This window comes from Gordonia sp. NPDC003429, from assembly GCF_053588575.1.
Genome location: NZ_JBSFQF010000005.1, coordinates 230,321 through 272,445 on the forward strand (window position 1 = coordinate 230,321; position 42,125 = coordinate 272,445).

The 42,125-nt window shown below is 67.9% G+C and carries 38 protein-coding genes and 1 tRNA gene (1 of these 39 cut by a window edge); 15 read left to right on the forward strand and 24 right to left on the reverse strand.

Features of this window, described 5'->3' with window-relative positions; genetic code table 11:
• On the reverse strand, positions 1–1,231 hold the 5' portion of the coding sequence (locus tag ACWDSI_RS08965) for a PE-PPE domain-containing protein (protein ID WP_449746319.1). The gene continues 383 nt to the left of window position 1, outside the view; 1,231 of the gene's 1,614 nt are visible here — the first part of the coding sequence; its start codon is at positions 1,229–1,231; its stop codon lies beyond the left edge, outside the window.
• A gap of 247 nt (positions 1,232–1,478) precedes the next feature.
• Here ACWDSI_RS08965 and ACWDSI_RS08970 point away from each other — a divergent pair, with 247 nt between their 5' ends.
• A complete protein-coding gene (locus tag ACWDSI_RS08970; RefSeq protein ID WP_449756320.1) occupies positions 1,479–2,330 on the forward strand; it encodes a thioesterase family protein in 852 nt (283 codons plus the stop codon).
• Here ACWDSI_RS08970 and hisG read toward each other — a convergent pair whose 3' ends face one another.
• The 4 genes from hisG to ACWDSI_RS08990 form a co-directional block, all read right to left on the reverse strand.
• Positions 2,331–3,176 carry an ATP phosphoribosyltransferase gene (hisG, locus tag ACWDSI_RS08975; protein ID WP_449746321.1) on the reverse strand — a complete coding sequence of 282 codons (846 nt, stop codon included), beginning with the start codon at positions 3,174–3,176 and terminating at the stop codon, positions 2,331–2,333.
• 69 nt (positions 3,177–3,245) lie between these two features.
• Positions 3,246–3,509, reverse strand: a complete 264-nt coding sequence (locus ACWDSI_RS08980) for a phosphoribosyl-ATP diphosphatase (protein ID WP_449746322.1) — start codon at positions 3,507–3,509, stop codon at positions 3,246–3,248.
• 6 nt (positions 3,510–3,515) lie between these two features.
• Positions 3,516–4,199 (reverse strand): HAD family hydrolase, encoded by a 684-nt coding sequence (locus ACWDSI_RS08985; protein WP_449746323.1) that lies wholly within the window; start codon positions 4,197–4,199, stop codon positions 3,516–3,518.
• A 51-nt stretch (positions 4,200–4,250) separates the two neighbouring features.
• On the reverse strand, positions 4,251–5,624 hold the full coding sequence (locus ACWDSI_RS08990) for a hypothetical protein (RefSeq protein WP_449746324.1): 1,374 nt from the start codon (positions 5,622–5,624) through the stop codon (positions 4,251–4,253).
• Between the two features lie 208 nt (positions 5,625–5,832).
• Between ACWDSI_RS08990 and ACWDSI_RS08995 the strand changes: the two genes are divergently transcribed.
• On the forward strand, positions 5,833–6,759 hold the full coding sequence (locus ACWDSI_RS08995) for a manganese-dependent inorganic pyrophosphatase (protein WP_449746325.1): 927 nt from the start codon (positions 5,833–5,835) through the stop codon (positions 6,757–6,759).
• Positions 6,760–6,851: 92 nt separating this feature from the next.
• On the opposite strand, the gene metH is transcribed toward ACWDSI_RS08995, so the two are convergent.
• Positions 6,852–10,436, reverse strand: coding sequence for a methionine synthase (gene metH, locus ACWDSI_RS09000; protein ID WP_449746326.1), 3,585 nt, complete (start codon positions 10,434–10,436; stop codon positions 6,852–6,854).
• A 50-nt stretch (positions 10,437–10,486) separates the two neighbouring features.
• Between metH and ACWDSI_RS09005 the strand changes: the two genes are divergently transcribed.
• Positions 10,487–11,365, forward strand: a complete 879-nt coding sequence (locus ACWDSI_RS09005) for a PAC2 family protein (RefSeq protein ID WP_449746327.1) — start codon at positions 10,487–10,489, stop codon at positions 11,363–11,365.
• Positions 11,366–11,367: 2 nt separating this feature from the next.
• Here ACWDSI_RS09005 and ACWDSI_RS09010 read toward each other — a convergent pair whose 3' ends face one another.
• The 6 genes from ACWDSI_RS09010 to ACWDSI_RS09035 form a co-directional block, all read right to left on the reverse strand.
• Positions 11,368–11,676 (reverse strand): hypothetical protein, encoded by a 309-nt coding sequence (locus ACWDSI_RS09010; protein ID WP_449746328.1) that lies wholly within the window; start codon positions 11,674–11,676, stop codon positions 11,368–11,370.
• A gap of 43 nt (positions 11,677–11,719) precedes the next feature.
• Positions 11,720–12,964 carry a cysteine--1-D-myo-inosityl 2-amino-2-deoxy-alpha-D-glucopyranoside ligase gene (gene mshC / locus ACWDSI_RS09015; RefSeq protein WP_449746329.1) on the reverse strand — a complete coding sequence of 415 codons (1,245 nt, stop codon included), beginning with the start codon at positions 12,962–12,964 and terminating at the stop codon, positions 11,720–11,722.
• 60 nt (positions 12,965–13,024) lie between these two features.
• Complete coding sequence (locus ACWDSI_RS09020) at positions 13,025–13,879, reverse strand: SCO1664 family protein (protein WP_449746330.1); 855 nt, start codon at positions 13,877–13,879, stop codon at positions 13,025–13,027.
• A 2-nt stretch (positions 13,880–13,881) separates the two neighbouring features.
• A complete protein-coding gene (locus ACWDSI_RS09025) occupies positions 13,882–14,601 on the reverse strand; it encodes a DUF3090 domain-containing protein (protein WP_449746331.1) in 720 nt (239 codons plus the stop codon).
• Positions 14,602–14,626: 25 nt separating this feature from the next.
• Positions 14,627–15,391, reverse strand: coding sequence for an MSMEG_4193 family putative phosphomutase (locus ACWDSI_RS09030; RefSeq protein WP_449746332.1), 765 nt, complete (start codon positions 15,389–15,391; stop codon positions 14,627–14,629).
• Positions 15,392–15,499: 108 nt separating this feature from the next.
• A complete protein-coding gene (locus tag ACWDSI_RS09035) occupies positions 15,500–16,342 on the reverse strand; it encodes an undecaprenyl-diphosphate phosphatase (RefSeq protein WP_449746333.1) in 843 nt (280 codons plus the stop codon).
• Between the two features lie 94 nt (positions 16,343–16,436).
• On the opposite strand from ACWDSI_RS09035, the gene ACWDSI_RS09040 reads away from it, so the two are divergent.
• The 3 genes from ACWDSI_RS09040 to ACWDSI_RS09050 are packed head-to-tail and all read left to right on the forward strand — an operon-like array spanning position 16,437 to position 18,900.
• Positions 16,437–17,534: a YncE family protein gene (locus ACWDSI_RS09040; RefSeq protein ID WP_449756321.1), complete on the forward strand. Its 1,098-nt coding sequence runs from the start codon at positions 16,437–16,439 to the stop codon at positions 17,532–17,534.
• Positions 17,535–17,539: 5 nt separating this feature from the next.
• Positions 17,540–17,803, forward strand: coding sequence for a DUF5703 family protein (locus ACWDSI_RS09045; protein ID WP_449746335.1), 264 nt, complete (start codon positions 17,540–17,542; stop codon positions 17,801–17,803).
• Positions 17,797–18,900, forward strand: coding sequence for a quinone-dependent dihydroorotate dehydrogenase (locus ACWDSI_RS09050; protein ID WP_449746336.1), 1,104 nt, complete (start codon positions 17,797–17,799; stop codon positions 18,898–18,900). The genes ACWDSI_RS09045 and ACWDSI_RS09050 overlap by 7 nt, the downstream gene beginning before the upstream one ends.
• A gap of 12 nt (positions 18,901–18,912) precedes the next feature.
• On the opposite strand, the gene ACWDSI_RS09055 is transcribed toward ACWDSI_RS09050, so the two are convergent.
• The 3 genes from ACWDSI_RS09055 to ACWDSI_RS09065 are packed head-to-tail and all read right to left on the reverse strand — an operon-like array spanning position 18,913 to position 22,751.
• A complete protein-coding gene (locus ACWDSI_RS09055; protein WP_449746337.1) occupies positions 18,913–20,787 on the reverse strand; it encodes a multicopper oxidase family protein in 1,875 nt (624 codons plus the stop codon).
• Between the two features lie 31 nt (positions 20,788–20,818).
• Complete coding sequence (locus ACWDSI_RS09060; protein WP_449746338.1) at positions 20,819–21,364, reverse strand: YbhB/YbcL family Raf kinase inhibitor-like protein; 546 nt, start codon at positions 21,362–21,364, stop codon at positions 20,819–20,821.
• Positions 21,365–21,404: 40 nt separating this feature from the next.
• Complete coding sequence (locus ACWDSI_RS09065) at positions 21,405–22,751, reverse strand: M20/M25/M40 family metallo-hydrolase (RefSeq protein ID WP_449746339.1); 1,347 nt, start codon at positions 22,749–22,751, stop codon at positions 21,405–21,407.
• Between the two features lie 99 nt (positions 22,752–22,850).
• On the opposite strand from ACWDSI_RS09065, the gene ACWDSI_RS09070 reads away from it, so the two are divergent.
• A tRNA-Leu gene (locus ACWDSI_RS09070) sits at positions 22,851–22,939 on the forward strand.
• On the opposite strand, the gene ACWDSI_RS09075 is transcribed toward ACWDSI_RS09070, so the two are convergent.
• Positions 22,918–23,769 (reverse strand): mechanosensitive ion channel family protein, encoded by an 852-nt coding sequence (locus ACWDSI_RS09075; RefSeq protein ID WP_449746340.1) that lies wholly within the window; start codon positions 23,767–23,769, stop codon positions 22,918–22,920. The two genes, ACWDSI_RS09070 and ACWDSI_RS09075, sit on opposite strands and share 22 nt — an antisense overlap.
• 57 nt (positions 23,770–23,826) lie before the next feature.
• Between ACWDSI_RS09075 and ACWDSI_RS09080 the strand changes: the two genes are divergently transcribed.
• The 4 genes from ACWDSI_RS09080 to ACWDSI_RS09095 are packed head-to-tail and all read left to right on the forward strand — an operon-like array spanning position 23,827 to position 28,120.
• Positions 23,827–24,861: a nucleoside hydrolase gene (locus tag ACWDSI_RS09080; RefSeq protein WP_449746341.1), complete on the forward strand. Its 1,035-nt coding sequence runs from the start codon at positions 23,827–23,829 to the stop codon at positions 24,859–24,861.
• Between the two features lie 10 nt (positions 24,862–24,871).
• Complete coding sequence (locus ACWDSI_RS09085; protein WP_449756322.1) at positions 24,872–25,822, forward strand: LLM class F420-dependent oxidoreductase; 951 nt, start codon at positions 24,872–24,874, stop codon at positions 25,820–25,822.
• Positions 25,823–25,826: 4 nt separating this feature from the next.
• Positions 25,827–27,098: an enterobactin transporter EntS gene (gene entS / locus ACWDSI_RS09090; RefSeq protein WP_449756323.1), complete on the forward strand. Its 1,272-nt coding sequence runs from the start codon at positions 25,827–25,829 to the stop codon at positions 27,096–27,098.
• A gap of 14 nt (positions 27,099–27,112) precedes the next feature.
• Positions 27,113–28,120, forward strand: a complete 1,008-nt coding sequence (locus tag ACWDSI_RS09095; RefSeq protein ID WP_449756324.1) for an ABC transporter substrate-binding protein — start codon at positions 27,113–27,115, stop codon at positions 28,118–28,120.
• 10 nt (positions 28,121–28,130) lie between these two features.
• On the opposite strand, the gene ACWDSI_RS09100 is transcribed toward ACWDSI_RS09095, so the two are convergent.
• On the reverse strand, positions 28,131–29,336 hold the full coding sequence (locus tag ACWDSI_RS09100; RefSeq protein ID WP_449756325.1) for a lipase family protein: 1,206 nt from the start codon (positions 29,334–29,336) through the stop codon (positions 28,131–28,133).
• The gene (locus ACWDSI_RS09105) at positions 29,333–30,706 is read right to left on the reverse strand and encodes a hypothetical protein (RefSeq protein WP_449756326.1); all 1,374 of its coding nucleotides are present in this window, start codon (positions 30,704–30,706) and stop codon (positions 29,333–29,335) included. The genes ACWDSI_RS09100 and ACWDSI_RS09105 overlap by 4 nt, the downstream gene beginning before the upstream one ends.
• Before the next feature lie 167 nt (positions 30,707–30,873).
• Between ACWDSI_RS09105 and ACWDSI_RS09110 the strand changes: the two genes are divergently transcribed.
• Positions 30,874–31,068: a hypothetical protein gene (locus tag ACWDSI_RS09110; RefSeq protein ID WP_449756327.1), complete on the forward strand. Its 195-nt coding sequence runs from the start codon at positions 30,874–30,876 to the stop codon at positions 31,066–31,068.
• 81 nt (positions 31,069–31,149) lie between these two features.
• On the opposite strand, the gene meaB is transcribed toward ACWDSI_RS09110, so the two are convergent.
• Genes meaB through ACWDSI_RS09125 form a run of 3 tightly spaced genes read right to left on the reverse strand, consistent with a single transcriptional unit; the run spans position 31,150 to position 36,328 of the window.
• Positions 31,150–32,142 (reverse strand): methylmalonyl Co-A mutase-associated GTPase MeaB, encoded by a 993-nt coding sequence (meaB, locus tag ACWDSI_RS09115; RefSeq protein WP_449746348.1) that lies wholly within the window; start codon positions 32,140–32,142, stop codon positions 31,150–31,152.
• Positions 32,142–34,409 (reverse strand): methylmalonyl-CoA mutase, encoded by a 2,268-nt coding sequence (gene scpA / locus ACWDSI_RS09120; protein WP_449756328.1) that lies wholly within the window; start codon positions 34,407–34,409, stop codon positions 32,142–32,144. Before scpA ends, meaB begins: the two co-directional genes overlap by 1 nt.
• Complete coding sequence (locus tag ACWDSI_RS09125) at positions 34,406–36,328, reverse strand: methylmalonyl-CoA mutase family protein (protein WP_449756329.1); 1,923 nt, start codon at positions 36,326–36,328, stop codon at positions 34,406–34,408. The genes scpA and ACWDSI_RS09125 overlap by 4 nt, the downstream gene beginning before the upstream one ends.
• A 151-nt stretch (positions 36,329–36,479) precedes the next feature.
• Here ACWDSI_RS09125 and ACWDSI_RS09130 point away from each other — a divergent pair, with 151 nt between their 5' ends.
• Together ACWDSI_RS09130 and ACWDSI_RS09135 are read left to right on the forward strand one after the other, a co-directional pair.
• Positions 36,480–37,202 carry a TVP38/TMEM64 family protein gene (locus ACWDSI_RS09130; RefSeq protein WP_449756342.1) on the forward strand — a complete coding sequence of 241 codons (723 nt, stop codon included), beginning with the start codon at positions 36,480–36,482 and terminating at the stop codon, positions 37,200–37,202.
• An 18-nt stretch (positions 37,203–37,220) separates the two neighbouring features.
• On the forward strand, positions 37,221–38,555 hold the full coding sequence (locus ACWDSI_RS09135; protein ID WP_449756330.1) for an alpha/beta hydrolase: 1,335 nt from the start codon (positions 37,221–37,223) through the stop codon (positions 38,553–38,555).
• Between the two features lie 3 nt (positions 38,556–38,558).
• Here ACWDSI_RS09135 and ACWDSI_RS09140 read toward each other — a convergent pair whose 3' ends face one another.
• Genes ACWDSI_RS09140 through ACWDSI_RS09150 form a run of 3 tightly spaced genes read right to left on the reverse strand, consistent with a single transcriptional unit; the run spans position 38,559 to position 41,033 of the window.
• Positions 38,559–39,707 (reverse strand): SPFH domain-containing protein, encoded by a 1,149-nt coding sequence (locus ACWDSI_RS09140; protein WP_449746352.1) that lies wholly within the window; start codon positions 39,705–39,707, stop codon positions 38,559–38,561.
• A gap of 6 nt (positions 39,708–39,713) precedes the next feature.
• On the reverse strand, positions 39,714–40,142 hold the full coding sequence (locus ACWDSI_RS09145; RefSeq protein WP_449746353.1) for an NfeD family protein: 429 nt from the start codon (positions 40,140–40,142) through the stop codon (positions 39,714–39,716).
• A 60-nt stretch (positions 40,143–40,202) separates the two neighbouring features.
• Entirely contained in the window at positions 40,203–41,033 is an 831-nt protein-coding gene (locus tag ACWDSI_RS09150) for a DUF3097 domain-containing protein (RefSeq protein ID WP_449756331.1), read from the reverse strand.
• A 102-nt stretch (positions 41,034–41,135) separates the two neighbouring features.
• On the opposite strand from ACWDSI_RS09150, the gene ACWDSI_RS09155 reads away from it, so the two are divergent.
• Complete coding sequence (locus tag ACWDSI_RS09155) at positions 41,136–41,954, forward strand: hypothetical protein (protein WP_449746355.1); 819 nt, start codon at positions 41,136–41,138, stop codon at positions 41,952–41,954.
• Positions 41,955–42,125: the final 171 nt, after the last annotated feature.

Consider the following 42,125-nt stretch of genomic DNA (forward strand, 5'->3'; position numbering starts at 1 on the left):
CGACGACAGGTTCGCTGTAGGCCGTCACGGCCGGGCCGGCGTCGGCGGCGATGTCGGGCGATGTGGTTGTGCCGGAATCGGATTGGTGTGGGGTCTGGGCGACACGCTGTGCGGGCGTGGTGACCACCGGAGCCGCCGGATCGGCGGTGGCCTTCAGGGGTTCCTGCAGCGGATAGAACGCGTTGTTGACCGTGTCCCACCGCTCGAGTTGCTCGTCTGTGGTGTCGAGGCCGGCGTCTGTGCGCACCATCTGTGCCAGCAGCGTCAGCGGATGGTGCGTGGTGCGATAGATCAGGTAGGTGGTGTCGCCGTCCTCGCTGTACAGATGCGTCGGCGGATCCATCTCGTTGAGGGTTGCGTAATTCTCCGAACCCCCGCCGGAGTGGATCGTCAAAAACCCGGCGAGATCGACCACCAGGGAGCTGACGGGCCGAAACCACACCCACTGGAAGTTGGCGACGGGATCACCCACGATGATCACCGAGGTGACGTCGGTGTCGCCCGTGGCGCCCGGGTCGCGCGCCCCGTTCGATTCGGCCCCGAACGCATCCATCGCCATGCTCACCATGAAGTGCTGTTTCGCCCACGACTTGAGGCCCCAGGGACTCCGGGGATCGGAGATCAGCAGGATCTTCGTGGTGGTCGACCCGGTCAACAGGTCGTCGGCATAGGCCAGCTCCGCGGCATTGCCGAGGGCCTCGGCACCCTGCGAATACCCCGTGTAGACGACGACCGCACCCGTGTTCTGCAACGCAGCCATCACGGCGAGGTTGCGTTGCACGGCGACCTCTCGTGAGGCGTCGTAGCCGGGTGCGAGCATCGGTGACGACACGTCGGCCTTGCCGGCGATGAACGGCCCCAGCGACTGCGGGTAGTCGACGATGTAGGTGGTGCGATCGCCCCGGAGACCCTTGATTCGCGGATACAGCGTGGTGTCGTCGGTGCCCGGGGTCACCACCATGATGACGTCGGGGTTGTTGTCCACCTGACGATCGCGGTAGTACCAGTTGACCTGCCCCGGCTCCCCGGTGTACGGGTCGGCGTTCTCAATCACTCCGTCATCGAGAAGGCCGTCGAGCTGCGCCTGCGCCGCTGCGGGCACCTGCGCGCCGGCCGCGCTGCTCGCGAAGACCGTCGGGGCGATCGCCCCGAGGCACAGTGCGCAGCCGACGGCACTCGCGCCGACAGTTCTCTTGAAACCGGTCGTTTTCGCCGGCGTTCGTGTCTTCATCAGCGTTGACATGGTTTCCCGCCATCACAAGCGATGCCGGAGAAGTTCGTTAGGAACGCAAAACTTCTTCGTCACCGAGATCTGGATATGCAGTTCATCGAACTCGCTGAGCATGACGGGGATCGTCGCAGAATGGATTGACTCCCCGGCGCAATTACTCCGATCGAACTACCCGAATTCCCCATTTCGGACGACGCCGCCCCGTGTGCGAGGCCACCCGGGAACGGCCGTGACATACGCTCCGCGGATGGAGAGCCACTATTACGCCCGGGTCGACGGGATTCCCGACGCCGACGAGGATGCCGACACCTACGAGTACTTCACTCCGACGTCGGCGACCCTGAGCGTGTGGTCACCCGACATCCAGCACGGCGGACCACCCGCGGGACTGCTGATGCGCGCGTTGCTGCGGACCGCCTCCGACCCGAGTCAGCATTTCACCCGCGTCACCACCGAGATCCTCGGTCCCATCGGCTTGGGACTCAACCGGGTGCGCGCTCGTATCCTGCGGCCGGGCAAGCAGATCACTCTGCTCGGGGCCGACCTCGAGGTGCAACAGCGCGACGGCAGTTTCCGCCTGACCGCCCAGAGCATCGGCTGGCGGATGAGGACCGCCGACACCGCCACGGTGGCTCGGTCACCGCACCCGGCGCTCCCCGCCCCGGAGACCCTGCCGATCACCACCGGAATCAGCGTCGACACGGGCCCAGGGGTCGATTGGGGAACCGTCGGATTCATCGGGACCACCGAGACCGCGGCGACCGATGGACGCCACGGAGAGACCCCCGCGGTGTGGATCCGCCCGGCCATCCCGCTCGTCGAGGGCGGAACCATGTCGAACCTCGAGTCGGTGTTCACCGTCCTCGACGTCGCCAACGGGCTGGGTTCGACGCTGCGTCCCGACCGGTGGACGTGGATGAACACCGACACCACGATCCACCTGGTGGCTCCGCCGACCAGTCCCTGGTTGGGCATCGACGCCGATCTGGTGACCGGCCGCCACGGGTTCGGGGCGACGTTCGCCGACCTCTACGACGTCAGCGGATATCTGGGGCGGTCGGCGCAGACCGTCCTGCTCGAAGCCCGTTCGGGCGGCTGATCAGAAGCGGCAGGAACGGATGTCGGAGGCCAGGATCGCCCGGGCGCCGAGTTCGGACAGGTCGTCCATGAGGTTCTGGTGGTCGCGACGGGGCACCATCGCGCGTACGGCCACCCATTCCGGGTCCGCCATGGGTGCAACGGTCGGCGATTCGAGCCCAGGGGTGAGGGTGGTGGCCTGTTCGAGGATCGACCGGGGGCAGTCGTAATCGATCATCACGTACTGCTGGCCGAACACGACGCCCTGCACACGCTTGATGAATTGGGTCGCGGCCTTCTCGGCAACGGTGCCCGCCCGGCTGACCAGCACCCCTTCGGAGTCGCAGAGTGATTCACCGAAGGCGACGAGTCCGTGCTGACGCAACGTGCGCCCCGAGCCCACCACATCGGCGATGGCGTCGGCCACACCGAGTTGGATGGAGATCTCGACGGCCCCGTCGAGGCGGATGATGTCGGCGGTCAGGCCACGCTCTGCGAGGTCGCGGCGAACCAGATTCGGATACGACGTCGCGATACGCTTGCCCGCCAGGTCGTCGACGGTCCAGTCCGTGCCGGCGGGTGCGGCGTAGCGGAAACTCGACGACCCGAAGCCCATGGCGAGTTGCTCGTCGACGTCGGCACCGGAATCGCGGGCCAGGTCACGGCCGGTGATGCCGAGGTCGAGCGTGCCCGCGCCGACGTAGATGGCGATGTCCTTGGGACGGAGGAAGAAGAATTCGACCCCGTTGGTGGTGTCGAGAACGGTGAGGTCTTTCGCGTCGGATCGTTTGCGGTATCCGGCCTCGGCGAGCACCGCGGCCGCCGATTCTGAGAGGGCGCCCTTGTTGGGAACTGCGACACGCAGCATGGTCACTCCGGTGATTGGTGGTTGGTCATCCAGGACGAGGTTCTCCGGCCGCACCGAATGGGGTGCGGCCTACAGATGCCGGTAGACGTCCTGCAGCGACAGTCCGCGTTTGATCATCATCACCTGTAACCAGTAGATGAGCTGCGAGATCTCCTCGGCGAGCGACTCGTCGGATTCGTGTTCGGCGGCCAGCCACACTTCGCCGGCCTCCTCGATGATCTTCTTGCCGAGCGTGTGGATGCCGGCGTCGAGGGCCGCGACGGTGCCGCTGCCGGCAGGGCGGTGCGCCGCCTTGTCGGTCAGTTCGGCATACAGCTCGTCGAAGGTTTTCACGAGTTCTTATCCTCGCATGACGACGATGTCGAGGTCGGCGAGGGTCAGTCCCTCCAGACTGCTCCGGAAGGTGCGAGCGAGGCCGGGCGCAACCGCGGCCGCCGAGGGCACCACGAGTGTCGAGCACCCTGCCGCCACCGCCGACGCGGTTCCCGCGGGTGAATCCTCAATGGCCGCGCAGGCGCGCGCATCAACTCCCAGCAATGCAGCCGCCCGCAGATACGGGTCGGGCGCGGGCTTGCCCTGCTCCACCTCGTCGCCGCAGACGGTGGCCACGAACCGGTGACGCCCGAGCGTGTCGAGCGCCAGTTCGGTGAGCTCGCGCACCGTGTTGGTCACCAGCGCCATCGGAATCCCTGCGGACGCGACCATGTCCAGGGCGTCGGCAGCTCCCGGCCGCCAGGGCAGGTCCTCGCGGAAGAGTTCGGCCACCCGGTCGAGCAGCCACCGGTCGTCGGCGGCGTAGTCGCGTGCCTCGGGTGGCACGCCTGCCGCGTCGTACACCTTGGTGAGCGCGTCGACCATCGAGTTGCCGAGCGTCGACTCGCGAAGTTCGCGGGTCATGGTGAAGCCCTGTCGCGCGGAGAGTTCGGCCACCGCGACGTCCCAGAGCACCTCGGAATCGAGCAGCGTGCCGTCCATGTCCCAGAACACGGCGGCGGGCGGCGTCCTCGACGCTCGATTCGTCACTCCAGCATCTTCCCGGACGGCGCCGCCCGCAGCCCAATCCGGTGGCGGCGGTCACGCTCGCCGCGAGTGAAGCGGGGCCCGACGGAGGGTGTCGACCACCGCGTAGACCACGCCGAGGGCGGCCGCCGCCATGAACGACGCATACACGGTGAGCGCGGAGTCTCCCCGGCCCGACGAGTACCCGCCGGTACCGGATCCGCCTGCACCGTGTCCACCCGCACCGGCGCCACCTTCGGCACCGGGAGGTGCGTCGTGACCGCCGGGGCCACCGGCCGGGCCATGCCCACCCCAGCCACCGGCGGGGCCACCCCGACCGGTTGCACCGGGACCGCCGTGCGAGCCGCCCATCCCGCCGCCGAAGCCGTGGCCCTGGTCGCCGGCCAGCGACGAGTGATACACACCGATCGCCGAGGCCTGGATCAGCACGGGCACGGCGACGAACCACAGCGGCAGATAGAACGCCGCCACGACGCTGAGGACCTCGGCCAGGTAGAAGTACCGGTCGTGCATGTTCGGCAGCAAGAAGGGCACGATCACGGCGCTTGCGGTGGCCACGACCAGGATCGACGCGGGGGTCACTGCCGGGCGTTTCCACGCTGACCATCCGAGGAAGGCAGCGATCACCGCACCCGCGAGCCCGATACCGAGGTAAGCCAGCCACGTGGCGTCGCCCGAGATCGGGATGAGCTGGTACAGGTTGGCCGCGCCCAGCGTGAGTTGCTTGTACGAATCGGTCTGATCCAGATACACCGACAGTGCCGTCGACCACGATGCCCCGGCAAGCACCGCGGGGATGTCGAGCAGCAGATACACCGCGGGTATCGCGAGCAACGCGCACCACGGCAGCCTGCGCCGGACGAGCAGCCACGCCAAGAGCGGGAACACGAAGACCGCCTGCAGCTTGAACCCGAGCGACAGCCCGAAGAACACACACGCGATCACCGAGTTCCACACGAACACACGATGGCCGGGCTCACCACGACGTGGGCCGCCGGCCTGCGCGCGCAGCAGGAAGTACACCCCACCGAGGGCCAGCGCCGAGTAGATGGCGTCGGCCTGACCCCAATACGCGCTGTTGGCGATGACCGACGGGAGAAACACGACGAGACCGAACGCGAAGGCCCGCAACCAGAATCGGTCCGTCCGCAGCGCGACGATGCGATAGGCGAAGAACGCGAGCACGAAGTCGAAGGCGACCGACAGCGCCTTGATCCCGATGAGTGACGGCACCTTCAGCACGGTGAGCAGCCAGATGAGATACAGGTACGGGTAGTTGTAGTCGGCGAACTTCTCCCTGAATGCACCGAAACCCTGCGTGTCGAGGGTGTCGTACCACCGGCTCAGAAACGCCTCATAGTCCATCGTCTGTCGATCGAGGAAGTACCAGCGCACCCCGAGGGCGACCACCACTATGGTCGCGAGCACGGGAAGGCGTATCCATGAGGGCGGACCTACGTGCCGCGACGACGCGGTGGGTGCCGAGTCGGATGGAGTGCCGTGTTGGCCGGGAGCAAGGGTGCTGGTCACCATGCCACGATGACCGGCGAAGCTGGCAGCACGGTGGGAGGCGGCTGTTAGCTTGGTCGTGGACAGGTTTGATCATCCGCACGAGAGCAACCGCTCGGAGGTAGCGATGCCGAAGACCCTCGTGTTCGGGCACCGCAATCCCGACACCGACGCGATCGGAGCCGCCATCGCGATGGCGCGGCTCGAGCAGACCACCGGTGCCGACACGGAAGCGGTGGCGCTCGGCGCGCCGAATCCCGAGACCCGCTTTGCCCTCGATCGCTTCGGGATACCGGCGCCGCGAGTGATCGAGCGGGCAGCACCCGAGGCCGCCGAGGTCATCCTCGTCGATCACAACGAACGCCAACAAAGCGTCTCCGATATCGCCGATGTGACCATCCGCAAAGTGATCGACCATCATCGCGTTGCGAACTTCGAGACCCTCGAACCCCTCTATTTCCGTGCCGAACCCGTCGGCTGCACCTGCACGATCCTGACCAACATGTACGACGAACGGTCGGTGCCCATTCCGCCCGACACGGCGGGGATCATGTTGTCGGCCATCATTTCCGACACACTGTTGCTGCACTCGCCCACCACCACCGAACTCGACCGCTCGGCGGCCACCAGGCTGGCCGCGACAGCCGGCGTCGACCTCGATGCCTATGGCCGTGAATTACTGCGTGCGGGAACCGATTTCGGTGGCAAGTCGGCTGCGGAACTCGTCGGCCTCGACGCCAAGGATTACACGATGGGATCGATCTCGGTCCGCGTCGGGCAACTCAACACGGTGGACCCGGACACGCTGCTCGGGCGCCGCGACGAACTGCTCGACGCCATGCACGTGCGCGCCGAATCCGACGGCGTCGACCTGTTCCTGCTGTTCCTCACCGACGTGTTGGCCGTCGATTCGCAGCTGTTGGTGGTGGGCAAGCCGATCGACGCGGTGGAACGGGCACTGGGGGTGACGGTCCACGACGGGCTCGCCGCCGCCCCGGGCATCGTGTCGCGCAAGAAGCAGGTCGTTCCCCAGCTCACGCGGGAGCTGCGCTGATCGAGGTTTTACCGCGCACGCTGGGGCCTGTGGCGGTTGCCGGATCCGTGGTCTACGTAGTCCTGGTGAGTCGCGGCGCCATCGGATGACCCTCACGTGTTGAAATATTTCGCCTCCGGGTGATGCAGCACGAACGCGTCGGTGGACTGTTCGGGATGCAATTGCAGTTCCTCCGACAACTCCACGCCGATGCGCTCTGGCTCGAGCAGTTCCATCATGGTGGCCCGGTCCTCCAGATTCGGGCACGCACCGTAGCCGAACGAGAAACGCGCACCACGGTATTCGAGGTCGAAGAAACCTTGTGCCTCGGCAGGGTCGTCACTGCCCAGCGAGCGGTCGCCGACGATCAATTCGCTGCGCACCCGCTGATGCCAGTACTCGGCGAGCGCCTCGGTCAGTTGCACGCCGATGCCGTGCACCTCGAGGTAGTCGCGGTAGGCGTCCGCGGCGAACAGCTCATTGGCGAAGTCGGCGATGGGCTGGCCCATGGTGACCAGTTGGAAGGGCAGCACGTCCACCTGGCCCGCGGCGATCGCGTCGTCGCGGGACCGGATGAAGTCGGCGATGCACAGGAACCTCGGTCGCTGCTGACGAGGGAAGGTGAAACTGTGCCGCACCGGCGCATCCGGGCGCGGTTCGGTGAGCACGTGCACCGTGTCACCGTCGCTGACGGCAGGAAAGTAGCCGTACACCACCGCGGCGTGCTGCAGGATGTTCTCGGTGGCCAGGCGATCGATCCAGTAGCGCAACCGGGGACGCCCTTCGGTCTCCACCAGTTCCTCGTACGACGGCCCCTCACCGCCCCGGACTCCGCGTAATCCCCACTGCCCCAGAAACAGTGCACGCTCGTCGAGGAGCTGCAGATAGTCGGCGACGGGCACGCCCTTGATGATCCGGGTGCCCCAGAACGGGGGTGTGGGAACGTCGTTGTCGGCGGCGACGTCGGAGCGTGCGGGCACCTCGACCGGCGCTTCGGCGGCCTTGCGTTTCGCGGCGATGCGCTTGGATCGTTCGTGGCGTGCCTTGCGTTCGGCGGCCTTCTGCGCGGCGGCGATCGAGTCGGCGCTTTCCGGCACCGACCCGCCGCCCCGCTTGAGCGCCATGATGTCGTCCATCAGGCGCAAACCCTCGAACGCGTCGCGTGCGTAATGCACGTGACCGTCGTAGGTGTCGGAGAGGTCGTTCTCCACGTACGTGCGGGTCAGTGCGGCGCCGCCGAGCAGCACCGGGTAGCGGTCGGCGAGTCCGCGGGCGTTGATCTCCTCGAGATTCTCCTTCATCACCACCGTGGATTTCACCAGCAGACCCGACATGCCGATCACGTCGGCGCGCTTGTCCTCGGCGGCGTCGAGAATCGCCGTGATGGGCTGCTTGATCCCGATGTTGATGACCTCGTAGCCGTTGTTGCTCAGGATGATGTCGACGAGGTTCTTGCCGATGTCGTGCACGTCGCCCTTCACGGTGGCCAGCACGATGCGGCCCTTGCCGTCCTCGTCGGAGGCCTCCATGTGTGGTTCCAGGTGTGCCACAGCGGTTTTCATCACCTCGGCCGATTGCAGCACAAACGGCAACTGCATCTGACCCGACCCGAAGAGCTCGCCGACGGTCTTCATCCCCGACAGCAATGTCTCGTTGATGATGGCCAGCGGAGGTCGCTGCGTCATCGCCTCGTCCAGATCGGCTTCCAGACCGTTGCGCTCGCCGTCGACGATGCGCCGCTCGAGCCGCTCGAACAGCGGGAGTTTCGCGAGTTCGGCCGCGCGCGACTCGCGTGCCGATGCCGCCGACACACCCTCGAACAACTCCATGAGCCGCTGCAACGGGTCATAACCCTCGCGCCTGCGGTCATACACCAGGTCGAGCGCCACCTCGCGCTGTTCCTCCGGGATGCGGGCCATCGGCAGGATCTTCGACGCGTGCACGATCGCGGTGTCGAGCCCCGCCTGCACGCACTCGTGCAGGAACACCGAGTTGAGCACCTGCCGTGCGGCCGGATTGAGCCCGAAGGAGATATTGGAGATGCCGAGCGTGAAGTGCACGTCGGGGTGCGCCTCGTGCAACCGGCGGATCGCCTCGATCGTCTCGATCCCGTCGCGGCGCACCTCCTCCTGCCCGGTGGAGATCGGGAACGTGAGGGTGTCGAGGATGATGTCCTCCTCGGCCAGGCCCCAGTTGCCGGTGATATCGGCGATGAGCCGCTGCGCCACCCGCACCTTCCAATCGGCGGTGCGGGCCTGACCCTCCTCGTCGATCGTCAGCGCGACCACCGCGGCACCGTGCTCCACCGCGAGCCGCATGATGCGAGCGAACCGCGAGTCGGGTCCGTCGCCGTCCTCGTAGTTCACCGAGTTCACCGCGCAGCGGCCACCCAATGCCTCGAGGCCTGCGCGGATCACCTCCGGTTCGGTGGAGTCGAGCATGATCGGCAGCGTCGACGAGGTGGCGAACCGGCTCGCGAGCGCGGTCATGTCGGCCGCACCGTCGCGGCCCACGTAGTCGACGTTGAGGTCGAGCATGTGGGCACCGTCGCGGGTCTGGTCTTTGGCGATGTCCAGGCACTTCTGATAGTCCTCGGCGATCATCGCCTCGCGAAACGCCTTGGAGCCGTTGGAGTTCGTGCGTTCCCCGATCACCAGGAAGCTGGCGTCCTGGTCGAAGGGCACGGCGGTGTAGAGCGACGAGGTCTCCGAGACGTGCTCGGGACGGCGCGGGGCGCGGGTGGCATCGGCCACCGCGGCGGCCACCTGCCGGATGTGCTCGGGCGTGGTACCGCAGCATCCGCCCACGAACGACAACCCGAAATCACCCACGAAGTCGGCCAGCGCGGTGGCGAGTTCGTCCGGGGCCAAGGGATATTCGGCCCCGTTGGGGCCCAGCACGGGCAATCCGGCGTTGGGCATCACCGACACCGGGATGCGGGCGTGGCGGGACAGGTAACGCAGGTGTTCACTCATCTCGGCCGGGCCGGTGGCGCAGTTCAGGCCGATCAGGTCGACGCCGAGGGGTTCGATCGCGGTCAATGCCGCCCCGATCTCCGAACCGAGCAGCATGGTGCCGGTGGTCTCGACGGTGACGTGCGAGATGATCGGAAGGTGTCGTCCCAGGTCGGCCATCGCGCGCCGGGCCGCGACCACCGCCGCCTTGACCTGCAGCAAATCCTGGGAGGTTTCCACCAGGATCGCGTCGGCACCGCCGTCGAGCATCCCGGCGACGCACTCGTAGTAGGCGTCGCGGATCACGGCGAACGTGGTGTGTCCCAGGCTCGGCAGCTTGGTGCCCGGGCCGATCGACCCCAGCACGTACCGGCCGGTGCCGTCGGCGGATGCGCCCATCTCGTCGGCCACGCCGCGAGCGATGCTGGTGCCCTTGAAGGACAGTTCCCGAATCCGGTCGGCGATGTCGTAATCACCGAGATTGGAGAGATTGCAGCCGAACGTGTTGGTCTCGACGGCGTCGGCGCCGGCTTCGAAATAGGCGCGGTGGATGGCGGCGAGCACGTCGGGCCGGGTGTCGTTGAGGATCTCGTTACAGCCTTCGAGACCGGCGAAATCATCCAGCGTCAGGTCTGCTGCCTGCAACATCGTGCCCATCGCGCCGTCGCCGATCAGTACCCGACGCGACATCGCCGAGAGGAATGTCGTGTCGAAGCCGGTGTCGTGCTCTGCGGGGGTGGACATGGTTGTCAGGGTAGTTCGCTCTCTGTTGGCTGTGGTCGTAGGCTGGTTCGGTGAACGCTGAGCAGGTGCCGAACCTTCCCCGACTGCGGCGACCCATCTTACTGGCCGCCTTCGAGGGCTGGAACGACGCGGGCGACGCCGCGAGCAGCGCGGTGGAGCATTTGGCGCTCACCTGGGATGCACGGCCACTGCTCGACATCGACGCCGACGACTACTACGACTTCCAGGTCAATCGACCCACCGTGAAGCAGGTGGACGGGGTGACCCGCCGTATCGACTGGCCCACCACGTCGATCTCCTACTGCAGTCCGGCCGGAACCGACCGGGACATCGTGCTGGTGCGCGGAATCGAACCCAACATGCGCTGGCGCGCCTTCTGCGCCGAAATCGTCGACCTCGCACACCACCTCGGGGTGGAGACCACGGTGATGCTGGGCGCGTTGCTCGCCGACACCCCGCACACCCGTCCGGTGCCGGTGACCGGCAGCGCCTACAGCAGCGAGGCGGCCGAACGCTACAACCTCGCCGAGAGCCGCTACGAAGGACCCACCGGGATCACCGGGGTGCTGCAGGATCTTTTCGTGCAGGCCGGCCTGCCCGCCGTGTCGTTCTGGGCGGCCGTGCCGCACTACGTGTCGACGCCGCCGAATCCCAAGGCCACCGTCGCCCTGCTCAACCGCGTCGAGGAGGTCCTCGACATCGAGGTGCCGCTCGGTACGCTGCCCGAGCAGGCCGAGGAGTGGGAGTCGGCGGTCACCGAGATGACCGAGGACGACGAGGAGATCGCCGAGTACGTCCGCGGTCTCGAGGAGCGCGGTGACGCCGAGATCAACACCGACGAGGTGATGGCGAAGATCGACGGCGACGCGCTGGCCGCCGAGTTCGAGCGCTATCTCAAGCGGCGCGGTCCGGGCACCTTCGGGAGCTGAGTTCAGCCGATCTGTTCGATCGACACCACCGGGGTGGTGATGCGCCAGGTGCGCACCTCGGGATCGTCGGCGGCACGCACCCAGAACTGGGCGGACTCGCCCACACGGCACGACTTCACGCCGAGCAGCGGGATGTCCTCGGAGTCGCGGCGAAGTTGGCTGACGGCCCATTCCTCGCTGTCGGTGCCCCCGACGCCGGGAGCACGCAGCAGCGTCATCTCGTCGAGGTCGATCAGATACGTCGAGGTCCGGGTGACCACTGTGAAAACGCCGGAATGGGTGTCCGGGTGGATCTCCTGCACGCGTGCCACGGAAGAACTGTACTAAGCGCGTCGGCGCCGCACCCTGTGTGGGTCAGCCGCGCAGTTGCACCCCGAGCAGCGCATCGATGGCGGCTGCCATGTCGCCCGACGCGGTGGTCGACGACCCGATCCCCTGTTCCACGTCGCGGCACCAGCCGTCGATCGCGGCCAGTGCCCGGGGCGTGTCGAGGTCGTCGGCAAGGTGCTCGCGGACGCGGGCGATCACCGGCCACGGGTCGGGACCGGTGTCGGCGGACGTCGCTGCCCGCCAGCGCGACAACCGACGCCGCGCGTCGTCGAGTACCGCGTCGGTCCACATCCGGTCGCTACGGTAGTGGGCGTCGAGTAGCGCAAGGCGAATTGCCGCCGGGTCCTCCCCGGCGCGGCGCAGGACGGACACGAACACCAGGTTTCCGCGGCTCTTCGACATCTTCTCGCCGTCGAGGCCGACCATCCCGCTGTGCACGTAGTGCCGGGCGAAGCGTCGGGTCCCGCTCAGTGCCTCGGCGTGGGCGGCGGAGAACTCGTGATGCGGGAAGATCAGGTCGCTGCCGCCGCCCTGGATGTCGAACTCGACGCCGAGGCGGTTGAGCGCGATGGCCGCGCATTCCACATGCCAGCCGGGTCGGCCGGGCCCGAACGGCGACTCCCACGACGGTTCGTCGGGTCGCTGCGCCCGCCACAGCACCGCGTCGAGGCGGTCGCGTTTGCCCGGGCGGTCGGGGTCGCCGCCGCGCTCGGCGAAGAACTGCTCCATCAGGGCGCGGTCGTACCCGGATTCGTAGCCGAACTGTTCGGTGGCGTCGGCGCGGAAGTAGACGTCGGGGTACTGCGGGTCGTCCACCACGTAGGCCGCACCGGAGGCCAGCAACTTGCCCACCACCTCGATCACCTCCCCGACCGACTCCATCGCCCCGATGTAGTCGCGCGGGGGCAGGATGGCCAGCGCCGTCATGTCCTCGCGGAACAGGTCGATCTGTTCGGAACCCAGGGCACGCCAGTCGACGCCGTCACGGGCGGCACGCTCGAACAGCGGATCGTCGACGTCGGTGATGTTCTGCACGTAATGCATGTCGTGACCCTGATCGCGCAGAATCCGGTTCACCAGGTCGAAGGCCAGGTAGGTGGCGGCGTGGCCCAGATGGGTGGCGTCGTACGGGGTGATCCCGCAGACGTACATGGTGGCGGTGGCTCCCGGGGCGACCGGCGCGACGGCGCGGCGCGACGTGTCGTAGAGACGGAGCGCCGGTCCGGAGCCCTCAAGCGTGGGCAGGGCAGGTTGCGGCCACGAATGCATGTGTCCACTGTATGGGTCCCGCCGGCAGGCGACGACGACGGATGGCTCGGGCTCTCCGTGTCAGAACGGTGGCCACGGAATCGGGCGATGCGGAGGAGGTTCCGGCATACGACCGGTCTCGGCCAACACGATGGCACGGATCGTCAGGGCATCGATCTCGTCGTCGGTGATGTGATCGGCCAACTCGGCACGTAACGACGAGTCGTCGGCGTCGAGTCGCTCGGCCAGGTCCGCGATGTCGGCGACGAGGTGGCCGGGGATCGTCTCTCCGGCCCAGCCCCACAACACGGTGCGCAACTTGTCCTCGCTGTGCAGGCAGATGCCATGGTCCACCCCGTAGACATCGCCGTCGCGCCCCTCGAGCACGTGGCCGCCCTTGCGGTCGGCGTTGTTCAGGATCACATCGAGCACGGCCATGCGCTGCAACCGTGGGTCGTCGGCGTGGACCAACACCACTCGCTCCCCCATCGGGTCGAGTGCACGCAGAATCGAGCGATAGTTGCGCGGCACCGCGTCGGGAGGACACAGATCGACGAGATCTATTCTCGGCGTGGGTATTTCGGCATCGACAGGATCGGGTGTATCGATCCACCGCTGCACCATGCCCGGTCCGAGCGGGCCGTCGCGCAGCATGGTGGTGGGGATCGCCGACCATCCGAGGGCCTCGGAGACGAGGTACGAGGCAACCTCGCGTCCGGCGAGCGTGCCGTGCGGAAAATCCCACAGCGGCACCTCCCCGCGCACCGGCTTGTACACGCAGCGCACCGACGCGTCACCCCACACCGCGTCGCACACCAGGGTGGCGTTGCTCGCTGCGGGGATGCGACCGATGATCACCAGCTCACCGCGGCGCAGCGTCTCCGCCGGGGCATCCACCGGCCCGGAGGCCGGTGCGGGTTCGGCCGCCGACGCCATGGTCAGTCCCCGTGCCCGGAACCGGTGTCGGGATCGTCGGTGTCGGGATCCTCGGGGTCGGGATCCTCGGGGTCGAGTTCGTCGGTGTCGAGCAGTCCGGTGTCGTCGCCGAGGGCCAGATTGTTGAACACCTCCGGGTCGACGAAATCCAGGGACTTGCTCAGCTGCGCGTCACGCTTGTATCCGTTGGTGCGAATACACAGGTGACCCTCCGGGTCCAGCGGTTCGGCGCACAGCGGGCAGGGCGGGCGACCGGCGGAGATCACCCGCGACGACCGGGCCGCGAACTCCCGGGCCGCTTCGGTGGTGAGGAACACGCGCACCGCGTCGGGCCCCTCGTCGGTGTCGTCGAGCACCACGCTCTCGTCGAACTCACCTTCGGTGATGGCGAGCAACTCCACCACCACCGCTTCGGATTCGGCATCCCAGCCCAGCCCCATGGTGCCCACCCGGAACTCGGCGTCCACCGGCATCACCAGCGGGTGCAGATCACCCACCCGGTCGGCCGGCGGCGGGACAGGGGTGCCGAAACGGCGATGGATCTCGTCGAGCAGGGCACCGATCCGGTCGGCGAGGATCTGCACCTGCTGCTTCTCCAGCATCACGCTCACGATCCGCGATTCGTGGACCGCCTGGAGGTAGAACGTCCGGTCACCCGGCTGCCCGACGGTACCGGCCACAAACCGGTCGGGGCTGCGGAACACGTGTATCGCCCGAGACATCACACCTCCTTCGTCGTCGTGTTCATTATCCGCGCGTCGCCACCGTTGTCGCGGGTGGCACCGGCTGACTCTCACTCTCGGCATCAGCGGCGACGCCGCGGTCACCGCCGATGGTCGCGTCGTCGGAGGCTCCCGCGGTGCGTTCGGGCGGCATCGGTACCGAGATCGCCGCCGTGTTGTTCACGGTGTGCACGTACGGCCTCGTCGGTCCGTACCGGATGATGCTGATCGAGGCCGGCTCCACCACGATCCGCTGAAACGAGTCGAGGTGCGAGCCCAACGCGTCGGCGATCACCGCTTTGATGACATCGCCGTGCGAGCACGCCACCCAGACACCCGATCCGTCGGAGCCGCCGTGCTCCCGGTCGAGTGCGCGGATCGCGCCGACCGCCCGTGACTGAACCGCCGAAAGCCCCTCCCCGTCGGGGAAGATCGCTGCGGACGGATGTTGCTGCACCACCTTCCACAGCGGCTCGCCCACCAGATCCTTGATGGGTCGGTTGGTCCAGCTGCCGTAGTCGACCTCCGCGAGATCGTCCACCACGACCTCGGGGACCTCCCGGCCGGTGGCCGCAATCGCCGCGAGTAGCGGCTGAACCGTCTCGGCACAGCGTTGCAGCGGTGAACGGGCCACCGCGTCGATCTTCTCCAGGCAACCACCCAGGCGAGTCACGATCTCGTCGGCCTGCGACCTGCCCTTGTCGTCGAGGGCGACGCCCGGTGTCCGTCCGGCGAGCACACCCGAGGTGTTGGCGGTGGACCGCCCGTGGCGCACCAGGATCACGGTCATCCCTCAACCATAGGCACACCCCGATCACACGGCACGCCGCCGTGATCTCGTGGCCGCTCGCGGCGGTGAGACGCATGAGAAATCCGCCCGCCACCGAATTTCCGCGCGTCAGGTGGCGCTGATCACCCCGCCGGCCAGCAGCCCCATCACCACCAGGCCCAGGGCCACGCGGTAGACGCCGAACCAGTTCAGCGAGTGTCCGCTGACGAACCGCAGCAGCCAGGCGATGGAGATGTAGCCGACGACGAAAGAGATCACGGTCGCCACGGCCAACTGGGCGCCGGTGGCCTCCATCCCGTCGCCGCTGGGGTGAAACGCGTCGGGCAGGCTGAACAGCCCCGAGGCCACCACTGCCGGAATCGCCAGCAGGAACGAGAACCGGAACGCTGCCTCGCGTTCGAGACCGAGGAACAGTCCGGCGCTGGCCGTGGCGCCCGAGCGTGACACCCCCGGCACCAACGCCAGACACTGCGCCAAGCCCATCACCAGACCGTCGCGCAGCGTCAGCCGATTGAGCGAGCGGGAGCGCGTTCCGTAGCGTTCGGCGAGCCAGAACACGCCGGAGAACAGGATCAACACCGTCGCGGTGAGCCACAGGTTGCGGGCCGCCGTGCGGATCTCGTCCTTCAACAGGTAGCCGATGATGCCAATTGGGATGGTCGCGAAGATCACATACCAGCCCACCCGGTAGTCGAGGTTGCGGGCCGAGGGGTTGAACAATCCTCGGAACCACGCCGCCACGATGCGGCCGATGTCGCGGGCGAAATAGACAAGCACCGCCGCCTCGGTGCCCAACTGGATCACGGCGGTGAACGACGCACCCGCATCGCCACCGAACATGAGTTCCGAGGCGATCCGCAGGTGCGCCGACGACGAGATCGGCAAGAACTCGGTCAGGCCCTGGATGATTCCCAGCACGATCGACTGGGCCCACGTCATGGTCTCGGTCACGGCCGCTGATGCTACCGGTCACCCGATCGCCCGTCCGTGCCCGGCGCGTTCCCCCGGGCGCAGACGCTGCGGTGCTCTGACGCAAGATGGACCCATGCCTGCGCCCCGGTTGTCCCGATCCGCACGACATCGGCCGCGCGGCCACCGCCTGCTCGCCTCGTCGGCGGTCGTGGCGTGTGCTGTCGTCGTTGTCGCCGGGTGCGGATCGTCGAACGACAACACCGGTGACATACCCACGGTCCCGGCGGCAACGGCAAGCCCCGCGCCGCATGGCCCGCCGGCCACCCCCGCGGGCACGGTGATCCCGACGCCGCCGGGGAGCACCCAGCTCGCATTGTCGAGTGATCTGCTGGCCGTGCCGTCCGCCGACGGCACCTCGCTGCTGCGGATCCGTACGGGCGCACCGGCCGATCCGCTGCCGACGGTGACCACACCCCACCTGACCACGGTGATCGGTGTGGGTGGCGGAACGTTCCTCGGTGCGGGACCGCGCGTGCTGGTGCGCATCGATCCGGACGGCTCCACCCACCCGACCACCACCGCGGTCACCGACCCGACCGCACTGGCCCGCACCCCGTCGGGCCAGACACTCGTGGGCACCGGCAACGGCCACGTGCTGGTGTTCGACAACGCCTTCAAGCAGGTCCGCGACATCGGCGGCTTCGTGCGCGTCGACGAGATCACCGTCTCGCCGACCACGGCCGACCTGCCCTCGCAGCAGGTGGTGGTCCTCGATCGTGCCCAGTCGTCGGTCACACCGGTCACCCTCGGCGACGGTGACCTGGGGCCGGCGCTGCGCGCGGGCAACGGCGCCGCCGAGGCCACCGTGGACCGGTACGGCCGCGTGCTGGTGTCCAACCCGCGCGACAACGAGATCCTCGGGTTCTTCGGATCGCCACTGGTGATGCGGTTTCGCTATCCGGTGCCCGACGGGCCGTTCGCCGTAGACTACGACGACACCCACAACCTGCTGTGGGTGTCGACGACCGCGAACAACGAGGTGATGGCCTATGACCTGGCCGGGGGCGAGCCCGTTGAGAAACACCGATTTGCGTCGGTGGCACAGCCGGATGCGATCGCCGTCGACGACACGTCGGGCACCGTGTTCGTACTCTCCGCCCGCGTCGGCGGTGTCCAGGTGATCACACCGGGCACGCCCGCGGCGCCCTCGACCACACCCACGGGAGGGTGACGCCGATGTCCCAACGGATCGGCGCCCGCTACCCGCGCGGCTGGGAGGTCACCTCCGAGGATTACGAATGCATGCTGGTCCGGTTGCCCCCGGACGTGACGAGGGTGACCGCGTCGATGCGCCTGTCACTGGAGGCGGAGTTCGGCGGCTGGGAGCTGTCGCGGGTGCGGCTGTATTCCGACGGCACGCGAAAAGTGTTGCTGCGGCGCAAGAAGCCGACACGCCGTCGGCCCGACGACTACTCCGGCGAGGACGCCCGGGCATGCTGATCCGGGCCAACCGGCTGCTGTACCCGGTGGCCCTGCGGGCGATGTTTCTGCTACCCCCCGAACGAATCCACGCGCTCATCGCCACACTGCTGCGGGTGACCATGCGTGTCGGGCCGCTGCGAAGCCTGTGTGCGCGACTGTTCGCCACCACCGACCCGGTGCTGCGGCAGACCGTGTTCGGTGTCCATTTCGATTCACCGCTCGGACTGGCCGCCGGGTTCGACAAGTCGGCGTCGGCCATCAACGCGTGGGGTCACCTCGGTTTCGGTCATGCCGAGATCGGCACGATCACCGGTGCGGCCCAGCCGGGCAATCCCCCGCCGCGGTTGTTCCGGCTGCCGCGCGACCGGGCGCTGATCAACCGGATGGGATTCAACAATCCGGGCGCGCAGGTCGCCGCCACCCATCTCGACGCACCCCGACTCGGCCCGGTGCGCGTGCCGATCGGCGCCAACATCGGCAAGACCAAGGTGGTCCCGCTCGAGGAGGCCGTCGACGACTACCGCCTGTCGGCGCGGCTACTGGGCCCGCGCGCCGATTTCGTGGTGGTCAACGTCAGCTCCCCCAACACCCCGGGCCTGCGTGACCTGCAGGCCGTCGACTCGTTGCGGCCCATCCTGGCCGCGGTGCAGCAGGAGGTGTCGGTCCCGGTGCTCGTCAAGATCGCCCCCGACCTCGCCGACGCCGACATCGACGCGGTCGCCGACCTCGCGCTCGACCTCGGACTGGCCGGGATCGTGGCAACCAACACCACTATCGCCCGTACCGGCCTGCAGACCCCCGCCGACGAGGTCGCCGCGATGGGCGCGGGCGGTCTGTCGGGCGCACCGCTGGCCGACAGGTCACTGGCGGTGTTACGTCGTCTGTACGCCCGCGTCGACGGCCGACTCGCCCTGATCAGTGTGGGCGGCATCGAAACGGCCGATCAGGCGTGGGAACGTATCTGCGCGGGCGCCGACCTGCTGCAGTGCTACACCGGATTCATCTACGGGGGTCCGGTGCGGCTCAAGGAGATTCACGACGGACTCGCCGCGCGGGTGCGGACCGCGGGATTCGCCGATCTGAGCGCGGCGGTGGGGAGCGCGGCGTCGGACTGAGGTGCCCGTCGCTCAGCCGATCACCCGGATCCGCTGCATCATGTCGTGATCTTCGTGATCGAGGTTGTGGCAGTGCCACACATAGCCGCGCAGCGGTTCGTCTGCGGCGTTCATCGAATGCGACATAACAGAATCCGACATGCCAGGACCCGTCTGGGCCCGCTCGGCGCCGTCGGGTACCTCGATTGCGGCGTCCGGGTCGAAGCCGAGTTCGGCCGCCGACGGCCAGTAGACGAGCAGCGAGGTGACGGTGTCCTCGGGGCAGTGCACCGTGTCCTTCAGGCCCCGCTCCCACGCACGCGGCCCCTGCACGGGACCGAAGGTGAATCCCTCCGGCGACGGACTCCACCGGATGCCCATCCGCACCGGCGGCGGGTGCGCCGCGACGTAGCGGGTCGAGTCGAGGGAGCGTCGGCCCAGCACGCGGAACCGTGCGAGGTGGATGTGCACCGGATGCTCGACCGGCAGAATGTTGACGATGTCCCAGCGCTCCACCGTGCCCGCGCGGGCCCGGTCCACATCGTCGGACATGAAGCCGAGGTTGTTGATCATCAGCATCGCGCGCACCGGAACCGGCAGCGACGCCGCGGCGTTGAGCGCCCACATCAGCGTCACCACGCGCACCCGGTCGGGACGCCGTGGCGGGGGTAGGGCCGCAGGCCGGCGGCGGCCGCCCCGCAACGTGTCGGGAATCCGTGCGGGCACACGGGCACCGCGCGCGTCGAAGCGCATGATCTCGCGCAGCGGCGGCACCATGAATCCGGTGTTGCCGATGCTGTTGCGGGCGATGTTGATCAGTTCCACCGATTCGCCGTCGGCGAGTTCACCGAAGTCGACGAGCACATCGGCGCGTTCCCCGGGCGTGAGCACCAGCGACCGCACGGGAGACGGCCGGTCGATGAGCCCCTGGTCGGAGCCGATCACCCAGAAACGCATCCGGTTGGCGAAGGCGAGTTCGTAGCTGCGCGAATTGGCACCGCACAGCAGCCGCAACCGGTACAGGCGCCGCGACACGGTGTGCCGTGGCCACGCGGTCCCGTTGACCACGGCCACATCACCCCACTGACCGCCCTGGTTCATGCCCTCGGGCAAGAACCAGAACTGGCGATACTGCAGACTGCCGTCGGTGTTGAAGGTGCGGTCGGCGATCACCAGCGGCAGCTCCTGATCGCCGCTGGGAAGACCGAGCGGATTGTCGGGGGCACCGGTGTCGAAATCGTCACGGACCAGATAGAAACCGGCGAGACCGGCGTGCACGTTGAGGCGGGTCACACCGACGGCGTGGTCGTGATACCACAGCGTCGCCGCCTCCTGCCGGTTGTGGTAGCGGTGTGTGGCCGTCCCGCCCGGACGCCAGGTGATCAGTGGATGACCGTCGGAATCGGGTGCGGTGGGGGCACCGTGCAGATGCATCGTCGTGCGCGGTTGCGTGCGGTCGCGGTCGGTGACGCCCATCATCGTCGTGTCGACGTCGCCGGCGAGAATGTGCCTGCCCAACGCGTTGACCACGGCGATGTCGGCGACCTCACCGGAGCGCGCGGTCAGCGTGGGGCCGAGGATGTGCCGATCGGCACCGGTGGCGCCGTATCCCCAGGCCCGGGTGGCGGGCAGGTCACGGTGATAGCGGTGCACCGCCTCGTGCGCCCGCAGGGTACCGCCGGCGTCACCGGTGGGCGGCACGGTGAGTGCGTCGACGTACCGGGCCAGGGGTGGTGACCGGAAATCGGCGGGGCTCGTCGTCGGCCACTGCGGTTGCGGACCGATGTTGCCCGGCAACGGCGGCAGCGGGATCGACGGCGGGTCGGCCGCGGCTCGCCCCGCCGCGAAGGTGGAACCCAGCAGCAACCCGCCCGCGATCAGCGCACGCCTGCGCGTCGTATCCCCCATACGGCCCCCCGGCTCCGTTCTCGTCGAACCGTCAGACGTCCTCGCTGGGCTGTTCGTGGGTTCCCACGATCACGGCACGCCCGATGGCGTGCGAGAACAGGTTGAAACCGAGATAGGCCGGAGTGGCGCCGTCGGGCAGTTCCAGCGACTCGACATCCACCGCGTGCACCGCGATGAAATAGCGGTGCGGACCGTGGCCGGGCGGCGGGGCGGCACCGACGAAGCGGGCCAGAGAGGCGTCGTTGGCGAGGGTGACCGCACCGGCGGGCAGCCCGCTGCCGTTCTCGTCGCCGGCACCCTCGGGCAGGCTGGTCACCGACACCGGGATGTCGGCGACGGCCCAGTGCCAGAAGCCGGAGGCCGTGGGGGCGTCGGGGTCGTACACGGTGACCGCGAAACTCTTGGTATCCGAGGGGAATCCCGACCACGACAGTTGCGGCGAGCGGTCTTCACCCCCCGCTCCCATGAGTCCACTCACCTGCGGATTACGCAGGGGCGCACCGTCGATGACGCTCTCGGAGGTCACGGTGAATCCGGGCAGCGCGGGCAGCGCCTCATAGGGATCGAACGTCGACATCAGAACACCTTTCTCGGGGGGTCGGACCAGCGGCGCCGGACTAGCAGTTCCGCAGAAAATGCTCGAATACCTTGGTGCCGAACAGAACCGCGTCCACCGGGACACGTTCGTCGACGCCGTGGAAGAGCGCGGCGAAATCCAGTTCGGGCGGCAACTGCAGCGGCGCGAATCCGAAGCAGCGGATCCCCAGTTTCGCGAACGCCTTGGCGTCGGTGCCTCCCGACATCATGTAGGGCACGGTGCGGCCCTGCGGGTCGAAGGCGAGGATCGCGTCGTTCATCGCATCCACCAGATCGCCGTCGAAGGTGGTCTCGTACGAGTCGAGGTGGGTGATCCACTCGCGCGTCACGTTGGGGCCGATCAGCTCGTCGATCTCGGCCTCGAAGGCACGCTGGCGGCCGGGCAGCACCCGGCAATCCACGACGGCCTCGGCCTTCTGCGGGATGACGTTGGCCTTGTATCCCGCCTTGAGCATGGTGGGGTTGGCGGTGTCGCGCAGCGTGGCACCGAGGATGCGGGCCAGACTGCCGAGCTTGAACAGCACGGTCTCCAGGTCGGGGGTGTCGGGACCCAGATCCCAGCCGGTCTCCTCCGACACCGCCTGCAGGAATTCGGCCACCGAGTCACTGATGACCGTCGGGAAGGTGTGCTGTCCGATGCGGGCGACAGCCGCGGCCACTTCGGTGACCGCGTTGTCCGAGTGCAGGAACGAGCCGTGCCCGGCCGTCGCGTCGGCGGTCAGTCGCATCCACGACAACCCCTTCTCGGCGGTCTCGATGAGGTAGAGGCGACGCTCGGTGCCGTCGGGCCGGTCGACGGTCAGCGAGTAGCCGCCCACCTCGCCGACGGCCTCGGTGATGCCGTCGAACAGATCCGGGCGGTGTTCCACCAGCCAGTGCGCGCCCCACGTGCCGCCGGCCTCCTCGTCGGCGAGGAAGGCGAACACGAGTTCACGCGGCGGCACGGTCCCGGTGCGTTTGAGCTGACGTGCCAGTGCGAGTGCCATACCCGCCATGTCCTTCATGTCCACCGCGCCGCGGCCCCAGATGTAGCCGTCGGAGACCGAACCGGAGAAGGGGTGCACGCTCCAGTCGGCCGGTTCGGCGGGTACGACGTCGAGGTGGGCGTGGATCAGCAATGCGCCACGGTCGGAGTCCTCGGGTCCGGCCAGCCGCGCGAAGACGTTGCCCCGGCCCGGTTGTCCCGACTCCACGTACTGGGTGGTGTAGCCGACCTCTTCGAGCATCGCCGCGACCCATTTGGCGCAATCCTCCTCGCCGCGGGTGGTCTCGAGTTCACCGGTGTTGCTGGTGTCGAACCGGATGAGTGTGCTGACGATGTCGACAACCTCGTCGACGGCGAGTGTTGTCCCGGGCTCCGATGTCACTCCCACACTCCTACGGGATTTGGGATAACGCGGCAACCTCGGTTACTGTTATCGCCGCCGGTGCGAACGCGGCACCTTCGGGTGCGGCACCGACGACTGGTCCGAGTGGCGGAATGGCAGACGCGCTAGCTTGAGGTGCTAGTGCCCTATTAACGGGCGTGGGGGTTCAAGTCCCCCCTCGGACACCAGCAGCAAGACGTCCCTGGGGATACGGCAGATCGATGCCGTGCTCATCGAACGACCTCAGGATCTCCCGCCGCAACACCCGCGCCACGGCCCACTGCGCATTGGGCCGGGTGGTGAGCGTGATTCGCAGCGTCAACAGGTCCGGCGCGATCTCCTGCACGCCGAGCATCTCCGGTTCACCGATCACGTCGACCGCCAACTGCTCGTCGGCGACGGCTTCGCGCGACGCCTCGAGCGCCACCTGTTGGGCACGGTCCACATCGGCGGTCAACGCCACCGGCACCTCGATCCGCGCCACCGCGTACTCCTGGCTCATGTTGCCCACCCGGGCGATCTCACCGTTGCGCACGTACCAGAGGGTGCCGTCGAGGTCGCGGATCGTGGTGATCCGCAGTCCCACCGATTCCACCTCGCCGCTCGCCTCACCGAGGTCCACGAAGTCACCGACCCCGTACTGGTCCTCGAGGAGCATGAAGATGCCGGTCACGAAATCGCGCACCAGGTTCTGGGCACCGAATCCGACGGCCAGCCCCACCACACCGGCGGAGGCGATGAACGGCGCGATGTTGACGCCGAGCACCGACAGCACCGCGAGCGCCGCCCAGGTGAGCAGCACGATCGACACGGTGGACTTCAGCACCGAGCCGATGGTGCGGGCCCGCTGCGCTCGGCGCCCGGCGAGACGCCTGCGGGTGGCCCGGTCGATCAGCCGGTGGAGCACGTACCGGACGAGCAGCGCCGCCAGCACGTATCCGGCGATCCGCACCGGATTCTCCACAAGCAACTCGCGATTCTTGTCAGTCCACTCGAAAGCCGTTGTGTAGGTGTGCATGTGACCGACCGTACGGATCATTCACGATCTCTCAAGTGTCCCTGCCAGAATGGGCTGGTGACCCAGCATGTGTTCTTCGACTGCGACACCGGCATCGACGATTCGATCGCATTGCTGTACCTGCTGGCCCGCACCGATGTGAACCTGGTGGGTGTGGCCAGCACTGCGGGCAACGTGCCCGTCGATGTGGTCACCGACAACAACCTCGCGTGGCTGTCGGTATGCCGGCGCCCGGAGATCCCGGTGTTCCGCGGCTCCCCAACCCCGTTGGTGGCAGAGCTGATGACCACCGAGGACACCCACGGCCCGCTCGGCATCGGATACGCGGAGCTGCCGGCCACCGATCTCACCGCCGCGGACCTCGATGCCGCGGACGCCTGGATCGACGCGGCACGCACACACGACGGCGAACTCGTGGGTCTGGTGACCGGTCCGCTCACCTCGTTGGCCACCGCCGTCCGCCGAGATCCGGCGCTGCCTGCCCGGCTGCGGCGGCTGGTGGTGATGGGCGGCGCCTTCCACGTGCACGGCAACACCACGCCCACCGCCGAATGGAACGTGGCCGTCGATCCCGAGGCGGCCGCGGAGGTGTTCGCCGCATTCGGCACCGGTGGGGCGCCGAGCCCCATCGTGTGTTCGCTGGATCTCACCGAATCGGTGGCGCTGACCCCCGACCATCTGGTGCGTCTGGCCGCGGCGGCCGGCAGCAGCCCGGTCGAGTGCCCGGATCCGTCGGATGAGATGGGCCTGCGGTCGGTCGCCGACAACGAGCTGATCCGCCACATCGTCGACGCCATGCGCTTCTACCTGGAGTTTCACCACGCCCATGACGAGGGCTACATCGCGCACCTGCACGATCCGTTCGCGGCGATGGTGGCCCTCGACCCCGCGATCGTGACCACGGCGGCCGCGCAGGTGGGTGTGGAGCTGCGCGGCGCGCTGACCCGCGGCATGACGGTGGCCGACGAGCGGGGCATGTGGGGTGGGGCGCCGAATGCGCGCATCGCCACTGCCGCCGACGTCGACGCGGTGCTCGATCACCTCGTCGAGACCCTCGCCGGTTTCGCGCGCACCGTGGATCCGCGCGCGTAGCGTGGGTCAGGTGACTCGCCTCGGCTATCAGATCCCGAACTTCACCTACCCCGACATCAAGCCCGACCACCTGTTTCCCACCATCACCGCGCAGGCGGTGGAGGCGGAGAACTCCGGATTCGACACCGTGCTGGTGATGGACCACTTCTATCAACTGCCCATGCTCGGCACGCCCGACGACCCGATGATCGAGTGCTACACCCTGCTTGCGGCACTGGCCCAGCACACCTCACGGGTGCGGCTGTCGGCGCTGGTCACCGGCAACACCTATCGCAATCCCACCCTGCTCGCCAAGATCGTCACCGCATTGGACCTGGTGTCGGAGGGGCGCGCTCAGCTCGGTATCGGCGCAGGGTGGTTCGAACTCGAACACGACTCTCTCGGTTACGAATTCGGTACCTTCACCGACCGCTTCGAAAAGCTCGAGGAGGCGTTGCAGATCATCCTGCCGATGCTGCGCGGCGAGCAGCCGTCGCTGCAGGGCAAGTGGTATCAGGTCCGTGACGCGATCAACTCCCCCGCACCGCTGGGCCGGATCCCGGTGATGATCGGCGGTGGCGGCGAGAAGAAGACGCTGCGGATGGTGGCCCGCTACGCCGACGAATCGAATCTCATCTGCGCGCCGGCCGACATCGGCCGCAAACTCGATGCGCTCGCCGCCCACTGTGAGACCTACGGACGCGACCCGGCCGAGATCACGGTCACGCTACAGACCTCCGCCTGTATCGCTCCCACCCACGATCTCGCTGTCGCCGAACTCGAGTCGTATCTCGCCCGCAATCCCGCCGCCGAGGTGCGTCGGGCCGGCACCATCGTCGGCGATCCGGCCGAGGTGGCCGAAGCCTTCGAGGCACTCAAGGTCAGCGGCATCGACGGCTTCACGGTGAACGCACCCGCCAACGGTCACATCCCGGGGCGTGTGTCGCTGCTCGGCCACACGCTGGCACGCGTGGTCGCCTGACCGCGTGCGCGCGGCGCGATCGCTGCTCGTCGACGTCTCGCCGCTACGCGAGAGTGCACCGTTCCGGCGGATCTTCGTAGCGCGCCTGATCTCGCTGGTGGGCATCGGGTTACTGCTGGTGTCGGTGCCGGTGCAGACCTACGAGATCACCGGCTCGTCGGCCCAGGTGGGGGCGGCCACCGCGGTCACCGCCATCAGCACGTTCGTCGGCATGCTCCTCGGTGGCTCCCTCGCCGACCGCTTCGACCGCAAGAAGCTCATCCTGGTCGGGCGATCGGGTGCGGCGGTGTCGTTCACGGGGCTCGCGGCGAACGCTTTCGGCGTGGTCCCCGGGACGCCGTTGATGGCCGTGCTGTACGCGCTCGCCGGAGTCGACGGTCTCGTGGGAGCGCTGTCGACGTCGGCGTTGATGGCGGTGGTGCCCACCCTGATACCGCGTGAGCAACTCGTGGCGGTCGGCGCACTGAGCTCCATGACGGTGCGGATCGGCTCTGCGGTCTCCCCCGGCATCGCCGGCTTCGTGATCGCCGGCGCAGGCGTCGCGTGGGCGTTCGTGATCGCCGCATGCCTCGCGACACTCACCGTGCTGATTCTGTTCGGACTGCCGTCGATGCCGCCGTCCGCGCGCGAACCGAAAACGGGTTCGACTCCCCCGCAAGCAGTTTCGATCCTGAAGTTCATCCTCCACGAGCGCGCGGTGGGCGGTGTGATGATCGTCGGCGTCCTCGCGATGTTGGGCGCGGGCGTGGTCGCACTGCTACCCGCCCTGGTGGCCCAGCGTTTCGACGATGACGCGCGCGCCACGGGTCTGCTGTACACGGCGGCCGCCGTCGGCGCGATGATCGCGGCACTGACCAGTGGATGGCTGTCGTCGGTCCGGCGGCCGGGGCGCGTGCTGGCCGTGGCGTTGATGCTGACTTTCGTGGCCCAGATAGTGTTCGGCCTGACGCCGACATTCTGGGCGGCGCTGATCGTGTTGGTGATGATCGGGTCCTTCGAAGCCGTCGGCGAAGTGTTGCGATATGCCCTCATCCAGCACCACACCCCCGGCCCCCTGCTGGGCCGGGTCAATGGGATCTGGATGGCCCAAGAGGTCGCGGGTGTCGCGGTCGGCGCCCTCGTTGCCGGCGTGTTCGGCACGATCTGGGTGGCCTCGACCGCCATCGTCTACTACGGGATCGTGATGCTCGTGCTGTCGCTCGGGACAACGCTGGTGCTGCGCTCGTCGATAGGAGTCGACGAGGCGAGCCCCGAGGCCGAAAGGAATGTAGGTTAGGCTAGCCTGAGCAAATGTCTCCGCTGCGCCTTTCCCGCGACCATCCTGCCTCGACCACCCTGCGCGCGCTCGTCGTCGCCGCGACGGCGCTGCTCGTCACACTCGTCGCGGCGTGCTCGACTCCCGCCGAGGACGATTCGCCGAGTTCGTCGAGTCCCTACACCGCGGTGACCATTCCACACGAGTACGGAACCACGACGATCGACAAGCGCCCCATACGCGTGGTCAGCCTGAACAGCAGTTGGACCGACACCCTCGCCGCGTTGGGTGTGCCCATCACCGCCGAGTTCAAAGAGCGGGGATATGCCGGACCGGGCAACACGTTCGCGTGGACGCCGAAGCACGCCTCCGACATCAAGGTGGTCGGTTCGATCTCCACGCTCGGCGTATCCGAGCTTGCCGCGTACAAACCCGATCTGATCCTGGCCGGCTACCTCGGCGACCGCAAGGCGTACGAACGTCTGAGCTCGGTGGCCCCGACCATTCCGGTGATGCGCACCGGCGCCACCGTCGACTCATGGGAAGACATCGCGACCACCACCGGCAAGATCTTCGAGAAGCAGTCCGCGGCAGAGAAACTCGTGTCCACCACCAATGCCGACATCGCACGGTTCAAGGCGGATCATCCCACTGCTGTGGGCAAGACGTTCACCTTCGCCCAGTTCGGGCCGACCGGCCAGATCGGCGCGATCAACTCCACGAAGGACTCCGCCGCCGGGCTTCTCGCGCAACTCGGATTCGTGCTGAATCCGGCGTTGGCCGCCGAACAGACCGGCACGGCGACTCGCGCGCTGATCTCACCCGAACGTGTCGATCTGCTCAACTCCGACCTGCTCGTCGCGTGGAGTCTCGGCACGGATTCGGTGTATCAGCGTGTTCCCGGATGGGACAACCTGAAGGCGGCGCGTGACAACACCGTGGTGTACCTGACCAACGACAACGCACCCGCGTTCGGAGTCCCCAGCGCCCCGTCGGTCACCTACGTGATCGGGCTGCTCGAGCCCGTCGCCGCGCGTCTGTAGGTCCGCGCGTTCAACTGGCGGGCCACCCAAGGCGGTTCGCCCACCGTAGTGCGTCGGTCTCCGCCCATGCCCCCAGGCCGTGACCGGTGGGTGCCGTCCGGAAATCGATGTCGGCCCCGTTGGCGCGTGCCTCGGTCACGAAGCGCGCGGTCAGCGGCGCGAACGCCACCGGATCGAGGACTCCCTGCTGAATCAGCAACGGCGACCGGTAGCCCGTCGTGGGCACGTCGGTGACGGCGCGCAGCGCCGGGATGAGCGGCCCGTCGGCGAGCGGCCGCGCGATGAGTTGCCCCACCGTCATCCCTGCGGTGGCGCGCCCCTGATCGGGATAACACCGGGTCGACGCCTCGGCGATCACTCTGCGCCCCACCGGCGTCAGGTAGGAGTCGATGTCCACGTCGGGTCGTGCGGCCGCGAGCCCGGCAAGCACATACGAGAAGTAGGTGACGTAGTCGGGCACCGCGATCGGTGGGAATCCCGGCCGCAGGGCCCCGAAGTAGTCGGCGATCCCGATGGGCGGTGAGTTGGCGACCCCGCCGACCTGGGTCAGTTCCGGTGTGTACGACGGGGCGATGTTGGACGCCCACAGCGAGGCGTGCCCGCCCTGAGAGCCACCATCGGTGACGAATGCGGTCGAGGTGCGTCCCGCGCGTTGCGCCACCACCGTCCGGGCGGCGCGCACCGAGTCGAGGACATTCTTGCCGGCCACCGCGCCGTCGAGGTAGGCATGCGCGCCCGGCCCGCCGACGCCCGCGTATTCGGTCGCGGTGACGACGTAGCCGTCCTTCAGCCACGGCCCGAGCCAGTCGTCGTAGCGCCCTTGATGTCCCATCCGGTGCGTGACGGCGCATCCGTCGCCGAGCCCTGCCGTGCCGTGGGCGTATCCGAGCACGCGCCACCCTCCGGGCCGTGGCGGTGCCGAGGGGATCATCACGGTGCCCCGCACCGGCACGAGCGTGCCGTCGGCGCCTTCCGACAGATATGTCATCGAGATCACGCGGGCGGCGCCGGCGACCTTCGCGTCGGCGCGGTCGGTGATGTCGGTGGTGGCCACCACGTCTCCCGCGCCGCGGTGCGGGGTGGGAGACGTGGTCGCGACGGGGGCCGCTCCGACGGCGCCGGCGGTGACGAGTCCAACGGTGACCAGTCCAACGGTGATGAGGCACGGGGTGAGCGCCGCGATGAGCACCCCCCTGAATGTCTGTCGCGAAGTCATGCGACGGCCACCTCCACTCGCTTGTCCTCGGCGAAGCACATCGACCGCAGCACGTTGTGGTAGGCGGTGAAGCCGAAGTTCAGCGGCGCGTAGAACAATCCGAAAGGGCGTGGGACGAGGTTGGCGATGCCGGGCAGCGCCAACGGGAGCGCGTTCGCGTAGATCACCTGGGTGACATAGATGCTGACATACATCGTGTAGTAGGCCGCAGTCATTGACTTCGTGACCGGTAGATCCCAGAGCGACACCTGTTCCCCCATGTTCTTGCCGTGGTTGATGTTGTGGATCAATCCGATGACGATGTCGAGCGGTGCGCCGCCTGTTCCGATCCCGAAGGTGTTGTCCCCGATGGTGATCGGGATGTCGGGTGCTACGTAGCCGCCAAGCAGCGAGATGACTCCCTCGATCTGGTTGTAGTCCGCGGGATCGGCGGGAATCAGGTTCACCGGCACCCGAGTGGCGCGCATCCGGTGTTCGACGTCCTTGGCGACGGCCTCGATCATGGTGCGGGTTGCCGGGTCGGTGTTCGTGTCGGTCAGGTACGTCGTCACGCGGCGGACGATCCGCGACATGGGCTGATCGCCGATGGGTGCGCAGCCCTTCTGGTCGGCCAGATCGACCTGACCCGCGATGTCGTCGACGAATGCCGGCACGGCACCGGAGAACCGCAGATCCTTGACCGGTTGACCGGCGCGGTCGCGCTCGGTCTTCGTCATGGAGACAAGGCACGAGTTCACCAGGGCGTTGGAGATGAACTGGTAGAGATAACGTGCACCGTAGATGCCGAGGTAGAAGGGCAGCGTGACCAGGAAACGCACGGTGATCGGCCCCCAGACGGGAGCGATGTTCGGCACCGCGCTCAACACCACGGTGAGCGGAATGATCACGGTGGCGTAGATCAGCAACCAGGCCGTCTCCACGGCCTGGGCAAGGGTGAGGTTCTCCATCGTGATCGCCTGGAACTGCTTGCCATGCCGCACGTTCAGCAGTTGCGAGACCACGTACAGCGAAATCGGATCACGGTAGCGGGTGATCGGATCGCCGCGCTGCGCACCGAGTTGGCCGGGATGATTGGACACCAGCATGTTCGAGACGCGCACTCGGTCCATGTCGCGGTGCGCCTGCGCCTTGATCCTGTCCTTGTCCCGCCGCACCTGCGGCGGCAGGCGGGGAACGAAGGAATCGAAGACGGCGTCGTAGATCTTTCCCAGCGTCGCGAAATCCGATCCGACACACCGGGCGTCGGTGGCCGTGCCGGGATGCGTCGTGCTCGGGGAGGCCCCGGCGGGCGCGACAAGCGAACCATGACTCTCGACGTACCCGACCGTGAGGACCGCCGCGAGCACGATGATGGTCAGACGGCGAAACATGCGCGAGAACCCCCAACCCGATTACTTAGGTGATCCTAAGCAAAGTATCAGGTGGGTTCTCGCCCCGGCCGCGGTGGGCGGCAGCAGCCCGGTCGAGTGCCCGGGTCCGCGTGCGTAGCGTTGGTCAAGCGCACCGCGGCAGAAGAACTCGTGCCAAAGGCAGGAAGATGAGCATTTTCCGATTGTGTCGGCCGTTGCTGGGCGCCGCCGCTCTGGCCCTCGCCGGTGTCCTCGGGCTGCGCGTCGGGGTGACCAGTCCGTGCTACTTCATCCGGACACTCACCGACTCCGACGGCGGCACGTTGCCGTCCGGTGACATCACCAAGGTCACCGGTTTCGTCCAGCAGAACTGGGAACGGTGAACACGCGGGAGAACCCGCGGACCCGCTGTCATGCCCCAGGTGTCGGAGACACCGGTCATCGACCCTGGTCGGAGACACCGGTCATCGACCCTGGTCGAAGACCTCGACGATCCGTTGCGCGCCGAGTGCGGGCGTCAACCGCTCGTCGGCCACCTGTGCTTCGATCTCGTCTCGCTCCGCCTTGACCGCCGCCGAGTCAGCGAGCCGCGACAACACGGTCTCGCGGGCCATCTCCCACATCCAGTCGATCTGCTGACGGTTGCGTCGGGCCGCGAATTCGCCTGCCGCCACCAGGGTTTCGTGATGACGCTGCACGGCGTCCCAGTACTCGGCGACCCCGGTGTGTTCGATGGCGCTCATCGTCAGCACCGGCGGAAACCACAGCGCGTCATGCGGATAGATCAGCTTGAGCGCGTTCTTCAGTTCGCGGGCAGCCGATTTCGCCTCGGTGAGGTGTTTCCCGTCGGCTTTGTTCACCACGATCACGTCGGCGAGCTCGAGCACGCCCTTCTTGATGCCCTGCAGCGAATCCCCGGTCCGCGCGAGCGTGAGGAAGGTGAAGGTGTCCACCATGTTGGCCACCGTCACCTCGGACTGGCCCACGCCGACCGTCTCCACGAGCACCACGTCGAATCCGGCCGCCTCCACCAGCACGATCGACTCGCGAGTCGCCTTGGCCACCCCGCCGAGGGTGCCCGACGTCGGTGAGGGACGCACGTAGGCGTCGGGATGCACCGACAACCGTCCCATGCGTGTCTTGTCGCCGAGGATCGATCCCCCGGTGCGCGTCGACGACGGATCCACGGCCAGCACCGCCACCCGGTGGCCCTGCGCGATGAGGTCCATGCCGAGCGCCTCGATCGTGGTGGATTTGCCCACGCCGGGCACCCCGGTGATGCCGACCCGGAACGAGTTCCCCGCGTGGGGGGTGAGCCGCAGCAGCAGCTCCTGTGCGGCGTGCCGATGATCGGGTCGGGTCGATTCGACCAGGGTGATCGCGCGCGCGAGATCGGCACGTCGGCCGGCGAGCACCGACTCGGTGAGAGCATCGACATCGATGCGACGCGCTCCCATCAGCCGGCCGCCACCCCCGGAAGCTCGAGGTCGAGGCTGTCGGCGAGTTTGGTCACCAATTCGACCGCGGAATCGGCGATGACGGTGCCGGGCGGGAAGATCGCCGCCGCACCCGCGTCGTAGAGCTCCTGGAAGTCGCCCGGCGGGATGACCCCGCCGACCACGATCATGATGTCGTCGCGACCCACGTCGGCCAGCGCCTGACGCAGCGCAGGCACGAGGGTGAGATGCCCTGCCGCCAGCGACGACACGCCCACCACGTGCACATCGTTGTCGGCGGCCTGCGCGGCCACCTCCTCCGGCGTCTGGAACAGGGGGCCCACGTCGACGTCGAAGCCGAGGTCGGCGAACGCGGTCGCGATCACCTTCTGGCCGCGGTCGTGACCGTCCTGCCCCATCTTCGCGATGAGGACGCGGGGCCTGCGACCCTCGGCCTCGGCGAACTGCCGCACGATCTCCATCGCCGCGTCGATGTTGCTCACGTCGCCGGCCTCATGTCGGTACACCCCGCTGATGGTCTTGATCTCCGCCTGATGGCGACCATAGACCTTTTCCAGCGCGGCGGAGATCTCGCCGACCGTCGCCTGGCGGCGCGCCGCCTCGATCGCGAGCGCCATCAGGTTGTTCTCCATGCCACCGTCGGTCGATGCGGCAGCCCGGGTCAGGTCGGCGAGTGCGGCGTCGACGGCGGACTGGTCGCGGCCGGCGCGCAGCCGTTGCAGTTTCTCCAACTGCTCGGCGCGCACCTTGGAGTTCTCCACCTTGAGCACCTCGATGTGCTCGTCCTCGTCCACCCGGTACTTGTTCACCCCGATCACCGGCTGCTGGCCGGAGTCGATCCGCGCCTGGGTGCGGGCGGCCGCCTCCTCGATGCGCAGTTTGGGCAGGCCCTCGTTGATCGCCTGCGCCATGCCGCCGGTCTCCTCGACCTCGGCGATGTGGGCGCGGGCCTTGTCGGCGAGCTGCGCGGTGAGCCACTCGACGTAGTTCGAGCCCGCCCACGGGTCGATGGGTCGCGTGGTTCCCGACTCCTGCTGCAGCAGCAGCTGGGTGTTGCGGGCGATGCGCGCCGAGAAGTCGGTGGGCAGTGCCAGCGCCTCGTCGAGAGCGTTGGTGTGCAGCGACTGGGTGTGTCCCTGCGTGGCCGCCATCGCCTCCACGCAGGTGCGCGCCACGTTGTTGAACACGTCCTGCGCGGTCAGCGACCATCCCGACGTCTGCGAATGTGTGCGCAACGAGCGGGATTTCGGGTTCCTTGGATCGAACTGCGCGACGAGTTCGCTCCACAGCAGCCGCGCCGCACGCAGCTTGGCCACCTCCATGAAAAAGTTCATCCCGATCCCCCAGAAGAACGACAACCGGGGTGCGAACTTGTCGATGTCGAGGCCTGCGTCGAGGCCGGCGCGGATGTACTCCACGCCGTCGGCCAACGTGTACGCGAGCTCGAGGTCCGCGGTGGCCCCGGCCTCCTGGATGTGGTATCCGGAGATCGAGATGGAATTGAAGCGCGGCATCTTCTGGCTGGTGAATTCAAAGATGTTGGAGATGATCCGCATCGACGGCTTCGGCGGGTAGATGTAGGTGTTGCGGACCATGAACTCTTTGAGGATGTCGTTCTGGATGGTCCCGGCGAGCTTCTCCGGCGGCACACCCTGCTCCTCGGCGGCCACCACGTACAGCGCCAGGATGGGCAGCACCGCACCGTTCATGGTCATCGACACCGACACCGAACCCAGGTCGATGCCGTCGAAGAGCTGACGCATGTCGAGGATGGAGTCGATGGCCACACCGGCCATGCCGACGTCGCCGGCCACGCGCGGATGGTCGGAGTCGTAGCCGCGGTGGGTGGCGAGGTCGAAGGCCACCGACAGGCCCTTCTGGCCTGCGGCGAGGTTACGCCGGTAGAAGGCGTTGGATTCGGCGGCGGTGGAGAATCCGGCGTACTGCCGGATCGTCCACGGCTGGTTGACGTACATCGTCGGATACGGCCCACGCAGGAACGGCGGCGCACCGGGAATGGTGTCGAGCGGATAGGGGTGCTCGCCGCCGCGGGTCACCGCGTCGCGGTCGGCCCTGGTGTAGAGAGGTTTGACGTCGATCTGTTCCGGCGTGCTCCAGATCTCGTCGGCCGGGGTGTCGGGGGTCGGGGTGTGGGGGGTCGGGGTGTCGGGGGTCGGGGTGTGGGGGGCGGTCGTCGCCGGCTCCACGGCGTCGAGGTCGACGTCGACGAAACTGCCGATCGTGGCCCGGTTCTGCGTATCGGTCATGCCGTCCCTCCCGTGGTGGCCGTCACCGAGGTGAGCGTGTCGAACAGATCGGTGAGCACAGCGATGGCATCGATACCGATGCGTAGCGACCCGTCGGGCCGATCCCCGCTGGGCCATTCTCGGTCGGGTCCGGCGAACAGTATGCGGCCGGCTCCGGCGGCGCGGGCGGCGGCCAACGCGGCCTGCCCGTCCTCGGCGTAGCGAGACTTGCTGCCGCAGATCACGGCAACGTCGGCCTGCGCAGCCACCGAGGTGATGTCGTCGGGGGCGAGTGGTCCCGGGTTGGTGACCGAGATACCGCCCGCGGCAAGAAGATTGGCGACGAAGGTGGTTCGGGCATTGTGTTCGGCGACGCTACCCAACGGCAACAGCAGCACCGTGGGACGGCGTCCGGTGGCGGCGAGAACCGCGTCCGAACGGTCTCGCAGTTCCTCGAACGCCCGGCCCACCCGCGCCAGCCGCGGCGTGCCCGCCACCACCTCGGTCGTCGCTGCCACCGCGGCGCCGAGTGGTTTCTCGTCGAGATTGGGAAATTCACTGACACCGGTGACCGGACTGCGCCGATGGGCCACCTCGATATCGCGGGTGGCCAACGACGTTCCCACACGGTCGGTGATCCAGCCGGAGTCGAGTGCCGAACGGTAGCCACCGAGTCCTTCGATGTCGGTGAACACCGCCCAGGCATTGGCGGCCAGATCGTCGGTGAGGCTCTCCACGAACCAGGAGCCGCCCGCGGGGTCGAGCACACGCCCCACATTCGATTCCTCGAGCAGCAGCAACTGCGTGTTGCGCGCGATCCGGCGGGAGAACCGCGCGCCGGAGGTGCGCATGTCGGCGGGAATCGCGGCATCGAAGCCGAGCACGGTCACCTGGTCGGCTCCACCGACACCCGCGCCGAATGCGGCGACGGTGCTGCGCAGCATATTCACCCACGGATCGCGCTGGGTGTACATCGACAGGTCGGTGACCGCATGGGTGATCGCAGCTCCCGCGTCGCGAGCGCCGACCACGTCCGCGACCCGCCCCCACATCTTGCGCAGCGCACGGAGTTTGGCGATCGTGGCGAACTGGTCGTCGTCGACGGACACGGCGAACGAGATCTGCGCGAGTGCTTGTGCCGGGGTGAGACCGGCGGTGGTGAGGTCGCGCAGATGGGTGAGCGCGGCAGCGACGATGAGCGCAAGTTCGAGGCCGTTGTCGGCGCCGGCGGTGGCGAAATCGGCGCCGTCGACCCGGAATCCGCGGATACCCGCACGATCGCCGCCGCCTCCGGCGACGAGCGCGGTGGCCTCGTCGGGGTCGACGGTGGGCCGACCGGAGAACGCCGCGGTCAGCGGCGAGAGGCCCAGGGAGTCGGTGGTGGCGACGGTGGGCGGCGCCGGTTGCGGCGCCGTGTCGGCGGCCGCGCGGACCGCCGCGAAGGCGGTGGCAGCGGTGATGCCGTCGGCGCCGGCGTCGAGGGTGACCGGGATGAGGTCGAGGTACACCCCGTCGAGCACCGCGGCGAGGTTGTCGACGGTGATGGCCCCGCCCACCGACAGCCACAGGCCGCTGGCGCCGTTGCCCATGGCGTCGAGGATGTCGGCGTTGATCTGCTCGGCAGAGGCTCCCGGATCGTCACCGAAGCGTTCGGTGACCCGCCATCCCATGGTGACGTCGCGGGCGGCGTCGGCACCGCGCACGTAGGGAAACCCTCCGGGCAGCCCGGGTTCGGGGCGCTCGTCGCGGCGCGTGTAGAGCGGGCGGATGACGAGACCGTCGGCGGTGTCGGTGGACAGCATCGCCTCGGGCGTGTCGGGCAGGTCGTCGACCTCCACGCGGCGCGATTTGGCCAGCACCTTCGCCGCGGCCGTCGACCAGGAGCGGTAGGCCTCCTCGAGGGCTGCATCCGATTCGGATCGGTCCGGTTCATCACTCATGTGGTCTGGACTCATGTGGTCTGGCGCACCTCCGTGATGCTCGTGTCGAGCGCGTTACCGACATTAGCCGATCGGTCGCTCGGTTCGTTCGCCGAGTCCCACCGCGGCCGGCGTTATGCTCGACTCCGTGAACACTGAGGTGACGGACCCGATGTCGAGCGGTGTCGACGTGGTGACCGCACCTCCACTCCGTAGTGGTCGGCGCGACAAGATCCGTAACGCGCTCATCGGCTTCGCGGCGATTTGCGCCCTCCTCGTGCTTTCGTACCTCGTGCCCATTCCGTCGGTGGCCAGCGTCCGGGACTGGGGAGAGCAGCTCGGGCCGGCATTCGTCTGGACGTTCTTTCTCGCCTACGTAATGGTGACGATCTTTCCCATCCCGCGCACGGTGTTCACGGTGATGTCGGGTGTGCTCTTCGGTCCGGTGGTGGGCCTCGCCGGCGCCATGTGCGCGGCCACCACCGCCGCGATCTGCGCCTTCCTGCTCGCGCGCTGGGCGGGCCGCGAGAGGGTGGCCCCGCACCTGAAACGACCGGTGGTGATGGCGGTGGATTCACGGTTGCGCAGTCGCGGCTGGCTGGCCATCGGATCGTTGCGGTTGATTCCGATCTGCCCGTTCTGGCTGGTGAACTGGTGCGCCGGCGTGTCGTCGGTGCGGCTGCTGCCGTTCGTGGTGGCATCGGTGATCGGAATGGCACCCGGCACGATCGCCGTCGTGTTGCTCGGTGACGCGATGACCGGCCAGACCAACCCCATGCTGCTCCTGCTGAGCGCGTCGTTCTTCGCCGTTGGCGTCGTCGGTCTGCTCTTCGACGCGCGGATGCCGGTTTCCTCATGCGAATCACACCTATCCGAGGGCAATCTCCCAGACTGAACGCGGATCGTTTTCCCAGTGGGTGATCAGACACAGTCAGGGGTGTCGCTGATCTCGGGGTATGTGCCGCTGGTCGTCGAGGTGGCGGCTGTTGTCGCACTCGTCGTGGTGGTGGCGCGTCGCTCGGGTCGGTGGTGGGCGCTCTGGGTGCCTCTCGCTGCCGCGTTCGGCACGTCGTGCGTCGTGGTGACCCACCTGTACTGGACCTCGCCGGGTGTCGCCGGCGACCCGGCACCTGCCCGGTTCTGGTGGTGGGTCGGGGCGAGCGGGTTCGCGATCGCCGTCGCGATCCTCGGTGTCGCGCACACCCGGTGGTGGCGTCGCGCAGCCTCGGCGGCCGCGGTGGTACTCACTTCCCTGGCCGCGGCGCTCACCCTCAACCAGTGGATCGGCTACTTCCCCACCGTCGACGAGGCCTGGGATCAGCTCAGCGGCGGGTCGGTGGCGCACAGCGTCGACCTTGCCGCGCTGACCTCTGCCCGCAACTCGTACCGGGCCGACGGCTCGGTGGTGCCGATCGACGCCGGGTCGGCCACGAGCGGTTTCGTGCACCGCACCGAGTACGCGTACCTGCCGCCGGCCTGGTTCCGCGGACGCAACCCTCCACGCCTGCCCGCGGTGATGATGATCGGCGGTGAGTTCAACACGCCCGCCGATTGGATCCGGATCGGCGATGCGGTGTCCGACGCGGACAGCTATGCGCACCGCCACGACGGGATGTCGCCCATCCTCGTCTTCCCCGACGTGAGCGGCAGTTTCGGCAACGACACCGAATGCGTCGACGGTCCGCGCGGACGGGTGGCCACTCACCTCGTCGACGAGGTGCGGCCGTATGTGATCCGCCATTTCGCCGCCGATCCCGCAGGCGCCGGCTGGGGTGTGGTCGGCTTTTCGATGGGCGGGACCTGTGCGGTGGATCTGGTGACCGAACATCCGGAGCTGTTCTCGACCTTCGAGGACATCGCCGGCGATGTGGCACCCAACGCCGGGGACCGCGCGCAGACGGTCGACGCCCTGTTCGGCGGTGACACCGACGCCTACGACGACTTCGACCCGATGACGGTGATGGGCCGCCACGGGAACTACACCGGTGTCGGCGGGTGGTTCGACGAGGCCATCGCCGCCCGCTCCCGGTCCGCCGGTGCCGATCTCGGGCATGCTCCCGAACTCGCGGCGGCACGCGAATTGTGTGCCGAGGGAAGAGCGGTGGACATCGACTGCTCGATCCACCTCGCGCATGGTGGTCACACATGGCAGTTCGCCGAGCGGGCGTTCCACCGCGGGTTCGCCCCGCTCGCACGCAGGCTCGGGCTACCGGCTGCCGAACGGTCTTCGACGCCGATCCCGGCGTGAGCGCTACTCCGGCTGCTGCGGAAGCACCGACCGGGCCGGACGGGGGGCCTGGATCTCCGGTGCCACCGGGGTGCGGGCCACCGCTTCGGCTTCGGCGACGGCCTGCGCCACCTTGGGGTCTGATGCGAGCGAGAACCAGTCGTCGGTCTCCGACTCGTCGACCTGCGGCACCTCGTCGCTCGCCGGTGGCTCGTATCGGAACACACCGTCGTCGCCCTGCGCGCCGAAGGATTTCGCGAATCCCTGCAGTGCAGAACCGAAATCGGACGGCACCACCCACACCTTGCTGGCCTCGCCCTTGGCCATCTCCGGCAAGGTCTGCAGGTATTGGTAGGCCAGGAGTTCCGGTGTGGGCTTGGACGCCTTGACCGCGGCGAACGTCTTCTCGATCGCCTTCGCCTCGCCTTGGGCTTTCAGGTAGAGCGCCGCCCGGTCGCCCTGGGCGCGCAGGATCCTCGACTGCCGGTCGGCCTCGGCCGCCAGGATCGCCGCCTGCTTGGCACCCTCGGCGGCGAGGATCTGACTCTGCTTGTTGCCCTCGGCCGTCTTGATCGCCGACTCGCGCTGACCCTCGGCGGCCAGAATGGTCGCCCGCTTCTCGCGGTCGGCCTTCATCTGCTTCTCCATCGATTCCTGGATCGACGGCGGCGGCATGATCGATTTCAGTTCCACCCGCGCCACCCGCAGGCCCCACCGACCGGTGGCCTCGTCGAGGACGCCGCGCAGCTGCCCGTTGATGGAGTCGCGCGAGGTGAGGGTCTCCTCCAGCGTCATCCCGCCCACCACGTTGCGCAATGTGGTGATGGTGAGCTGCTCCACGCCGGCGATGTAGTCGTCGATCTCGTACACCGCCGACCGCGGATTGGTCACCTGGAAATACACCACGGTGTCGATCGAGAGCGTCAGATTGTCCTCGGTGATCACCGGCTGCGGCGGAAACGACACGACGCGCTCACGAATGTCCACGCGCGCACGGATGCGGTCGATGAAGGGCAGCAGCAGTGTCAACTGACCCGACACCGTGCGGGTGTAGCGACCCAGACGCTCGATGACCGCCGCCTCCGCCTGTGGGATGAGGGCCACCGATTTGGCCAGCACCACCACCACGAGCAGGACCAGCAGCACCACGATCCCGAGTCCGACGTATTCCATCCCGGCTCACCCTCTCCACACGACGGCGGTAGCGCCGTCGATCTCGACAACTGTCACGTGAGCGCCGGCCTCGATGACCTCTCCCGCGTTCATCGTCCGCGCCGACCAGATGTCGCCGCCGATCTTCACCCGGCCGTCGTGCTCATCGACCTGTTCGGTGACCACCGCGGTACGGCCCTCGAGCGCCTCGGTGTTGGTCAACACCTTGGGGCGACTGAGCATGTGCCGCTTGGCCACCGGGCGCACCCCGGCCACCAGCAGCACCGACACCACCGCGAACACCAGTCCGTCAACCCACACCGGGGTGTCGAAGAAGTAGTCGACCCCGGCGGCCGACAATGCACCGCCGGCGAGCATGAGCAGCACGAGGTCGCCACTGAACATCTCGGCGATCAGCAGCACGACCACGGCGGCAAGCCACAGCAGGGCGCTCATGAATCCAGTCTGCCAGATCTCCCGGATCGTCCGGTGGCCTTATGCGCCGCTCCGCGATGGTCAGGCGTCGGATTCCGCCGCGGTGACGAAATCGATCAGTTCCTCCACCGACCGCAGTAGCGGTACCTCGAGGTCACGAAAACCCGACACCCCCGACAACACCCGGCGCCACCCGTCTTGCGGTGTGCCCCAACGCAATCGGCGGCACACGCCGGTCTTCCAGTCCTCGCCGCGCGGCACGTCGGGCCAGGCCTCGATCCGCACCGATGCGGGTTTGACCGCCTGCCAGACATCGATGTACGGGTGGCCGCACACCAGCACGTGCTCCCCGACCGATGCGGTCAGCCGTTCCTCCTTGGAACCGGCGACGAGGTGATCGACGAGCACGCCCACCCGCCGGTGCGGGGCGGGATCGAAGTCGGCCAGCGATGCCGCGAGATTGTCGAGACCGTCGAGGCTTTCCACCACGACGCCCTCCGCGCGCAGGTCCGCGCCCCACACCCGCTCCAGCAGGGTGGCGTCGTGCACACCCTCCACGAAAATCCGGCTCGCCCTGGCCTGCCGTGCCCGCTGCCGGGGCGCCGCGCGTGAACCCGACGCGGTGCGCACCGGGGCCTGTGGACCACGTACCCTTGGCTTCACCAGCGTGACCGGGGCGCCGTCGACGAGGAAGGCGGCGGGCAGCATCAGGAACACACGCGTGGTGCCGTGCCGGTCCTCGAGCCGCACGAGATCACCGGAGTAGCTCTTCTCCAATCCGACCACGGCACCACAGAAACCGGTTGCCGCGTCCTCGACCACGAGATCGTGCTCGGCCGCCACCTCCGGTACCCGCGGCGGGGTGCGGCGAGGTCTGGCGAGCACGTCGGGTCCGTATCGATCGTCTGTCACGTCGCACACGCTATGCGCCGCCTCCGCACGACCGGGGCAGCCACGCCGTGCCGATCGTCGGCAGCCGACGCGCGCGCCGGTCGGTCGGTATCGTGGTCGATCGTGACCAGTACCGACCGCACCGTGAGCCGCGCCTGGCCGGCGTGTGCGCTGGGTGGCTGGTCGGCGGCCTGGGTCGCTGGCCGGTGTTCTCCCGACGACGTCGCCGACACGCTCGCGATGTTCGGCTCCCGGCATGTGGTCGACGATCGTCGAGACGGCCGATCTGACAGTTCGGTGGGTGTGTTGGGTCTGCTTTCCCTGCTCCGGGGCGCCCGGTACATGTCGGTTCGGCTGCCCGCCCCCGGCGATCCGCACGGCCTCCCACCGGGCCCCGCCACGCAGGCGGCATATGGTGCCGGCGAGGTACTCCTCGTCGACGGCCCCGGCTTGTCCATCCCGACGTCCGGGGCAGCGACCGGACCCGTGGCCGTGATTCCCGAACCCGACGGTGACGGGTGCCGGTGGATCGTGCACCGCTACCCCGCGCCGCTGCCCGTCGATCCGGTGCCGAGTGTGGGCGAGATCGAACATCAACTCCGACAATCGGTTTCCGAGGCAACCGCCCTGATCGGCAGCCTGGGGACGCTGCGGGTCAGTGGACCGTCGGATCTGCGCGGCACGCTGCGCACACTGACGCTGCGACATCAAGTGGAGTTGCCCCCGCACGACGACGCGCGGGCCACCCGCATCATCGACAGCGCCGCGCAGGTGGAGGCGATCGTGACGATGGCCGATTCCGGCGGCGTCAGTTTCGGATCCACGTCCGGTCAACTGCACGCCGGTGACGGCGAATTACGGCGACTGGTCGGGTTGGCGCACACCGCTCGCGCCGCGGCGGTCAATCGCGTGATTGCCGAGCACCTCCCGGTCGAACGTTAGCGCTCCAGAATCCCAGTGCCCGAGAATCCCAGTGCCCGAGGATCCCAGCGCTCCAGGACACTAGCGCTCCAGGACACTAGTGTCGCGTGTCGTTAATTAGTTTATGGTTCGTGGTTTGAGAGAATTGGCTATGGCGAATTCTGCGGCCCCGGCTCTTGGCCTGCGTGATGG

Bases quoted from the DNA above. Each gene is read 5' to 3' on its own strand.
- ACWDSI_RS08970 (WP_449756320.1), top strand. From the start codon at position 1,479: ATGGAGAGCCACTATTACGCCCGGGTCGACGGGATTCCCGACGCCGAC.
- ACWDSI_RS09055 (WP_449746337.1), bottom strand. From the start codon at position 20,787: ATGGGGGATACGACGCGCAGGCGTGCGCTGATCGCGGGCGGGTTGCTG.
- ACWDSI_RS09125 (WP_449756329.1), bottom strand. From the start codon at position 36,328: ATGAGTGATGAACCGGACCGATCCGAATCGGATGCAGCCCTCGAGGAG.
- ACWDSI_RS08995 (WP_449746325.1), top strand. From the start codon at position 5,833: ATGCCGAAGACCCTCGTGTTCGGGCACCGCAATCCCGACACCGACGCG.
- meaB (WP_449746348.1), bottom strand. From the start codon at position 32,142: ATGGGAGCGCGTCGCATCGATGTCGATGCTCTCACCGAGTCGGTGCTC.
- ACWDSI_RS09130 (WP_449756342.1), top strand. From the start codon at position 36,480: ATGTCGAGCGGTGTCGACGTGGTGACCGCACCTCCACTCCGTAGTGGT.
- ACWDSI_RS09045 (WP_449746335.1), top strand. From the start codon at position 17,540: ATGTCCCAACGGATCGGCGCCCGCTACCCGCGCGGCTGGGAGGTCACC.
- ACWDSI_RS09100 (WP_449756325.1), bottom strand. From the start codon at position 29,336: ATGACTTCGCGACAGACATTCAGGGGGGTGCTCATCGCGGCGCTCACC.
- ACWDSI_RS09030 (WP_449746332.1), bottom strand. From the start codon at position 15,391: ATGACCGTGATCCTGGTGCGCCACGGGCGGTCCACCGCCAACACCTCG.
- ACWDSI_RS09145 (WP_449746353.1), bottom strand. From the start codon at position 40,142: ATGAGCGCCCTGCTGTGGCTTGCCGCCGTGGTCGTGCTGCTGATCGCC.
- metH (WP_449746326.1), bottom strand. From the start codon at position 10,436: ATGTCCACCCCCGCAGAGCACGACACCGGCTTCGACACGACATTCCTC.
- ACWDSI_RS09110 (WP_449756327.1), top strand. From the start codon at position 30,874: ATGAGCATTTTCCGATTGTGTCGGCCGTTGCTGGGCGCCGCCGCTCTG.
- ACWDSI_RS09105 (WP_449756326.1), bottom strand. From the start codon at position 30,706: ATGTTTCGCCGTCTGACCATCATCGTGCTCGCGGCGGTCCTCACGGTC.
- scpA (WP_449756328.1), bottom strand. From the start codon at position 34,409: ATGACCGATACGCAGAACCGGGCCACGATCGGCAGTTTCGTCGACGTC.
- ACWDSI_RS09025 (WP_449746331.1), bottom strand. From the start codon at position 14,601: ATGTCTCGGGCGATACACGTGTTCCGCAGCCCCGACCGGTTTGTGGCC.
- ACWDSI_RS09095 (WP_449756324.1), top strand. From the start codon at position 27,113: ATGTCTCCGCTGCGCCTTTCCCGCGACCATCCTGCCTCGACCACCCTG.
- ACWDSI_RS09075 (WP_449746340.1), bottom strand. From the start codon at position 23,769: ATGCACACCTACACAACGGCTTTCGAGTGGACTGACAAGAATCGCGAG.
- ACWDSI_RS09040 (WP_449756321.1), top strand. From the start codon at position 16,437: ATGCCTGCGCCCCGGTTGTCCCGATCCGCACGACATCGGCCGCGCGGC.
- hisG (WP_449746321.1), bottom strand. From the start codon at position 3,176: ATGCTGCGTGTCGCAGTTCCCAACAAGGGCGCCCTCTCAGAATCGGCG.
- ACWDSI_RS09050 (WP_449746336.1), top strand. From the start codon at position 17,797: ATGCTGATCCGGGCCAACCGGCTGCTGTACCCGGTGGCCCTGCGGGCG.
- ACWDSI_RS09020 (WP_449746330.1), bottom strand. From the start codon at position 13,879: ATGGCGTCGGCGGCCGAACCCGCACCGGCCTCCGGGCCGGTGGATGCC.
- ACWDSI_RS09140 (WP_449746352.1), bottom strand. From the start codon at position 39,707: ATGGAATACGTCGGACTCGGGATCGTGGTGCTGCTGGTCCTGCTCGTG.
- ACWDSI_RS09060 (WP_449746338.1), bottom strand. From the start codon at position 21,364: ATGTCGACGTTCGATCCCTATGAGGCGCTGCCCGCGCTGCCCGGATTC.
- mshC (WP_449746329.1), bottom strand. From the start codon at position 12,964: ATGCATTCGTGGCCGCAACCTGCCCTGCCCACGCTTGAGGGCTCCGGA.